The sequence below is a fragment of the Nonomuraea sp. NPDC049684 genome (assembly GCF_044465345.1).
Lineage (GTDB): Bacteria > Actinomycetota > Actinomycetes > Streptosporangiales > Streptosporangiaceae > Nonomuraea.
The window spans coordinates 1-54,062 of record NZ_JBITLO010000014.1 but is presented as its reverse complement, the minus strand read 5'-3'; the positions used below and the strand labels follow the sequence as shown (position 1 = coordinate 54,062).

Annotated in this window: 57 protein-coding genes and 1 pseudogene (1 of these 58 running past the window's edge); 31 read left to right on the top strand and 27 right to left on the bottom strand. The window is 73.9% G+C overall.

What is annotated here, in order from left to right:
* From ACIBST_RS35590 to ACIBST_RS35570, 5 genes are all read right to left on the bottom strand, one after another.
* A protein-coding gene (locus ACIBST_RS35590; protein WP_397177979.1) for an acyl-CoA dehydrogenase family protein crosses the window boundary here: on the bottom strand, positions 1 to 666 show its 5' portion. The gene continues 501 nt to the left of window position 1, outside the view; the window shows 666 of its 1,167 coding nt (coding positions 1–666); the start codon lies at positions 664 to 666; its stop codon lies beyond the left edge, outside the window.
* Positions 667 to 681: 15 nt separating this feature from the next.
* On the bottom strand, positions 682 to 1,056 hold the full coding sequence (locus ACIBST_RS35585) for an ectoine synthase (RefSeq protein ID WP_357965497.1): 375 nt from the start codon (positions 1,054 to 1,056) through the stop codon (positions 682 to 684).
* Positions 1,053 to 1,349: an acyl carrier protein gene (locus tag ACIBST_RS35580; protein ID WP_397177978.1), complete on the bottom strand. Its 297-nt coding sequence runs from the start codon at positions 1,347 to 1,349 to the stop codon at positions 1,053 to 1,055. The genes ACIBST_RS35585 and ACIBST_RS35580 overlap by 4 nt, the downstream gene beginning before the upstream one ends.
* A gap of 48 nt (positions 1,350 to 1,397) precedes the next feature.
* Positions 1,398 to 2,867, bottom strand: coding sequence for an AMP-binding protein (locus ACIBST_RS35575; RefSeq protein ID WP_397177977.1), 1,470 nt, complete (start codon positions 2,865 to 2,867; stop codon positions 1,398 to 1,400).
* A gap of 139 nt (positions 2,868 to 3,006) precedes the next feature.
* Positions 3,007 to 3,921 carry a DMT family transporter gene (locus tag ACIBST_RS35570; protein ID WP_397177976.1) on the bottom strand — a complete coding sequence of 305 codons (915 nt, stop codon included), beginning with the start codon at positions 3,919 to 3,921 and terminating at the stop codon, positions 3,007 to 3,009.
* Between the two features lie 432 nt (positions 3,922 to 4,353).
* Between ACIBST_RS35570 and ACIBST_RS35565 the strand changes: the two genes are divergently transcribed.
* A complete protein-coding gene (locus ACIBST_RS35565; RefSeq protein ID WP_397177975.1) occupies positions 4,354 to 4,764 on the top strand; it encodes a hypothetical protein in 411 nt (136 codons plus the stop codon).
* A gap of 138 nt (positions 4,765 to 4,902) precedes the next feature.
* Positions 4,903 to 6,165 (top strand): serine hydrolase domain-containing protein, encoded by a 1,263-nt coding sequence (locus tag ACIBST_RS35560; RefSeq protein WP_397177974.1) that lies wholly within the window; start codon positions 4,903 to 4,905, stop codon positions 6,163 to 6,165.
* Positions 6,166 to 6,197: 32 nt separating this feature from the next.
* Here ACIBST_RS35560 and ACIBST_RS35555 read toward each other — a convergent pair whose 3' ends face one another.
* Together ACIBST_RS35555 and ACIBST_RS35550 are read right to left on the bottom strand one after the other, a co-directional pair.
* Positions 6,198 to 6,956 carry a TipAS antibiotic-recognition domain-containing protein gene (locus ACIBST_RS35555; protein WP_397177973.1) on the bottom strand — a complete coding sequence of 253 codons (759 nt, stop codon included), beginning with the start codon at positions 6,954 to 6,956 and terminating at the stop codon, positions 6,198 to 6,200.
* 10 nt (positions 6,957 to 6,966) lie between these two features.
* Entirely contained in the window at positions 6,967 to 7,851 is an 885-nt protein-coding gene (locus ACIBST_RS35550; protein ID WP_397177972.1) for a DUF2268 domain-containing protein, read from the bottom strand.
* A gap of 101 nt (positions 7,852 to 7,952) precedes the next feature.
* Between ACIBST_RS35550 and ACIBST_RS35545 the strand changes: the two genes are divergently transcribed.
* Both ACIBST_RS35545 and ACIBST_RS35540 read left to right on the top strand, forming a co-directional pair.
* Complete coding sequence (locus ACIBST_RS35545) at positions 7,953 to 8,360, top strand: YciI family protein (protein WP_397177971.1); 408 nt, start codon at positions 7,953 to 7,955, stop codon at positions 8,358 to 8,360.
* A 38-nt stretch (positions 8,361 to 8,398) separates the two neighbouring features.
* Positions 8,399 to 9,535, top strand: a complete 1,137-nt coding sequence (locus ACIBST_RS35540; protein ID WP_397177970.1) for an RNA polymerase sigma factor — start codon at positions 8,399 to 8,401, stop codon at positions 9,533 to 9,535.
* A 75-nt stretch (positions 9,536 to 9,610) separates the two neighbouring features.
* Here the strand turns inward: ACIBST_RS35540 and ACIBST_RS35535 are convergent, their stop codons facing one another.
* The 3 genes from ACIBST_RS35535 to ACIBST_RS35525 are packed head-to-tail and all read right to left on the bottom strand — an operon-like array spanning position 9,611 to position 11,405.
* A complete protein-coding gene (locus ACIBST_RS35535; RefSeq protein ID WP_397177969.1) occupies positions 9,611 to 10,378 on the bottom strand; it encodes a TSUP family transporter in 768 nt (255 codons plus the stop codon).
* Positions 10,336 to 11,028 (bottom strand): cation transporter, encoded by a 693-nt coding sequence (locus ACIBST_RS35530; RefSeq protein ID WP_397177968.1) that lies wholly within the window; start codon positions 11,026 to 11,028, stop codon positions 10,336 to 10,338. The genes ACIBST_RS35535 and ACIBST_RS35530 overlap by 43 nt, the downstream gene beginning before the upstream one ends.
* Entirely contained in the window at positions 11,025 to 11,405 is a 381-nt protein-coding gene (locus ACIBST_RS35525) for an ArsR/SmtB family transcription factor (protein ID WP_397177967.1), read from the bottom strand. The genes ACIBST_RS35530 and ACIBST_RS35525 overlap by 4 nt, the downstream gene beginning before the upstream one ends.
* A gap of 147 nt (positions 11,406 to 11,552) precedes the next feature.
* Between ACIBST_RS35525 and ACIBST_RS35520 the strand changes: the two genes are divergently transcribed.
* Positions 11,553 to 11,783, top strand: coding sequence for a hypothetical protein (locus ACIBST_RS35520; RefSeq protein WP_397177966.1), 231 nt, complete (start codon positions 11,553 to 11,555; stop codon positions 11,781 to 11,783).
* 62 nt (positions 11,784 to 11,845) lie between these two features.
* Here the strand turns inward: ACIBST_RS35520 and ACIBST_RS35515 are convergent, their stop codons facing one another.
* Complete coding sequence (locus ACIBST_RS35515; protein ID WP_397177965.1) at positions 11,846 to 12,511, bottom strand: thermonuclease family protein; 666 nt, start codon at positions 12,509 to 12,511, stop codon at positions 11,846 to 11,848.
* A gap of 376 nt (positions 12,512 to 12,887) precedes the next feature.
* Here ACIBST_RS35515 and ACIBST_RS35510 point away from each other — a divergent pair, with 376 nt between their 5' ends.
* The gene (locus tag ACIBST_RS35510) at positions 12,888 to 13,787 is read left to right on the top strand and encodes an ankyrin repeat domain-containing protein (RefSeq protein ID WP_397177964.1); all 900 of its coding nucleotides are present in this window, start codon (positions 12,888 to 12,890) and stop codon (positions 13,785 to 13,787) included.
* Positions 13,788 to 13,819: 32 nt separating this feature from the next.
* Here ACIBST_RS35510 and ACIBST_RS35505 read toward each other — a convergent pair whose 3' ends face one another.
* Both ACIBST_RS35505 and ACIBST_RS35500 read right to left on the bottom strand, forming a co-directional pair.
* Positions 13,820 to 15,034, bottom strand: coding sequence for an ROK family protein (locus ACIBST_RS35505; protein ID WP_397177963.1), 1,215 nt, complete (start codon positions 15,032 to 15,034; stop codon positions 13,820 to 13,822).
* Between the two features lie 443 nt (positions 15,035 to 15,477).
* Positions 15,478 to 16,425 (bottom strand): hypothetical protein, encoded by a 948-nt coding sequence (locus tag ACIBST_RS35500; protein WP_397177962.1) that lies wholly within the window; start codon positions 16,423 to 16,425, stop codon positions 15,478 to 15,480.
* Positions 16,426 to 16,547: 122 nt separating this feature from the next.
* Here ACIBST_RS35500 and ACIBST_RS35495 point away from each other — a divergent pair, with 122 nt between their 5' ends.
* Positions 16,548 to 17,243: a GntR family transcriptional regulator gene (locus ACIBST_RS35495; RefSeq protein ID WP_397177961.1), complete on the top strand. Its 696-nt coding sequence runs from the start codon at positions 16,548 to 16,550 to the stop codon at positions 17,241 to 17,243.
* A gap of 212 nt (positions 17,244 to 17,455) precedes the next feature.
* Positions 17,456 to 17,665, top strand: a complete 210-nt coding sequence (locus ACIBST_RS35490) for a PLDc N-terminal domain-containing protein (protein ID WP_397177960.1) — start codon at positions 17,456 to 17,458, stop codon at positions 17,663 to 17,665.
* Positions 17,666 to 17,776: 111 nt separating this feature from the next.
* On the opposite strand, the gene ACIBST_RS35485 is transcribed toward ACIBST_RS35490, so the two are convergent.
* The 3 genes from ACIBST_RS35485 to ACIBST_RS35475 all read right to left on the bottom strand — a co-directional run bounded on the left by ACIBST_RS35485 (position 17,777) and on the right by ACIBST_RS35475 (position 21,157).
* On the bottom strand, positions 17,777 to 18,082 hold the full coding sequence (locus ACIBST_RS35485; protein ID WP_397177959.1) for a hypothetical protein: 306 nt from the start codon (positions 18,080 to 18,082) through the stop codon (positions 17,777 to 17,779).
* An 89-nt stretch (positions 18,083 to 18,171) separates the two neighbouring features.
* Positions 18,172 to 19,149 carry an aldo/keto reductase gene (locus ACIBST_RS35480; RefSeq protein WP_397177958.1) on the bottom strand — a complete coding sequence of 326 codons (978 nt, stop codon included), beginning with the start codon at positions 19,147 to 19,149 and terminating at the stop codon, positions 18,172 to 18,174.
* 85 nt (positions 19,150 to 19,234) lie between these two features.
* The gene (locus ACIBST_RS35475) at positions 19,235 to 21,157 is read right to left on the bottom strand and encodes a hypothetical protein (RefSeq protein WP_397177957.1); all 1,923 of its coding nucleotides are present in this window, start codon (positions 21,155 to 21,157) and stop codon (positions 19,235 to 19,237) included.
* 123 nt (positions 21,158 to 21,280) lie between these two features.
* On the opposite strand from ACIBST_RS35475, the gene ACIBST_RS35470 reads away from it, so the two are divergent.
* Positions 21,281 to 21,748 (top strand): GNAT family N-acetyltransferase, encoded by a 468-nt coding sequence (locus tag ACIBST_RS35470; protein WP_397177956.1) that lies wholly within the window; start codon positions 21,281 to 21,283, stop codon positions 21,746 to 21,748.
* A 118-nt stretch (positions 21,749 to 21,866) separates the two neighbouring features.
* On the opposite strand, the gene ACIBST_RS35465 is transcribed toward ACIBST_RS35470, so the two are convergent.
* Positions 21,867 to 22,157 carry a hypothetical protein gene (locus tag ACIBST_RS35465; protein ID WP_352322735.1) on the bottom strand — a complete coding sequence of 97 codons (291 nt, stop codon included), beginning with the start codon at positions 22,155 to 22,157 and terminating at the stop codon, positions 21,867 to 21,869.
* Positions 22,158 to 22,370: 213 nt separating this feature from the next.
* Between ACIBST_RS35465 and ACIBST_RS35460 the strand changes: the two genes are divergently transcribed.
* Genes ACIBST_RS35460 through ACIBST_RS35425 form a run of 8 tightly spaced genes read left to right on the top strand, consistent with a single transcriptional unit; the run spans position 22,371 to position 32,682 of the window.
* The gene (locus tag ACIBST_RS35460; protein WP_397177955.1) at positions 22,371 to 23,681 is read left to right on the top strand and encodes an MFS transporter; all 1,311 of its coding nucleotides are present in this window, start codon (positions 22,371 to 22,373) and stop codon (positions 23,679 to 23,681) included.
* 1 nt (position 23,682) lies between these two features.
* Positions 23,683 to 25,695 carry a molybdopterin oxidoreductase family protein gene (locus tag ACIBST_RS35455; protein ID WP_397177954.1) on the top strand — a complete coding sequence of 671 codons (2,013 nt, stop codon included), beginning with the start codon at positions 23,683 to 23,685 and terminating at the stop codon, positions 25,693 to 25,695.
* Positions 25,692 to 27,086, top strand: a complete 1,395-nt coding sequence (locus tag ACIBST_RS35450) for an FAD-dependent oxidoreductase (RefSeq protein WP_397177953.1) — start codon at positions 25,692 to 25,694, stop codon at positions 27,084 to 27,086. Before ACIBST_RS35455 ends, ACIBST_RS35450 begins: the two co-directional genes overlap by 4 nt.
* Complete coding sequence (gene nirB, locus ACIBST_RS35445; protein ID WP_397177952.1) at positions 27,083 to 29,512, top strand: nitrite reductase large subunit NirB; 2,430 nt, start codon at positions 27,083 to 27,085, stop codon at positions 29,510 to 29,512. Before ACIBST_RS35450 ends, nirB begins: the two co-directional genes overlap by 4 nt.
* Positions 29,509 to 29,829 (top strand): nitrite reductase small subunit NirD, encoded by a 321-nt coding sequence (nirD, locus tag ACIBST_RS35440; RefSeq protein WP_358284421.1) that lies wholly within the window; start codon positions 29,509 to 29,511, stop codon positions 29,827 to 29,829. The genes nirB and nirD overlap by 4 nt, the downstream gene beginning before the upstream one ends.
* 53 nt (positions 29,830 to 29,882) lie before the next feature.
* The gene (locus tag ACIBST_RS35435) at positions 29,883 to 30,614 is read left to right on the top strand and encodes a class I SAM-dependent DNA methyltransferase (protein WP_397177951.1); all 732 of its coding nucleotides are present in this window, start codon (positions 29,883 to 29,885) and stop codon (positions 30,612 to 30,614) included.
* Complete coding sequence (locus ACIBST_RS35430) at positions 30,614 to 31,597, top strand: iron-containing redox enzyme family protein (RefSeq protein WP_397177950.1); 984 nt, start codon at positions 30,614 to 30,616, stop codon at positions 31,595 to 31,597. The genes ACIBST_RS35435 and ACIBST_RS35430 overlap by 1 nt, the downstream gene beginning before the upstream one ends.
* Positions 31,594 to 32,682, top strand: a complete 1,089-nt coding sequence (locus tag ACIBST_RS35425) for a glycosyltransferase (RefSeq protein WP_397177949.1) — start codon at positions 31,594 to 31,596, stop codon at positions 32,680 to 32,682. Before ACIBST_RS35430 ends, ACIBST_RS35425 begins: the two co-directional genes overlap by 4 nt.
* Here the strand turns inward: ACIBST_RS35425 and ACIBST_RS35420 are convergent.
* A pseudogene (locus ACIBST_RS35420) lies at positions 32,646 to 32,759 on the bottom strand (hypothetical protein); the annotation flags it as partial. The gene ACIBST_RS35425 and the pseudogene ACIBST_RS35420 sit on opposite strands and share 37 nt — an antisense overlap.
* Positions 32,760 to 33,134: 375 nt before the next feature.
* Between ACIBST_RS35420 and ACIBST_RS35415 the strand changes: the two are divergent.
* The 3 genes from ACIBST_RS35415 to ACIBST_RS35405 all read left to right on the top strand — a co-directional run bounded on the left by ACIBST_RS35415 (position 33,135) and on the right by ACIBST_RS35405 (position 34,748).
* Positions 33,135 to 33,710, top strand: a complete 576-nt coding sequence (locus tag ACIBST_RS35415; protein ID WP_397177948.1) for a YybH family protein — start codon at positions 33,135 to 33,137, stop codon at positions 33,708 to 33,710.
* A 71-nt stretch (positions 33,711 to 33,781) separates the two neighbouring features.
* Positions 33,782 to 34,063, top strand: a complete 282-nt coding sequence (locus ACIBST_RS35410; RefSeq protein ID WP_352358958.1) for a metal-sensitive transcriptional regulator — start codon at positions 33,782 to 33,784, stop codon at positions 34,061 to 34,063.
* A 43-nt stretch (positions 34,064 to 34,106) separates the two neighbouring features.
* Positions 34,107 to 34,748, top strand: coding sequence for a class I SAM-dependent methyltransferase (locus ACIBST_RS35405; RefSeq protein WP_397177947.1), 642 nt, complete (start codon positions 34,107 to 34,109; stop codon positions 34,746 to 34,748).
* Positions 34,749 to 34,810: 62 nt separating this feature from the next.
* On the opposite strand, the gene ACIBST_RS35400 is transcribed toward ACIBST_RS35405, so the two are convergent.
* Positions 34,811 to 35,053, bottom strand: a complete 243-nt coding sequence (locus ACIBST_RS35400; RefSeq protein WP_397177946.1) for a hypothetical protein — start codon at positions 35,051 to 35,053, stop codon at positions 34,811 to 34,813.
* 145 nt (positions 35,054 to 35,198) lie between these two features.
* On the opposite strand from ACIBST_RS35400, the gene ACIBST_RS35395 reads away from it, so the two are divergent.
* Entirely contained in the window at positions 35,199 to 35,999 is an 801-nt protein-coding gene (locus ACIBST_RS35395) for a hypothetical protein (protein WP_397177945.1), read from the top strand.
* Between the two features lie 15 nt (positions 36,000 to 36,014).
* Here the strand turns inward: ACIBST_RS35395 and ACIBST_RS35390 are convergent, their stop codons facing one another.
* Together ACIBST_RS35390 and ACIBST_RS35385 are read right to left on the bottom strand one after the other, a co-directional pair.
* Positions 36,015 to 36,908, bottom strand: coding sequence for an NAD(P)-dependent oxidoreductase (locus ACIBST_RS35390; RefSeq protein ID WP_397177944.1), 894 nt, complete (start codon positions 36,906 to 36,908; stop codon positions 36,015 to 36,017).
* Positions 36,909 to 36,979: 71 nt separating this feature from the next.
* Positions 36,980 to 37,312, bottom strand: coding sequence for a nuclear transport factor 2 family protein (locus ACIBST_RS35385; RefSeq protein WP_397177943.1), 333 nt, complete (start codon positions 37,310 to 37,312; stop codon positions 36,980 to 36,982).
* A gap of 59 nt (positions 37,313 to 37,371) precedes the next feature.
* Here ACIBST_RS35385 and ACIBST_RS35380 point away from each other — a divergent pair, with 59 nt between their 5' ends.
* From ACIBST_RS35380 to ACIBST_RS35340, 9 genes are all read left to right on the top strand, one after another.
* Complete coding sequence (locus ACIBST_RS35380) at positions 37,372 to 38,103, top strand: TetR/AcrR family transcriptional regulator (protein WP_397177942.1); 732 nt, start codon at positions 37,372 to 37,374, stop codon at positions 38,101 to 38,103.
* Positions 38,104 to 38,254: 151 nt separating this feature from the next.
* Entirely contained in the window at positions 38,255 to 38,593 is a 339-nt protein-coding gene (locus ACIBST_RS35375) for an NADH-quinone oxidoreductase subunit A (RefSeq protein ID WP_397177941.1), read from the top strand.
* Complete coding sequence (locus ACIBST_RS35370; RefSeq protein ID WP_397177940.1) at positions 38,584 to 39,630, top strand: hypothetical protein; 1,047 nt, start codon at positions 38,584 to 38,586, stop codon at positions 39,628 to 39,630. Before ACIBST_RS35375 ends, ACIBST_RS35370 begins: the two co-directional genes overlap by 10 nt.
* A 4-nt stretch (positions 39,631 to 39,634) precedes the next feature.
* Positions 39,635 to 40,540, top strand: coding sequence for an NADH-quinone oxidoreductase subunit H (locus tag ACIBST_RS35365; protein ID WP_397177939.1), 906 nt, complete (start codon positions 39,635 to 39,637; stop codon positions 40,538 to 40,540).
* Positions 40,537 to 41,034 (top strand): NADH-quinone oxidoreductase subunit J, encoded by a 498-nt coding sequence (locus tag ACIBST_RS35360; protein ID WP_397177938.1) that lies wholly within the window; start codon positions 40,537 to 40,539, stop codon positions 41,032 to 41,034. The genes ACIBST_RS35365 and ACIBST_RS35360 overlap by 4 nt, the downstream gene beginning before the upstream one ends.
* A complete protein-coding gene (gene nuoK / locus ACIBST_RS35355; RefSeq protein ID WP_397177937.1) occupies positions 41,031 to 41,336 on the top strand; it encodes an NADH-quinone oxidoreductase subunit NuoK in 306 nt (101 codons plus the stop codon). The genes ACIBST_RS35360 and nuoK overlap by 4 nt, the downstream gene beginning before the upstream one ends.
* On the top strand, positions 41,333 to 43,195 hold the full coding sequence (locus ACIBST_RS35350) for a proton-conducting transporter membrane subunit (RefSeq protein ID WP_397177936.1): 1,863 nt from the start codon (positions 41,333 to 41,335) through the stop codon (positions 43,193 to 43,195). The genes nuoK and ACIBST_RS35350 overlap by 4 nt, the downstream gene beginning before the upstream one ends.
* Positions 43,196 to 43,198: 3 nt before the next feature.
* Positions 43,199 to 44,662: a NuoM family protein gene (locus tag ACIBST_RS35345; RefSeq protein WP_397177935.1), complete on the top strand. Its 1,464-nt coding sequence runs from the start codon at positions 43,199 to 43,201 to the stop codon at positions 44,660 to 44,662.
* Positions 44,659 to 46,008, top strand: a complete 1,350-nt coding sequence (locus ACIBST_RS35340) for an NADH-quinone oxidoreductase subunit N (RefSeq protein ID WP_397177934.1) — start codon at positions 44,659 to 44,661, stop codon at positions 46,006 to 46,008. Before ACIBST_RS35345 ends, ACIBST_RS35340 begins: the two co-directional genes overlap by 4 nt.
* Before the next feature lie 13 nt (positions 46,009 to 46,021).
* Here ACIBST_RS35340 and ACIBST_RS35335 read toward each other — a convergent pair whose 3' ends face one another.
* Positions 46,022 to 46,681 (bottom strand): FadR/GntR family transcriptional regulator, encoded by a 660-nt coding sequence (locus ACIBST_RS35335; RefSeq protein WP_397177933.1) that lies wholly within the window; start codon positions 46,679 to 46,681, stop codon positions 46,022 to 46,024.
* Positions 46,682 to 46,712: 31 nt separating this feature from the next.
* Positions 46,713 to 47,702: an ADP-ribosylglycohydrolase family protein gene (locus ACIBST_RS35330; RefSeq protein WP_397177932.1), complete on the bottom strand. Its 990-nt coding sequence runs from the start codon at positions 47,700 to 47,702 to the stop codon at positions 46,713 to 46,715.
* 76 nt (positions 47,703 to 47,778) lie between these two features.
* On the opposite strand from ACIBST_RS35330, the gene ACIBST_RS35325 reads away from it, so the two are divergent.
* A complete protein-coding gene (locus tag ACIBST_RS35325; RefSeq protein WP_397177931.1) occupies positions 47,779 to 49,701 on the top strand; it encodes a Xaa-Pro dipeptidyl-peptidase in 1,923 nt (640 codons plus the stop codon).
* Between the two features lie 31 nt (positions 49,702 to 49,732).
* Here the strand turns inward: ACIBST_RS35325 and ACIBST_RS35320 are convergent, their stop codons facing one another.
* Genes ACIBST_RS35320 through ACIBST_RS35305 form a run of 4 tightly spaced genes read right to left on the bottom strand, consistent with a single transcriptional unit; the run spans position 49,733 to position 53,779 of the window.
* Complete coding sequence (locus tag ACIBST_RS35320) at positions 49,733 to 51,592, bottom strand: RNA polymerase sigma factor (protein WP_397177930.1); 1,860 nt, start codon at positions 51,590 to 51,592, stop codon at positions 49,733 to 49,735.
* 27 nt (positions 51,593 to 51,619) lie between these two features.
* Positions 51,620 to 52,804, bottom strand: coding sequence for an FAD-dependent oxidoreductase (locus tag ACIBST_RS35315; RefSeq protein WP_397177929.1), 1,185 nt, complete (start codon positions 52,802 to 52,804; stop codon positions 51,620 to 51,622).
* Positions 52,801 to 53,541 carry a hypothetical protein gene (locus tag ACIBST_RS35310; protein WP_352358998.1) on the bottom strand — a complete coding sequence of 247 codons (741 nt, stop codon included), beginning with the start codon at positions 53,539 to 53,541 and terminating at the stop codon, positions 52,801 to 52,803. Before ACIBST_RS35310 ends, ACIBST_RS35315 begins: the two co-directional genes overlap by 4 nt.
* A 37-nt stretch (positions 53,542 to 53,578) precedes the next feature.
* A complete protein-coding gene (locus tag ACIBST_RS35305) occupies positions 53,579 to 53,779 on the bottom strand; it encodes a hypothetical protein (protein WP_397177928.1) in 201 nt (66 codons plus the stop codon).
* Positions 53,780 to 54,062 lie beyond the last annotated feature (283 nt).

Below are 54,062 nucleotides of genomic sequence, written 5' to 3'. Positions count from 1 at the left end.
CCGGCAGTCGCGCAGCGTCAGCTCGCCGAGCGGGGACGTGCGCAAGCCCATCTTGGGCACGTCCGGGCCGGTCAGCAGGCCGGGGGTGTCCCGTTCGACCAGGAAGGCGGTCAGGCCGAACGGGCCCAGGTCGCGGTCGGTCACCGCGTAGACCACGATCAGGTCGGCTACCGGGCCGTTGGTCACGAACACCTTGTCGCCGTCGAGGACCCAGTCGTCGCCGTCCGGTTTGGCGGTCATGCCCATGCCCAGCACGTCGGAGCCGCCCCCGGGGTCGGTGATCGCGTGCGCGGTGATCGTCGTGCCGTCGCAGATGCCGGGCAGGTGGCGGGCCTTCAGCTCGGGGCTGCCGAAGCGTTGCAGCGGGATCCCGGCGCTCACGATCTGCGTGCAGAGCGAGAAGCACAGCCCGCCGTCCCGGCAGCCCTCGCCGAGGCCCTCCAGGACGTACATGGTGCTGAGCAGGTCCAGGCCGCGGCCGCCCCATTCGGGGGAGAACGGCAGGCGCAGCAGCCCGGAGGCGCGCACCTGCTCCCACTTGTGCGCCGGCAGCCCGGCGGTCCGGTCGGCGTCCCGGTCGGCGTCCAGGTGGCCTTCGCCCAGCACCTCGTACCAGTCCGCGAACTCGGCCCTGAGCTCGCGGTGTGTGTCGCTCCACTCGTCCATGGGTGACCAGATCCGTCAGTAGTGGGAGAACTGCGCCTCAGCGAGCTGGTGGCGCTCGTCGCCCTGCAACGCGGGGGAGAAGACGCAGATCAGCCGCAGGTCCTCGCCGGGGTCGGCGATCAGGTGGTGCGGGTCGTTCTGGTCGAGCGCGTACATGGTGCCCGGCTCCAGGACGTGCTGGCGGCCGTCGGCGTCGATCACGGCGCCCCGGCCGCTGATGCAGTAGCACGCCTCCAGGTGCTTGCGGTACTGGAGGGGGGAGCTTGTGCCGGCCCAGACGATCGTGTCGGTGAGCGAGTAGCCCATGCCGTCGCGCTCGACCAGGAAGCGGTGGCTCAGGCCGTTCCCCCACTCGACCGGCGTCACGTCAGAGATCTTGCGGATGATCATTGCAGTGTCCGTTCTGCTGGTGCTGATAATGCTTTTCCGACGAATTCACGAATGGCGGCCACGGTCCTGAAGTTCTCCGGGGCGATGTCCAGCTCGTCGACCGGGACGTCGAACCGGTCCTTGATCCAGCCGATGAGCTTCAACAGGCCCAGACTGCTGATGACCCCGTTGCGGAAAAGGTCGTAGTCGGCCTCGAGTTCGTCGGGCGGAGTATCGGGGAGATACTCGGTCACCACGAATTCTTTAATCTGGTGTGTGATGTCCACGAAAGGCAGCATCACACGCGCGCGCACGCGTACGCATCTCCGAGAATGCGCGTGCCCGCAATAGGTTTTTGCGTGTCAGCCGATGCGCTTTCTGTCCACCTTTCCGGTCGAGGTGCGCGGGAACGGCTGCTCGACCAGCTTGATGGCGGACGGGATCGCGGCCCGCGGCAGCCGCATCGCGCAGTGCGTACGCAGGCGCAGCCCCGACAGCCGCCCCGGCCCGGTCCCGCGGACGAACGCGGTGAGCCGGGTCTCGGCGCCGTCCACGGCCGGGACGACCGCGGCCTCCAGGACGTCGTCGTGCTCCAGCAGCACCCGCTCGATCTGCTCCAGGTTGACCCGGACGCCGCGCACCTTGAGCTGGAAGTCGTCCCGGCCGACGAGGAACAGCCGGCCGGCGGCGTCCCGGCGGACCAGGTCGCCGGTGCGGAAGAAGCGGCGGCCGTCCGGCCCGGTCACGAACCTGCCGGTCGCCGCGGCCGGGTCGGGGGTCACGTACCCGTCGGTCTGGAAGGGCGTCCAGACCAGGAGCTCGGTGCCGCCGTCGTCCGGCGGGACGGGGTCCAGGCCGGGGCCGAAGGCCACGACGACGCCGGGCAGCGGGCGGCCGATCGGCAGGGGGGCGGGCCCGGCCGCCTCGGCGGCGTCGAACTCGTGCCAGAAGCTGTCGTTGGTCTCGGTGCAGCCGTAGACGTTGTGCAGCCGGGCGCGCGGGAACCTGCGCGGCAGGCCGGCGCGCAGCGGGACCGGCGCGTGGTCGCCGGTGACGATGACGTGCCGCACGCCGGGGAAGACCCCCTCCTCCAGCAGCTGGTACAGCATGGGCACGCCCTGGACGACGGTGACCTCGCAGGCGGCGAAGAAGTCGCAGACGTAGCGCGGGTTGGCGGCCAGCGCGGGGTCGACCAGGGCGACGCATCCGCCGTGCCGCAGCGTGGCCCACACGTCCAGCAGGCACAGGTCGAAGTTGAGCGGCGCGTAGTTGAACACCACCTCGCCGGGGCCGAGGCCGAACGCCTCGCCGGCCCAGCCGGTGAACCGCGCCACCGCGCCCGCCGACAGCGGGACGACCTTCGGGGTGCCGGTCGAGCCGGACGTGGTCAGCATGAACGCGGTGTCCTGATCGGCGACCGCCACCGGCTCGGGAACCGCGGGTCCGCCGCTGTGTTCACCGCCGGGCCCGCCGATCACGGCGGTGACCACGTCGGGGTGTTCGGCGGCGTCCTCGGGGGTGGCGGCCAGCACCTCGACGCAGCCCGCCCGCGCGCACAACTCGCCGAGCGCGACCGCGCCGAGGTCGATCGGCGGCAGCAGCAGCGGACGCCCGGCCGCCAGGCAGCCGAGCACGAGCGCGACCGCCTGCGGCGACTTGCGGGCGAGCACCGCGACCGGGCCCGGCGGAAATGCGTCCAGTTCTTTCTGGGCCCGTCCGGCCATGGCGGCCAGTTCGGCGTAGCCGACTTTTTCCGTCCTGGTGCGCAGCGCCGTCGCGGACGGTTCTCTCTCGGCATGCGCGATGAAATCGCGGAGCAGTTCTGTGGTCATCGGAAGGTCACCCATCGATTTCTTGGTCGTCGGATACCAATGATTTTGTTCGATGTGCGACCGCAATATCGGGAATGCGGGCCTCAGCTAATTGCCCGCGTCCGGCAGCTTCCTGCAACGCCTCGACCACGAGAACGGGTCAGGACCGTACTTCCAGTTCCTCGGCCCGCTCCGGCGGGCCGGCCGCCGGGGCGGGCGGCTCCTCCTCGGCGCGGGTGGCCAGCACGCAGCCGCCCAGGATCAGCGCGAACGAGACGACGATCAGGGCGGTCAGCGGCTCGTCCAGGATCAGCACCCCGGCGACGATCGCCACCGCCGGGTTCATGTACGTCGACACCAGCGCCCGCGACGGCCCGGCCTCCTTGATGAGCTCCACGAACACCACGAACGCCAGGCCGGTGCAGACCACGCCGAGGCCGCCCAGCGCCGCCAGCACCTGCCAGCTCGGCAGGGCCGACGGCCAGGTCCAGATCGCGGCGGGCGTGTAGACCAGCGCGGCCAGGGTGAGGCAGGCGGCCGTCAGCGGGATGGTCGGGAGGTCCCGCAGGTGCCGGTCGGCGACGAGCGGGGCGATCGAGTAGCACAGCGCGGTCAGCAGCACCTCGCCCATCGCCCAGGCGTCCCCGCCGCCCAGGTGCGGCCCGGCCAGCACGGCGACGCCGGCCAGGCCGATCACCAGCCCGGTCCAGCGGGCCCTGCCGAGCCGTTCGCCGCCGCCGCTCAGGCGGGCCAGCGCCACGCCGAGGATGGGCGCCGCGGCGATCAGCAGGCCGCTGGTCGAGCTGGTCAGCCGCCGTTCTGCGTCCGACAGCAGCCACCAGGGCGCCAGGATCTCCAGGCAGGCGAACGCGGTGACCGGCCGCCAGTACCGCCGGACCATCGCGAGCTGCCCGCCGCGGATCGCCAGCGGCAGCAGCAGCGCGGCGCCGATCGCGGTGCGCGCGAAGACCAGCACGGGCACCGGCACGCCGCCGACCGCGACCTTGATGAGGAGGTAGGGGATGCCCCAGATCACGGACATCAGGGCGAACAGCACCCAGCCACGGCGGCTCACAGGCGTCTCCTTGGGGTCGAGATGGACGGTCTGCTCAGGCGAAGGGCGGGGGAGCGGCCGGCGGTGCAGCGGGAGGGGAGGGCGGAGAGGGAAGGGCGGGAGCGGCGCCGGGGATGCGGGCCGGCGGCCTGCGGAAGACCGACGGCGAATCCATGAAAATCCTCCAGCCTATTCGCTGCCGCGCGACAATTCCCGCACGAAAGCATTTCTTCCCGAGAATCGCACGGCGCCCGTGTCGCGGCTTCTTTCAACGTGCTCTTTCAGTGGACAATCGGCTCGGCACCAAGGGATGCTGGACGCGCGACCGGAGTGCCGCCGATCGGTGTCCTCGCAGGTCAGTCGCGAATCACCGGCCCTCGCCGGACGGCATCGGGCCGCTGGTCCCGCCGCGCCAAGCCGTGCACTGTCACCCTGAAACGGAGGGAAACCACCATGACCGATAAAACCCCCAATCCCGCGCTCCGGCAGCTCGACGTCCTCATCGGCACCTGGCGGGTCAGCAACGTCGAGGACGGCAAGGCGACCGACGCCGGCACCGTGCGCTTCGAATGGCTGGAGGGCGGCAACTTCCTGGTCCAGCACGTCGACCTGGCCGACACCAAGGCCGTGGAGTACATCGGCTACGACGAGGAGAGCAAGACCCTCAAGTCGCACCTGTTCGGCCAGTCCGCCGAGATCCTCAAGTACACCTGGGAGGTCAGCGGCGACACGCTGACCATCTGGTACGGCGACCAGGGCTCGCCCGCCCGCTTCGTCGGCAAGTTCAGCGAGGACGGCGCCACCAACGCCGGCGCCTGGGAGTGGCCCGGCGGCGGCTACCAGTCCACGATGACCCGGGTCTAGGCTCGTTCGGCGCTCCGGCCCGGCGGCGAGGTCGCCGGGCTGCGGCCGGGCGCGATCTGGCAGATCCTTGTCAAGGATGACTGAAAAGTCCGTAAGATACGGGCCCTAATGGTACGGATGTGACTTGGGGGCCCTGACGTGACGCTGCTGTCCCGGCGAAATCTTCTCAAAACCGGCGCGATCGCGGTTCCGGCCGCGATCCTCGCACCCGCAACGGCTGCCCAGGCGGCCCGGGCGGCGCGGCCCGAGCTGCCCGGGGTCGAGATGTCGGGCGTCGCGCCCGCCTCGCTGGCCGGGTTCGACAATCTGCTGAAGAAGTTCGTGCTGGACCGGAAGATCACCGCCGCGCAGCTCGCCATCATGAAGAGCGGCAAGATCGTGCTGGCCCGGGGCTACCGCTACAACGACTTCTCCAGGGCGCTGCCCGCGGTCACGCCGACGTCCTTGTTCCGGATCGCCAGCCTGAGCAAGAACATCACCTCCGCCGCGATCATGCGGCTGGTGCAGGACGGCAAGCTGAGCCTGTCGGCCAAGGTCACCCAGCTCCTCGGGCTCACCCCGCTCGACGAGCGCATGGGCCAGGTCACCGTGCTGCGCCTCATGCAGCACCTCGGCGGCTGGGACCGCGGCGTCTCCAAGGACCAGCTCTGGCTGGACCACACCATCGCCGCCGCGCTCGACGTGCCGCTGCCGATCAGCCACGCCGACATCGTCAAGTACGCCACCGCCCGGAAGCTCGACTTCGACCCCGGCACCAAGATGGTCTACAGCAACTACGGCTACCTGCTGCTGGGCCGCGTGATCGAGAAGGTCTCCGGCATGTCGTACGAGTCGTACGTCAAGAGCAAGCTGCTCCAGCCGCTCGGCATCACCCGCATGCGGCTCGGCCGCAGCCTGCGGAGCGAGGCCGCGCCCGGCGAGGTCGCCTACGAGTCGCAGTACACGAACAAGTCGGTGGTGGACGCCTCCGGCACCGTCGTCCCCTACCAGTACGGCGGCTTCAACATGCCCAACCAGGACGCCAACGGCGGCTGGCTGGCCTCCGCCGTCGACCTGGTGCGCTGGACGCTCGCCTTCGACAAGCCCGGCACGGTGCTGAGCTCGGCCTCGATCGCCAAGCTGGTCGCCAAGCCGGAGATCGGCGTCAACCAGTACGGATCCTGGTACGGCGGCGGCTGGTGGGTGCGCCAGGTCACCGGCCACCTCAACACCTGGCACGACGGCTCGATGCCCGGCACGTACTCCTACCTGGCCCGGCTGCAGAACGGCTTCAGCTACGCGGTCGTGTTCAACCGCAGGGAGGAGACCGGCTCGCTCGACTTCGACACGCTCGACGACGACATGAACAAGGTCACCGTCTCCTCCTGGCCCACGACGGACCTGACGTCCCGCTACTTCTGACGGGTGGGCCCGCCGTGGGCCTGGGACGGCGGTTACATGCGGGTGCGGGCGTACGCCTGCAACGCGTCGCGGACGAACCTCGCCCCGGCGGCGTCGTCGTACATGTCGGCGAAGCGGGGGTCATCGACGTACATGTCGCCGAGGCAGCTCACCATCTCGATCGAGCGCTCCCGGTCGCCCTCGGCCGTGGGCGTGCCCGGGATCTGGCTCAGCCACTGCACGTGCCGGGCGGCCAGCGACTGGGCGCGCTCGGAGGTGGGGGAGACCCCGGCCCGCGCCGCGGCGACCCACGCGGCGACCAGGTCCTCGGCCGCCCGCTTCCAGGCCCGCTGCTGGTCGAGCGTCTTGCCGTGCCACCAGTCGTTGCTCACCTGGAACGCGCGCTCGCCCCAGCGCGCGATCACGTCGTCCTTGTAGTGGTCGTTGAAGCCGGCCAGCATGACGTCCATCCGCGGTTCGGCGCCCGCCAGCAGGGCGTCCAGGGCGTGACGCACGGAGCTGATCTGCCGGTCGATGCGGTCGCGCTCCTCCTCCAGGGCAGCGATGTGGGCACGCAGGCCGTCGCCCGCGTCCACCTCCTCGGCCAGGACCTCGGCGATGGCCGGCAGGCCCATGCCGAGCCGGCGCAGGAGCAGGATCCGCTGGAGCCGCAGGACCGCGGCGGAGTCGTAGTGGCGGTGGCCGTTCGCGCCCACCCGGGACGGAGTCAGGAGCCCGACGCCGTCGTAGTGCCGCAGGGTACGGCTGCTGACGCCGGCCCTGGCCGCCAGCTCCTGGATCGTCCACTCCATCGTTCCAGTGTCACCCGCGGCGGAGCGTGGTCGCGATGATCTCCGCGCTGTCGGCGTGCAGGGCCTGCGCCGCCGTCTGACCCGTCGCGGCCAGGTAGGCGTCGACCAGCCGGTTGCCCGCGGCGTACCCGGCGCCCATCGGCAGGCCCACCGGGGTGACGCCGAGGTGCTCGGCGCCGGGGTCGCCGTGGACCCAGGCGGTGAAGTTCTGCATGCCCGTCACGTCGAGGCCGGTGAGCACCTTGTCGAAGACCGCGTCGTCGTGCAGGTGCGGCACGCCGATGCGGGCGTAGCCGAGCTCGTCGCCGTAGAGCTGGCGGGCGAAGGCGTCGGCCAGGCCCTCGCCGACGATGTGCTCGCCGACCGTGACGGTCATCGGGTCCCACACCACTCCACCCGGGCTCCACCGCAGGTTGTGGTGGAGCTCGTGGACGGCGGTGGCCTCCAGCCGCTCCACGTTCTCGGGGAAGGGCCACAACGTGATGGCGATGTTGCCCGAGATGCCGCCGAACCCGGTCAGCCCCTTGCAGGGGCCCATGAAATGCTCGTCGGCCGGGTCGCCCAGCACGAACAGCACGGTGATGTCCGGGACCTGCAACCCCGGCGTCGCCTCCACCAGCACGGCCAGAGCGTCGTCGAGCGCGCGCCGCATCCGCTCCCAGGCTCCGGCCGCCTCCAGGGCGTCCAGCGCGTCGAGGCAGCGCTCCTCGTCACGGTCGATGGGGAACCCGGAGGTCTGGCGATGCACGGACACGAGATCGACCTCGCCCGGGTAGTGGCGGTACATGCCGGCGTTGGGCTCCAGCATCGAACGCAGCAGGCCGGCGCGGTCCGCCATCGGGGCCAGCAGGATCCGCCGCATGGCGGAGCCGGTGTCAAGAACGGTGATCGACATGGCCCCGATGCTAGAAGTTGACGCAACGTCAACGTCAAACCGGGTTTTGTCCCGGGGCGGAACCCCGCCAGACTGGGCCGGACAGTTCGAAGGAGAACCCGATGGCCAAATACCTGCTGCTCAAGCACTACCGGGGCGCGCCGGCGGCGGTCAACGACGTGCCGATGGGCCAGTGGACGCCGGAGGAGGTCGCGGCGCACGTCCAGTACATGCGGGACTTCGCCGCCCGGCTGCAGGAGAGCGGCGAGTTCGTCGACAGTCAGGGGCTCTCGCCCGAGGGCACGTTCGTCCGCTACGACGGCGAGGGGCGGCCGCCGGTCACCGACGGCCCGTTCGCCGAGACCAAGGACCTGATCGCCGGCTGGATGGTGATCGACGTCGCGAGCTACGAACGGGCGCTGCACCTGGCCGGCGAGCTGTCCGCGGCTCCGGGCGCGGGCGGCGAGCCGATCCACGAATGGCTGGAGGTACGGCCGTTCCTGACCGGGCCGCACCTGGTGGCCGAGTGAACGAGTCGTTGCCTGACCGGGAAGCGCCTGGTGGACGGGTGGACGAGTCGCTGCTGCGGGAGCTGGTGCCCGAGGTGATCGGCGTCGTCGTCCGCCGCGGCGCGGACTTCGCGGCGGCCGAGGACGCCGTCCAGGACGCCCTGGCCGAGGCCGTGCGCGTGTGGCCGGACGACCCGCCCCGCGACCCCAAGGGCTGGCTGGTCACCGTCGCCTGGCGCAAGTTCCTCGACGCCGCCCGCGCCGACGCCTCCCGGCGGCACCGCGAGACCCGCGTCGACAGCGAGCCCGCGCCGGGCCCCGGGGAGGCGGTGGACGACACGCTCCAGCTGTACTTCCTGTGCGCGCACCCGTCCCTGACGCCGGCCTCGGCGGTCGCGCTCACGCTGCGCGCGGTCGGCGGCCTGACCACGCGCCAGATCGCGCAGGCGTACCTGGTGCCGGAGGCGACCATGGCCCAGCGGATCAGCCGGGCCAAGCGCACCGTCTCCGGCGTGCGGTTCAACCAGCCCGGCGACGTCGCCACCGTGCTGCGCGTGCTCTACCTGGTCTTCAACGAGGGCTACTCCGGCGACGTCGACCTCGCCGCCGAGGCGATCCGGCTCACCCGGCTGCTCGCGGCGAAGGTCAAGCACGAGGAGGTCGCGGGCCTGCTCGCGCTCATGCTGCTGCACCACGCCCGGCGTCCGGCGCGCACCGCTCCCGACGGGCGCCTCGTGCCTCTCGCCGAGCAGGACCGCGGCCTGTGGGACACCCGCCTGATCGCCGAGGGCGTCGACGTGCTCCAGGCGGCCCTCGCCCGCGACCGCCTGGGCGAGTTCCAGGCCCAGGCCGCCATCGCCGCGCTGCACGCCGACGCCCCGACGGCCGGGGAGACCGACTGGGTGCAGATCGTCGAGTGGTACGACGAGCTGGTGCGCCTGACCGGCAGCCCGGTGGCCCACCTCAACCGGGCCGTCGCCGTCGGCGAGGCCGACGGGCCGCGGGCCGGCCTGGCCGCCCTGGCCGAGCTCGACCCGGCATTGCCCCGCCACGCCGCCGTCGCGGCCTACCTGCACGAACGTGCCGGCGACCCGGCCACCGCGGCACGGCTCTACACCGAGGCCGCCCGATCGGCGCCCACCGTCCCCGAACGCGACCACCTCACGCGCCAGGCCGCCCGGCTGCGCGGGGCGTGAAGGATCGGGCCTGACGTCGCCCGGCTGCGCGGGGCGTGAGGGGCCGGGGCTGACGTCGTCCAGGCGGCCGGATCCTCAGCCTCCGGTGACGACGAGCACCAGCCCGGACGCGACCAGCCCCACCTCGACCACCGCCACGAACGCGCCGGCGGGCAGCCGGTCGACGATCTTCTTGCCGGTCCAGGCCCCGGCCGCGCTCGCCGGCGCCAGGGCCAGCCCGGTGGCGACGCCGGACGTGGTGAGCACGGCGGCCGCGCCGAAGACGACCAGCTTGGTCAGGTGCATCACCACCGCCGCCGCGGCCTCCGTGCCGATGTAGGCCCCCCGCAGCAGGCCACGGGCCAGGAAGAACGGCGCGACCAACGGCCCTATCGAGCCGACCAGCGCCGAACCGAACCCGGACACGGCTCCGACGGCCGCGAACGCCGCGTCGTCCAGCCGGACGCCATGCGGCCGCCTGCGTCGCCAGACCACCATGACCAGCAGGAACACCCCGATGACCCGGGTCAGCGCGGCCAGCGGGGCGGCGGCGAACACCAGCGCGCCGGCCGCGGCGGCGGGCACCGCCCCCGCCGCGAAGACGCCCACCAGCCGGCGGTCGACCTCGTCCCGGTTGAACCACACCCGGCTGCCGTTGCCGGCGAGCTGCGCGACGGTCAGCACCGCGACGGCGTCCCGGGCGCCCAGGACCGCGACGAACACCGGCAGCAGCAGCACCCCGCCGCCGAACCCGGCCACCGCCGACAGCGTCGCGGTGGCGAACGTCGCCGCCACCATCACGACCACGACCAGGACGGTGTTCACGCCGGGCAGCAGGAGCAGCCAGGGGCGCAGCCGGCGCATCCGTCCGCCTGCTCCTCAGGACCGGCCGGGACGGCGCAGCAGGCGTCACCGCGCCAGGCTTCGCGGCCCTCCTTGACCGCGACGGCCGCGATCACCAGCGCGGCGACCGGGTCGGCCCAGGACCAGCCGAACAGGCTGTTGAGCGCCAGGCCCACCAGCAGCACGCCGGACAGGTAGGTGCACAGCAGGGTCTGCCTGGAGTCGGCCACCGCGGAGGCGGAGCCGAGCTCGCGCCCGGCGCGGCGCTGCGCGCGGGACAGGAACGGCATGATCACCAGCGACAACGCGGCCAGGATCAGGCCGGGCGTCGAATGCTCCGCCTCGCCCGCCCCCAGCAGCGTGCGGACGGCGTCGAAGGTGACGTAGGCGGCCAGCGCGAAGAAGGAGATCGCGATCACGCGCAGGGCCGTCCTCTCCCGCCTTTCGTGGTCGGCCGCGGAGAACTGCCAGGCCACCGCGGCCGCCGAGGCGACCTCCACCATCGAGTCCAGGCCGAACCCGACCAGCGCGGCGGAGGAGGCCAGGGCGCCGGCGGTGACGGCCACCACCGCCTCGATCACGTTGTAGGTGATGGTGGCCGCGACCAGCAGGCGGATGCGGCGCCGCAGGGCCGCCCGGCGCGCCGGGGCGGTGAGGTGCGCGGCGGTCACGACCTCGGCTCCTCTGCGGCCCCGGCGGGGGCGGGACGCAGCGTCACTGCGTGGCCGGCGGCGGCCAGCAGGTGCTCGGCGGAGGCGAGCAGGTCCATCAGCTCGGGCCGGGTCAGGGCATAGAACGACTGGCGGCCCTCGGCGCGGTAGTCGATCAGGCCGCAGTCGCGCAGGCAGGCCAGATGCTTGGACACCGTGGACTGGGCCAGGCCGAGCTGGGTGGTCAGGTCGACCACGCGGGCCTCGCCGCGGGCCAGCCGCTGGACGATGCGCAGCCGGGTCTCGTCGGCCAGGGAGTGGAACAGCGCGGCCGCGGGGGAGATGCCGGCGGCGATGTCCGCACTGACACAACGGCCACCTTCGAGATCAATCGCCATATGGCGATGTTAGCCCGAAATCAGCATCTATGGCGAGTGCGGTGGTCTCGCCTGGGGGTTGATCTCTCGTCGTCCGGTGTCTGTCCCTGCTCGTGGAGCTTCTGTCAGGTCTATCGGGACGGTTCGGGGTCTGGGAGGCTCGCCTTCGTGAGTACGTCAGGGCAGGGGGGCCGCCTCGCCCCCGATGAGCGCGAGACCGTCGTGATCCTTCGGGTGCTCGGGACGGCCGGCATCGCGGCGGGGCTGGCCTCGGCCGCGTTCATGCTGCTGCGGTGGTCGAGCCCGCCGCTGCCCTGGCTGGCGTTCCTGCTGGTCGTCGCGCTGGTCGGGGTCGGGCTGCGCGTCGAGGCGGCGATCCTGGCGCGTTCCGCTCGCTGACTCCCCGCCGATCGGCCTGTGTCCCGGCCGGTCGGCCGGGACGTTCGGGCGGGTGGTGCGGGTCAGCGTTCGCAGACGACTCCGTCGCCGTCGCGGTCCTGGTACCAGGCGTACTCGGGGTCGATGCCGCGGCGGTACGGGCCGTAGCCGGCGGCGTTCGCCTCGGCGCAGGTACGGAAGCGCGGGTCGTTGCCGGTAGGCGGGGTCGGAGTGGGGGACGGGGACGGGGTCGGTGTGGAGGTGGACGTGTCACACCTGCCGGACCAGATCCGCAGCTTCTCCGCCTTGGCCTTCGCCTGTTCCGTGCGGAAGAGGCTCGTGTATCCGTCGTTCGGCTTGGAGGGGACGGCCTTGCCGTAGCCGTAGCGGATCAGGTTGCGGTTGACGTGCACGCCCTTGGCGTTCCACACGTGCGAGGGCGGGCGGCCGGGCGTCTTGGCGGTGAGCAGGTGGGCCGTCGTCCCGGGCGGTAGGAGCGCCGCCGTACGGGCGGTGGCCGCCCTGGACCAGCACCGCCCGCGCTCGGGCGCGTCCACGCCGAGCAGCTGCACGCGGATCTTCGTGGTGCCGCGCACGACGTCGATGGTGTCGCCGTCCACGACCTTGACGACCCGGGCCGCGACCGTGCCTGCGGGGACGGCGGCCGCGTCGGCCGGCGTGCTCAGGGCGAAGGTGAGGGGCAGCAGGGCGGCCATGGCGGTGACGATCCTGGCCGTACTCGCGTTCATAGGCATGGCGTGACTCCAGGGACGGATGGTCCGGACGGGAGGAGACGCGCCGACGGAGACAGGGGTGTACCGCCGGAAGGGCACGGTTATGTCACTCCTGGTCGAGGTGCGGCGACGCTGCGCTTAGGGTTTGACTGGTCGCCGGCCCCCGCGGGGTGGCCGACGTCCAAGGTCAGAGGCTTGGGCGGCCCTTCTCGGCCCGTCTCGCGCGGCCGGTCGCGCGTGCGGGGGCGGGTGGGTCGCCGGGAACGATCCCGTGCTGGAGCCGCGATATGCTCGTACTGGTGTTCGATAAGCTGCCTGCCTCTGGGGGAGTGTCGTGGTTGTCGCCAAGGAAGCCGGTTGGGTGGGCTTGAGCTGGGATGACTGGTCCGATGTGAGCGAGATCCGCGCCCGCCTCGACTCCGGCGCCGATCCGCATGCCGACCTGTGGCACGAGGGGCCGCCCCTCCACCTCGCGGCCGAGTACGGCTCGCCCGAGGTGGTCGCCGAGCTGGCCCGCCGGGTCCGCGACGTCGACGCCGCGTACGAGGGGCACAGCGCGCTCTGGCGGGCCGTGTTCGCCCAGCAGCGGGACAACGCGCTCGCCCTGGTCGCCGCCGGGGCCGATCCGTGGCGGCCGATGACCGGCGGCTGGTCGCCCGGGCGGCTCAGCCTGGCCGGTCCCCATCCGGGCCTGTTCTTCCCCTTCCCGCGCGACAAGCCCACGCTGTCTGAGGCGGAGAACGCCGCCGTCGTGGAGGCCGAGCGGCTGATCGAGGCCCTGGGCGACTTCGAGTACGACGGGCTGGGGCTGGTGTGCGTCGCGGGCGTCACCGCGGCGGAGGCCGCTCGGCGGCTGGGGGCGACGGTGGCCGAGGGCGCGGGGATCGACGGGGTCCTCGACGAGCCGTACCCGGGCGAGGGGAACGGCCTGGTCGGAGCCACCGACGTGCCGGGCGGATGCGTGGTCAGCCGGCGCCGGGGTTCCGAGGTGACCAGCCCCGACGTGATCAACCGCCTCTCGGCCGGGACGGTCTGCTACGCGATGTACGCCGATCCCAAGGGCGGCAACCAGGGCTACAGCTCGCGCGACGGGATCGTCGAGGAGTGGGACGCCCATCCGGGCGGCGGCTGGGTGTCGCCGGACAGCTCGGCGGACGAGGTGCTGAACGCCTTCCTCTACCAGGGGGAGGGGGTGGCGTACTGCTGCGCGTACACCGGGTTGCGGCTCACCGACGCCCGGCCCGTCCTGGGGCCGCCCGACATCTGGCTGCACCTCCCGCCGCGCGGCTGACGCCGGTAGGCCAGTACGTGCCTGCTCCGGAGTCAGGCCATGGCAGCCGAGGCCGCGCCCAGCACGGCTCCGTGTGACCCCAGGGCCGAGAGCCGGACGGGGACGGAGCCGAGGCCGCGGGGCGCGTACCGGCGGATCGTCTCGATCAGGGGGACGGTCAGGAGCTCGCCGAGGCCGGTGACGCCGCCGCCCAGGACGATCACGTCCGGGTCCAGGAGGGTGGCGGCGGAGGCGATCGATCGGCCGAGGATGACGGCGGCCTCATGGATCACCTCTCGCGCCAGGAGGTCGGCGTTCTCCGTCCCATCCCGCCGACCGGCGGTCCCGAAGGGGTTTCGCGGATCGGTGCTTCCGGTCGGGGCCCGTAGGGCGGGGGGCTCGGTGCCGCGCAGGGATACGAGGGCCGGGGGCTCGGCATTGTGCAGGGCTGTGGGCTGGGGTTCGAGGGTCGAGGACTTGGGGTGGTGCAGGGCTGCGGGCTGCGGTTCGAGGGCCCGGGGCTCGGTGTTGTGCGGGGCTGTGGGTTGGGGTTCGAGGGTCGGGGGCTCGGTGTTGTGCAGGGGTGTGGCGAGGGATCCGAGGTCGGGGGCGGTGCCGCCGCGGGCGTGGTAGGCCGACAGGATCGCGGGGCCTGACGCGTACGCCTCCAGGTGGCCCGTGGCACCGCAGGGGCACGGGCGGTCGGCGTCGGTGTTCGGGGGCAGGACGGCCGGGGTGTGGCCGAGGGAGCCCGCCATGCCGTTGCGTCCGCGCAGGAGTTCGCCGTCGCGTACGAGGGCGCCGCCGACGCCGGTGCCGATCGTGAGGACCAGGGCCAGGCGGCGGCCCCGGGCCGCTCCGTGGCGGGCCTCGCCGAGCGCCCAGGCGTGGACGTCGTTGAGCACGGTGACGGGCAGGCCGAGCCGTTCGGTGAAGGCGGAGGCCAGATCGGTGCCCCGCCAGCCGGGCAGGGCGTCGGTGGCGTGCGTGACCACGCCGTTGTCGTCGACCGTCCCGGCGCTGCCGACTCCGCAGGCGATGACGTCCATGCCGGCGGCCCGTGCCTGGGCGAGGCGGTCTTCGGCCAGCTCCAGCGCGGCGGCCAGCACCGCCGCGGCGCCGCCTCCGGCGGGTGTGGGGACGCGGGCGGGAAGGTGGATCTCCGTCGTCTCGCGGGCGGCCGATGCCGGGATCAGAGCGGCGGCGGTCTTGGTGCCGCCGATGTCGATACCGAGCACGGCGGGGACGGCGTTCGTTCGGCGTCGCACGGTGGGGGTGCTGGTGACGGGGCGCCGCACGGCAGGGCCGCTGTTCAGGTGGGTGTGTTCCGGCGGGACGCTGTCTGGGAGGTGGCTCGCGGTGCGGTTCGGGCGGGGGTGCGCGGCTGGGGTGCCGTGTGCGGAGAGTGGCGCGGTGCGGTTCGGGTGCGAGGGCATGTCCGGGAGGGGTGGCGGGGTGCAGTTTGGGTGGTGGTGTGCGGCTGGGGTGCCGTCTGTGGAGGGTGGCGCGGTGCGGTTCGGGTGCGAGGGCATGTCTGGGACGGGTGGCGCGGTGCGGTTCGGGTGCGGGTGCGGGTGTGGGTGCGGGTGTGGGGCTGGGGGGACTTGTGCGGTGCTGCTTGGTGAGGCCGTGTGAGCGGCGGCCGGGTGGGGTTCTGAGGTGGGCATGAGGTCGCCGGTGCGGTGGGGGTGGGCGCGGGGTGAGGTGGGGGTCACCGGCTTGCCCTCGGGGTGGCCGCGGCGAGGTGGCGGGTGAGGGCGAGGGGGTCGGTGATGGCGGCGCCGATCACGACCGACCAGGCGCCCCGAGCGAACGCCTCCGCCACGTGGGCGTCGGTGCGGAGCCGCCCCTCGGCGACCGTACGGACCCCGAGGGCGGCGAGCTCCCCGACCAGGGCGAGGTCGGGCTCATGGGGAAGCCCCGGCCCAGGGCGGCCGGACCCGGTCGAGGGACGGGCGGCGGACTCGGCGCACCCGGTGCACCCGGTCCCGGGATGGGCGGTGGTTTTGGCGGACCCGGTCCCGGGATGGGCGGTGGTTTTGGCGGACCCAGTCCCGGGATGGGCGGTGGGTTTGGCGGAGCTGGTCCCGGGATGGACGGTGGGGTCAGCGGTGGCGGGCGTCGAGGCGACGGCGAAATCGGTGGCGGGGGTGAAGGGCCGCAGAGTGATGGCGGGGTCGGTAGGGGTGGGGGTGGTGTAGGGGGTGTAGCCGGCGAGGGTGGTGGAGATCAGGGCTGCGCCTCGGTTCCAGGCGAGCAGTCCCTCCTCCGCTGTCGAGACGTCGGCCATGACGGGCACGCCCAGTTCCCTCCATACCCGTTCGACCAGGGACGGCAGGTCGCCCGCCGCCGGTTCGGCCTCCGCCGTCACCTCCAGGGCCACCATGTCGGCGCCGGCTCGTACCAGGGCTTCGCACAGGGCGAAGGTGGGGGTGATCAGGGGGCGGGCGTGGGGGCGGGGGACCTTGGCCAGGCCGATCACGGGGAGGGCCGTGGCGGCCTTGACCGCGCGGACGTCCTCGGGGCCGTTGACGCGCAGGCCGGCCGCGCCGCCGAGTTCGGCGCAGCGGGCGAGGAGCGCGATGGTGTGCGGGTCGCGGAGGGGGTGGCCCTCGGGGGCCTGGCAGCTCACGACCAGGCCGCCTTCGATCGCGGTCACCACATCCATTGGTACAGCCCAATCATCCGGCATTGAGGAAGGAACCCGCCTCACTTGCTGGATTGGTATAGCCCAATTACGATCGGAGCGTCAAGAGGCCCCCTGACCGAGGACGACCACCCGTGACGAAGATCGGCCGGCTCACAGACCATCTGCTCACGCTCATCGAGACCGAGCTGGAACCGGGCGAACGGCTGCCCGCCGAGCGCGATCTCGCCGAGGAGTTCGGGGTCAGCAGGCTGACCGTGCGGCGGGCGGTCGACCGGCTGGAGACCGGGCGGCGGGTCTACCGCGTCCAGGGGGCGGGGACGTTCGTCGCGCACCGGAGCATCGCCAAGACGATCGAGCTGACGTCGTTCAGCGAGGACATGCGGGGGCGGGGGCTGGAGCCGGGGTCGCGGCTGCTGGAGGCGGCCGAGGTGCCCGCGGGGGCGCGGGTGGGGCAGGCGCTCGGCATCAGCCCGGCGGACGCGGTCGTGCGATTGTGCCGGGTGCGTACGGCCAACGGTTCGCCTATGTGCCTGGAGCGTGCCCATGTGCCGGTCGCGTTCGTGCCCGGACTGCTCGACCGGCCGCTCGGCGGGTCGCTGTACGAGGTGCTGGCGGGGGCGTACCGGATCAGGCTGGAGCGGGCCGAGCAGTCGATCAGGGCCACGGTGCTGGAGCCGGAGGAGGCGGAGCTGCTGGAGGCGGCGCCGCTGGCGCCGGCGCTGCTGGTCGAACGGGTGGCCTACGACCAGCGGGGGAGGGCGGTCGAGGCGGCCAAGTCGATCTACCGGGGCGACCGCTACTCCTACGAGATCGCGATTCGGCGGTGAGGGCCCGCCCCGGGCGAAGGGGCTTGCCGGGAGGCAATTGGTGGGGTAGACGACGGAAGGACAGGATTGTCCTCAAAGAGCGACCGAAGTGCCCGGCCATGCGATAAAGAGGCCGATCGACGTGTTCGGGCATGCGACAACGAGGCCGATCGAAGTGTCCAGCCATGCGATGGAGAGGTCGATCGGGGTGTTCGGGTATGCGATGGAGTGACATGTCGGGTCGGCGGCGGGCGGTGCTGCTCGGGCTCGGTTCGGCGGAACTGGTGCTCACCGGGGCCGCCGCCGTCGATCTGTGGCGCCGGCCGCAGCGGGAGATCCACGGCTGGAAGGGCGTCTGGTGGCTGGGCATCTTCGTGCAGCCGTTCGGGCCGATCGCCTACCTCGCGTACGGCAGGCGAAGGGGGAGAGGCCGCGGGCGGTGAGGCCGCCGGGTCGGAGGGCGCCCGAAGCCCCATGTCAGCGGGCGGTGAAGCCGCCGTAACCGTTGGCGTTCATGGTCGGGTGCGCACAGAAACCGCCGTATCCGTTGGTGTTCATCCGCGGGTGTCCACCCAGACGCTCACCGTGGTGTGCGGCGTGATCCCGGTGTAGGAGGTCTGCCCGGCCGGCACCCACGGGCCCTCGATCGGGATCAGGCCGACCTCGGGCAGGAAGTGGCGCTGGATCACGTGGATGCGGTGCTCGCCGGTGCCGCTCGGGCAGTAGCTGGAGGCCCAGCGTTCGGCCTGGTTGAGCTGGTACGTGCAGCCGGTGGGCGCGGCGGAGGCGGCCGGGGCGCCCGCCAGGACCAGGGCCGTGGCGAGGGCGGCGCAGCCGGCGGTCCGTCTTCTCGCGTTCATGCGGGGCTCCTCGGAGGTGTGCGCGCGGCGAGAATTGCTTAGGAAAGTTTCCTAAACATTAGAGCGCGCACAGCCGTACCGTCAACGGTTCACCACCGGTCGTGAACCTGCGGCCGGATCAGCTCGTCGTAGACCGCCCGCACGGCCTCCAGCGCCTTGTCCGGCAGCGGCTCCAGGCCGGCCGCGGCCGCGTTGGACCGCGCCTGGCCGGGGTTGCGCGCGCCGGGGATGACGACCGAGACGCCGGGCTGGTCGAGGATCCAGCGCAGCGCGAACTGGGCCATGGACGCCCCCTCGGGCACCAGCCCGGCCAGCCGCCGCACCGCCTCCAGGCCGGTGCCGAACTCCACGCCGGAGAAGGTCTCGCCGACGTCGAACGACTCGCCGTGCCGGTTGTAGGTGCGGTGGTCGTCGGGGGCGAACACGGTGTGCTCGTCGTAGCGGCCCGACAGCAGGCCGCTGGCCAGCGGGACGCGGGCGATCACGCCCACCCCGGCCGCGCGGGCGGCGGGCAGGACCCGCTCCAGCGGCTTGAGCCGGAACGCGTTGAGGATGATCTGCACGGTCGCCACGCCCGGCCTGGCGATGGCGGTCAGCGCCTCCTCGCAGGTCTCCACGCTGACGCCGTACGCCGCGATCTTCTGCTCGGCGACCAGCGTGTCCAGGGCGTCGAAGACCGCGTCGGAGGAGTACACCGGGGTGGGCGGGCAGTGGAGCTGGACCAGGTCGAGGGTGTCCACGCCGAGGTTGCGCCGGGAGCGCTCGTTCCAGGCGCGGAAGTTGTCCATCACGTAGTTGGCCGGCACCTGCGCCATCCGGCGGCCCATCTTCGTGGCCACGGTGAGCCCGGGATGCGCCTTGGCGAAGCGGCCGACGATCTGCTCGCTGCGGCCGTCGCCGTAGACGTCCGCGGTGTCGACGAACGTGACGCCCGCCGCCACGGCCGCCTCCAGGGTGGCGAACGCCTCGTCCTCGCTCACCTCGCCCCAGTCGGCGCCGAGCTGCCAGGCGCCGAGGCCCACGACGCCGACCTGGCGTCCCGTACGTCCGAGTGTGCGGTGTTCCATGCTGTTTGTCCGTTCGTCTGGTTCCTGCGACCAGTGTCCCGGACGAAAGGTACGGGCGCGCCGCTGGGGCGCGCCCGTACGGCCGTCATCGGGGCCGGAAGCTGCACCGGACGCCGGTGTGCACGGTGGCCCGCAGCTCGTCCCCCAGTGCCTGGTCGGCCGACGAGACGCGGGAGATCGCCCGCCGGATCGCCTTGCCCACCGCGATCCGCGCGCGCTCCTCCGTGCCGGTGAACGGCCGCGCCCGCCCGCCGATCCCGGTCGCCGCCGACAGCTCGGCCACCAGCCACTCGCGCTCCAGCCGCAGCGCGGCGGCCCGTTCGAGGTCGTTCATCGCCTCCAGCTCGTCGATGTCGTCCTGCAACTGGGTCAGCCGCTGCCGGTAGGTCTCCCTGGCCAGGTCGTCCAGCACCGGCTGGGCCGAGGAGGGCTCGCTGTCCTGCGCGGGCGCGCCCGCGGCCAGGTCGGCGGCCAGGATCTCGCGCCCCGGGTTGGCGATCAGGGTCGCCAGGTGCTGCATGCCGACGCTGTGCTCGACCACCACCAGGCGCCCGCCGTGCTCGACCTGCCAGTGCCGTCCGTGCCTGCGCAGCCGGAACGCCCCGTGCGCCGCGCCCGCCCTGCCGACCACGGCGGGCAGCACCATGCCGAGCTCCCTGGCCTCCTGCGCGGCGGCGTTCTGGGCGGCCCGCGCCGCCTTGTCGTGCGGCCCGTCGCGCAGCGCGAGCGCCTGGCCGAGCCGCCAGCGCGACAGCGTCGCGGCGGGCCAGTGGCCGAGCGCCAGGCTGGCCCGGACGGCCTCCGCCAGGTGCCCGGCGGCGCGGTCCACGTCGCCGGTCGTGAGCGCGGCCATGCCCAGGCTGTGCTGCACCGAGCCGAGGCAGAGCACGCCCAGGCTGGCCACCACCGGCAGAGCGGCGAACGGCAGCAGCAGCGCGTACGCCTCGGCGGCAGTGGCGGCGTCCTGGAGCAGGTGGGCGGTCTCGACGACGCAGTACATCGAGAACAGCCACGTGCTCGACCTCGGCAGGTCGGCCACGTCCCGGCCGCGCAGCCGGGCCAGGTGGCCGGCCGCCGCCCGGCGGTCGCCCGACGTGGCCGCGGCCAGCGCGAGGCCGGCCAGGTAGGAGTTGTCGACCGGGCTGAGCGTGGGCGAGCTGACCAGGTCGGCCAGCACCGGCAGCAGCTCGGCCGTGCGGCCCTGGTACCAGCGGATGGCCGCGATCTGGCCACCGTACCAGCCGGTGGCGTCCATGTCGCCGGCCTGGACGCCGCGCTCGAAGCAGTCGCCGGCCATCTTCTCCGCCTGCTCGAACCGGCCCGCCCGGATGGCCAGCATCACGCTGATCACGTCGGTCACGAACCCGACGGCCAGGTGGTCGTGCTCGGCCAGCAGGCCCCGCAGCTCCTCCATGCAGCGTCCGGCGTGCGGGTCGGCCGCCAGGTAGAGGTCGACCGTCCGCCACAGCAGGCCCATCAGCAGGTCGCCCCTGCGCCGGGTGACCGCCGCCTGGCCGATCAGCTCCCTGGCCAGCTCCAGCCGGACCGGCCCGTGCTCCGGGCCGAGCAGGCAGTGGTGGGCCAGGCTCAGCGCCTCGGCCAGCGCCGCCGGATCGCCCGCGCTCCTGGCCCGCTCGACGAGCCGGAGGATCTCCTCGTGCCCGCCCGCCGCGTAGTCCTCCTCCCCGGTCATCCTGATCCGCAGCCGCAGCGCCAGCGACGAGTACGGATCGATCAGCGACAACGCGTGCCGCTGACGCGCCCGCACCATCTCCGAATCCGCGCACGTGCGGTGCTCCTGCACCCACACCCCGCCCAGGCCGAGCGCCGCCCTGGCCAGGGCGGGCACGTCGCCGCACGATTCGGCCTGCCGGTAGGCCGAGTCGAACCAGCGCCTGGCGGTCTGCAGATCCCCGTTCACGTACAAAGCGCGCTCACCGAGCACGAGCGCGAGCCTGATGTCCGGATACGGGGGCAGGCGAACCCCCAGCTCCTCTAAAACGCCCACGGTTTCCGTCCCCATTCGGTCATCCGGGCTGAGCTTCCAGACGGTCCCCCGAATACCGTTCTGCCGTAACGACGTACGGGGGCGGTGGACGGTTCAACCGAATGCGCTGGCTACCCTGTGCGCATGATTCGCCCCGCCACCCCAGCAGACGTCCCCGCCATCGTGCGCATGATCCTTGAGCTGGCCACGTACGAGAACGCCGCGCACGAGGTGCGCGTGACCGAGGAGATGCTGCGGACGTCGCTCTTCGGCGAGCGCCCCGCCGTGTTCGCGCACGTGGCCGAGCAGGACGGCGAGCCCGTCGGCTTCACGATCTGGTTCCTGACCTACTCCACCTGGCGCGGCGTGCACGGCATCTACATGGAGGACCTGTACGTGCGCCCCGAGCACCGGGGCGGCGGCCACGGCCGCGCGCTGATGGCGGAACTGGCGAGAATCTGCGCCGAACGCGGCTACCAGCGCCTGGAGTGGTCGGTGCTCGACTGGAACGAGCCGTCCATCGCCTTCTACGACAAGCTCGGCGCCGAGCGGCAGGACGAGTGGCTGAAGTACCGGCTGACCGACGAGCCGCTGGAGCGGCTGTCCCGCTGAGACTGAGGCCCTCGGTCGAGCTGAGGCCGCCGGTGACGCTGGGACGGCCGGTGAACAGGTGTGCCGCGCAGGCCGGCCCCCCGGCGTGACCTGCGCGGCCTCCTGGTCAGACGCCGGCTCAGACGCCGACGTGCGAGCGGGACCGCTGGCCCTGCGTGCTGTCGAACATCTCGGTGCCGCGCTCTTCGAGGTCCTTGTGCGTCTCCTCGATCCGCAGCGCGACGCCCATCGCGAAGAACGTGGGCGCCCACTCGCCGATGAAGATCCCCCACCGGTCGGCCCGGTCGAGGCCCGCGCCCTCCTGGTTCTTGGAGATCATCCAAGAAGCGAAGGACAGGCCGATGGACGCCAGCCCCGCGGCGTACATGTGGCCTGACTTGATGCCCATCTGGTGCAGCTTTTTGATCATTATTCCCCCCTTGCCATGAGTGCTGTTACCCCGGGAAAGACCACGTAACCAGCCAGAACTCCGATCATTACCGGCGTGTTTCGCCGGTGACGCTTGTGCGCGCCTTGTTACCGCGGTGAATCACACGTAACCGGCGCACCCCCGCCGGCTGCCGGAACGCGTAACGCGGCCTTCCTACCGTGGTGCTCCCGACGCCGAGCGGAGGAGAGATCGATGGCGCGCTGGATCACCGAGTGGCACCCCGACGACCCGGCCTTCTGGCAGCGGACCGGCAGGCACGTCGCCCGGCGCAACCTGGTCTTCTCCATCGTGGCCGAGCATCTCGGGTTCACCGTCTGGACCCTGTGGAGCGTCGTGGCCACCCGGATGGGGGCCTACGACTTCTCCACCGACCAGCTCTTCTGGCTCGTCGCGCTGCCGAACCTGGTCGGGGCCGTGCTGCGGGTGCCCTACACGTTCGGGCCCGGCCGGTTCGGCGGGCGCGACTTCACCGTCGCCAGCGCGGCGCTGCTGCTGGTCCCGGCCGTGCTGCTCGGGGTGGCGGTGAACGATCCCGGCACGCCGTACTGGCTGTTCCTGGTGATCGCGGCGCTGGCCGGGGTGGGCGGCGGGAACTTCGCCTCCAGCATGGCCAACATCACCTACTTCTACCCGCGCGGCAGGCAGGGGCTGGCGCTCGGGCTGAACGCGGCGGGCGGCAACGTCGGGGTCAGCTCGGTGCAGCTCGTCGTGCCGCTGGTGATCGCCACGCTCGGGACGGCCGCCGCGGGCTGGTTCTGGATCCCGTTCATCGTGGTGGCCGCGGCCTGCGCGTGGTTCTTCATGGACAACCTGGCCGGCGCCAGGGCCGAGCCGCGCGAGCAGCTCGCGGTGGCCGGACGGGCGCAGACGTGGATCATGGCGGTCCTGTACGTCGGCACGTTCGGCTCGTTCATCGGCTACTCGACGGCGTTCCCGCTGCTGAGCAAGAGCCTGTTCCCCGACGCGCCGTACGCGGCCGTCGCCTTCGCCGGGCCGCTGCTCGGCTCGCTGATCAGGCCGGTGGGCGGCTGGCTGGCCGACCGGCTGGGCGGCGCGCGCGTGACGCAGTGGAACTTCGCGGCCATGGGCGCCGGGGTGCTGCTGGCCTGGGCGGCCGCCGCCGCGGGCGGCTTCTGGCTGTTCTTCCTGGCCTTCCAGCTGCTGTTCCTCACCGCGGGCATCGGCAACGGCTCGACGTACCGGATGATCCCGGCGATCTTCCACGCCAAGGCGGTCGCCGAGCGCGGCGCGGGCCCAGAGGCGCTGCTGCACGGCAGGCGTCAGGCCGCGGCGGCGATCGGCGTCATCTCGGCGGTCGGCGCGCTCGGCGGGTTCCTCGTCAACCGGGCCTTCGGCATGGCGTTCGCCGCGGCCGGCACCCCGGCGCCGGCGTTCGCGGCCTTCGCCGCCTTCTACGCCGCCTGCCTGGCGCTGACCTGGTGGTGCTACACCCGCACCGTCGGCGTCACGGTCGTCGCCAGCCTCGCCCACGCCCGGGTCTGACATGACGAAGACACACTGCCCCTACTGCGCCCTCCAGTGCGGCATGGAGATCGGCCCCGCACTGGAGATCAGCCCCAGGACCGACGTCCCGGCCAACGCCCCCGGCGCGCTGTGCCAGAAGGGATGGACGGCGGCCGAGCTGCTCACCAACGGCGAACGCCTGACCACGCCGCTGCTGCACGGCGAGCCGGTGGAGTGGGAGACCGCCCTCGACCACGTCGCCGCCCGGCTGCGCGCGATCCGCGCCGAGCACGGCCCCGACGCCGTGGCCGTGTTCGGCGGCGGCGGGCTGACCAACGAGAAGGCCTACCAGCTCGGCAAGTTCGCCAGGGTCGCGCTCGGCACCAGCCAGATCGACTACAACGGCCGCTTCTGCATGTCCTCGGCCGCCGCCGCCTCCCTGCGGGCCTTCGGCATGGACCGGGGCCTGCCGTTCCCGGTCACCGACCTGGCCGACGCCGACGTCGTGCTGCTGGCCGGCGCGAACGTGGCCGAGACCATGCCGCCGTTCGTCCGGCACCTGTCGGGGCCGCGGCTGATCGTCGTCGATCCGCGCCGCACCCCGACGGCCCGGCTCGCCTGGCTGCACCTGCAGCCCACGCCCGGCACCGATCTGGCGCTCGCCCTCGGGCTGCTGCACCTGGCGATCGCCGACGGCCTCGTGGACGCGGACTACGTGGCGGCCAGGACCACCGGCTTCGACGACGTGCGCACCTCGCTGGCCGCCTGGTGGCCGGAACGCGTCGAGCGCGTCACCGGGGTGCCGGTGCACCGGATGCGGCAGGCCGTCCGCGCGCTGGCCGCCGCCCGGAACGCGTACGTGCTGACCGGGCGCGGCGCCGAGCAGCACGCCAAGGGCACCGACACCGTCACCGCGTTCATCAACCTGGCCCTGGCGCTCGGCCTGCCCGGCCGGCACGGCTCCGGCTACGGCTGCCTGACCGGCCAGGGCAACGGCCAGGGCGGCAGGGAGCACGGCCAGAAGGCCGACCAGCTCCCCGGCTACCGCAGGATCGACGACCCGGCCGCCCGCGCGCACGTCGCGCAGGTGTGGGGGGTGCGGGCCGAGGACCTGCCGGGGCCGGGGCGGTCGGCGTACGAGCTGCTGGACGCGCTCGGCACCCCGCGCGGGCCGCGGGCGCTGCTGCTGTTCGGGTCCAACCCGGTGGTGTCGGCGCCCGCGTCCGGGCACGTCGGCGGCCGGATCGCCGGGCTGGACCTGCTGGTCGTGGCCGACGTGGTGCGCTCGGAGACCGCGGCCATGGCCGACGTGGTGCTCCCGGTCACCCAGTGGGCCGAGGAGAACGGCACGATGACCAACCTGGAGGGCCGCGTCCTGCTCCGCCGCCGGGCCGTGGCGCCGCCGGAGGGCGTCCGGAGCGACCTGGACGTCATCGCCGGGCTGGCCGCCCGGCTGGGCCACCGCTTCGACACCGAGCCGGCCGCCGTCTTCGACGAGCTGCGCCGGGCCGCCGCGGGCGGCGTCGCGGACTACTCCGGCATCACCTACGAGCGCATCGCCGCCGGGACGGGCCTCTTCTGGCCCTGCCCGTCGGAGGACCACCCCGGCACGCCCCGGCCGTTCCTGGACCGCTTCGCCCACCCGGACGGCCGCGCCCGGTTCGTCCCGGTCGAGCACCGGCCCGCGGCCGAGGAGCCCGACCGGGACTACCCGGTGTACCTGAGCACCGGCCGCGTCCTGTCGCACTACCAGAGCGGCGCCCAGACCCGCCGGATCGCGTCGCTGGTGCGGGCCGCCCCGGAGCCGTTCGTGGAGCTGCATCCCGACCTGGCCGCGCAGCTCGGCGTCGCCGCGGGGGACCTGGTGCGGGTCAGCAGCCGCCGGGGCCAGAGCAGGGCGGTGGCCAGGATCAGCGACGCCATCAGGCGCGACACCGTGTTCATGCCCTTCCACTGGGAGGGCGCCAACCGGCTCACCAACCCGGCGCTCGACCCGGTGTCCGGCATGCCGGAGTTCAAGGTCTGCGCGGTCAGGGTGGAGAGGGACTCATGAGGCTCGTCGTCGTGGGGAACGGGATGGCCGGCGCACGCCTGGTCAGCGAGGTGCGGGCGCGCGACCCGCGGATGCGGGTCACCGTGTTCGGGGCCGAGGCGGGCCCGCCGTACAACCGGGTCCTGCTGTCGGACGTGCTGGCCGGGAGCTCGCGTCCGGACCAGGTTCGGCTGCTGGACCCCTCCTGGTACGACGCGCACGGCGTCGAGGCCGTGCCCGGCGCCGAGGTCGCCCGCATCGACCGCGACACCAAGGACGTGGTGACCGCGGACGGGCGGCGCGAGCCGTACGACCTGCTGGTCCTGGCCACCGGCAGCCAGGCGGTCGTGCCGCCGCTGCCCGGCGTCGGGCGGGCCGTGCCGTTCCGCACGCTGGAGGACTGCGAGCGGATCGTGCGGGCGGCCGGGCGGGCGCGCCGCGCGGCCGTCGTCGGCGGCGGGCTGCTCGGCATCGAGGCCGCCCGCGGCCTGGCCGGGCGCGGCCTGCCGGTCACGCTGCTGCACCTGGCCGGGCACCTGATGGAACGCCAGCTCGACGCCGAGGCGGGCGAGGTGCTCGGCGAGACCCTGGCCGGGCTCGGCGTGGCGGCGCGCACCGGCGTCAGCGCGACGGCGGTCGAGCCGGACGGCGTCCGCCTGGCCGGCGGCGAGCTGGTCGAGGCCGACCTGGTCGTCCTGGCCTGCGGCGTGCGCCCGGTCACCGGGCTCGCCGCCGCGGCGGGGCTGGAGGTGCGGCGCGGCGTCGTCGTGGACGACGAGCTGCGCACCGGCGACCCGTCGATCTTCGCCGTCGGCGAGTGCGCCGAGCACGACGGCACGGTGTACGGCCTGGTCGCCCCCGCCTGGGAGCAGGCCGCCGTGGCCGCCGAGGTGATCACCGGCGGCAAGGCCCGCTACCGCGGCTCCCGGCTGGTCACCAGGCTCAAGGCCAGGAGCGTCGAGCTGGCCGCCATGGGCGAGACGCAGCTCGGCGACGAGCACGCCGAGGTGGTGCGCTTCAGCCACCGCGCCCGCGGCACCTACCGCAAGCTCGTCATCCGCGACGGGCGGCTGGTGGGCGCGATCCTGCTGGGCGAGAGCGACGCCGTCGGCACCCTCACCCAGCTCTTCGACCGCGGCGGCCCGGTGCCGGGCGACCGCGCGGGCCTGCTGTTCCCGGGCCTGTCGGCGGCGCCGGTCGCGGACAGCCCGGTGCTGATGCCGGACGCGGCCGAGGTCTGCCGGTGCAACAGCGTGACCAAGGGACAGATCCGGGCGTGCTGGGAGGCCGGCGCCCGCGACGTGGCCGGGGTGGCCGCCGCCACCAGGGCCACCACCGGCTGCGGCACCTGCCGCGACGCCGTGGAGGGCATCGTCGGCTGGTTGTGCGATCAGGAAGGAGTGCCGGTATGAGGAGGATCGTCGTCGTCGGGTACGGCCCGGCCGCGCACCGCTTCGTGGAGACCCTGGCGAGCCGGGGCTTCGACGGGCGGGTCACCGTCATCGGGGAGGAGCCGCGCCCGGCCTACGACCGGGTGGCGCTGACGTCGTACCTGTCGGGGGCCACCGTGGCCGACCTCACCTACCCGGTGCCCGCCGGGACCGTGACGCGGCTGGGCAGCCGGGCCGTCGCCGTCGACCGGGCGGCGCGGACGGTGACCGTCGAGGGCGGGGCCGCCGAGCCGTACGACGTGCTCGTGCTGGCCACCGGGTCGGCGCCGTTCGTGCCGCCGGTGCCAGGACGCGAGCACGCCCACGTCTACCGCACCATCGACGACCTGGACGCCATCCGGGCGGCCGCCGCGGACGCGGCCGAAGGCATCGTGGTCGGCGGCGGCCTGCTCGGCCTGGAGGCGGCCGACGCGCTGCGGGCGCTCGGCCTGAAGGCGCACATCGTCGAGATGAGCCCCTGGCTGATGCCCCGCCAGGTGGACGAGGGCGGCGGCGCGGTGCTCAAGGGCCACATCGAGGCACTCGGGCTCGGCGTGCACGCCGGGTCGGGCGTCCAGGAGGTCGTCACCGGGCCGGACGGCCGGGTCGCCGGGGTGCGCACGCCGTCCGGCACGCTGATCGAGGGCCAGGTCGTGGTGTTCTCGGCGGGCGTCAGGCCGCGCGACGAGCTGGCCAGGGCGTGCGGGCTGGAGGTGGGGGAGCGGGGCGGCGTCGTGGTCGACGACGGGATGCGCACCTCCGACCCGTCGGTCTACGCGATCGGCGAGTGCGCGCTGGCCGGCGGCACGGTCCACGGCCTGGTCGGGCCGTGCAACACGATGGCCGAGGTGGCCGCCGACCGGATCACGGGCGGGACGTCGTCCTTCGCGGGCGGGGACACCTCCACGAAGCTGAAGCTGCTCGGCGTCGAGGTCGCCCAGTTCGGCGCGATGGACGGCGCCCTCGACGTCACCTACATGGACCCGGTCGCCGGGGTCTACAAGAAGCTGTTCATCAGCGACGACGCCCGCACGCTGCTCGGCGGCATCTGCGTGGGGGACGCCGGGCCGTACGCGGCGCTGCGGCCGTTCGTCGGCAAGCCGTTGCCCGCGCCGCCCTCCGACCTGCTGTTCAGCGGCTCGGGGGCGCCGCTCGACCTGCCCGGCGACGCGCAGGTCTGCTCCTGCAACAACGTGTGCGCGGGGGACGTCCGGCACGCCGTCGCCGAGCTGGGCGTGACCGACGTGCCCGGACTCAAGGCGTGCACGCGGGCCGGCACCACGTGCGGGAGCTGCGTGCCGATGCTCCGGCAGCTCCTGGAGGAGTCGGGGGTCGAGGTCGGCAGGTCGCTGTGCGAGCACTTCGCGTACTCGCGGGCCGAGCTGTTCGACATCGTCCGGGTGCGGAAGATCACGACGTTCTCCCGGCTCATCGCCGAGCACGGGCAGGGGCGCGGCTGCGACGTCTGCAAGCCCGCCGTGGCCTCGATCCTGGCCTCGCTGCACAACGGGCACGTGCTCGACGGCGAGCGGGCCGCGTTGCAGGACACCAACGACGCCTTCCTCGCCAACATCCAGAAGAACGGCACGTACTCGGTCGTCCCGCGCATCCCCGGCGGCGAGATCACGCCGGACAAGCTCATCGTGATCGGCGAGGTCGCCCGCGACTTCGGGCTCTACACCAAGATCACCGGCGGGCAGCGCATCGACCTGTTCGGCGCCCGGGTCGAGCAGCTCCCGGAGATCTGGCGACGCCTGGTGGAGGCCGGTTTCGAGTCCGGCCACGCCTACGGCAAGGCGCTGCGCACGGTGAAGTCGTGCGTGGGCTCCACCTGGTGCCGCTACGGCGTCCAGGACTCCGTCGGCCTGGCCATCGCCCTGGAGCTGCGCTACCGCGGCCTGCGCTCGCCGCACAAGCTCAAGTCGGCCGTGTCCGGCTGCGCCCGCGAGTGCGCCGAGGCCAGGTCGAAGGACTTCGGCGTCATCGCCACCGAGCAGGGCTGGAACCTGTACGTCGGCGGCAACGGCGGCTTCCGGCCCCGCCACGCCGACCTGCTGGCCACCGACCTGAGCACCGGCGACCTGATCAGGACCGTCGACCGGTTCCTGATGTTCTACGTCCGCACCGCCGACCGGCTGCAGCGCACCGCCGCCTGGCTGGAGTCGCTGGACGGCGGCCTCGACCATCTCCGGAAGGTGATCATGGAAGACTCGCTCGGCATCTGCGCCGACCTCGACGCCCAGATGGAACAGCACGTCGCCACCTACGCCGACGAGTGGGCGGCGACCCTGGACGACCCGGAGAAGCTGGGCAGGTTCGTCAGCTTCGTCAACGCCCCCGGCGTCCCCGACCCGTCGATCGTGTTCGCCTCCGAGCGCGGCCAGATCAGGCCGGTGATGGCCCGATGAGCTGGACCCCGGTCTGCGAGTACGCGGCCCTGCCGCCGGAGCGCGGCGTCTGCGCGCTGGTCGGCGACCGGCAGGTGGCGCTGTTCCGCACCTACGAGGGGCACGTGCACGCCCTGGACAACCTCGACCCGTTCAGCGGCGCGTACGTGCTCTCGCGCGGCATCGTCGGCACCAGGCGGGGCGAGCCCACCGTGGCCTCGCCGCTGCACAAGCAGGTCTTCTCGCTGGTGTCGGGGGCGTGCCTGGACGAGGAGGCCGTCCAGGTGCCCGTCTACGCCGTGCGGGTGGCGGCCGGGCGGGTGGAGGTCAGCGTTTAGCCGATCAGGCCAGGGGCATTGACCTGCTGAAACACGGGGGACAGGAGGTGCGCGTGGCCTACGACGCCTCCGCCTACGGGCGCGGGATCGCCGACATCTACGACGCCACGGTGACGGAGCTGCCGACCGGCGCGGCCGTCGAGCGGCTGGCGACGCTGGCCGAGGGCGGCCCCGTGCTGGAGTTCGGCATCGGCACCGGGCGGCTGGCGCTCCCGCTCGCCGCCCGCGGACTGTCCGTCGCCGGGATCGACGCCTCGCCGGAGATGACCCGCGAGCTGCGCGCCAAACCCGGCGGCGCGGCCGTCCCCGTGACGGTGGGCGACTTCTCCACCGTGCGGGTCGAGGGCTCGTACGCGCTGGTGGTGCTCGCGATCAACACGATCTTCGCCCTGCCCACCCAGGAGGCGCAGGTCAACTGCTTCGCCAACGCGGCCCGGCACCTGCGCGGCGGCGGGCGGTTCGTGGTCGAGGCATGGGTGCCCGACCCGGCCGCCTTCCGCGACGGCTCGGCGCTGCGGCTGCTGTCGCTGGCCGAGGACGTCGTCCTCATCGAGGCGGCCAGGCTCGCCCCGGCCACCCAGCACATGCGCACCACCCGCGTACGGCTGACCGGCGAGGGCGTGCGGCTGCTGCCCGCCAACCACCGCTACGCCTGGCCCGGCGAGCTCGACCTGATGGCCAGGCTGGCCGGGATGGCCCTGGAGCACCGCTGGGCCGACTGGATCGGCACCCCGTTCACCGACGAGAGCCGCGCGCACGTCTCCGTCTACCGCAAGGCCGCCTGATGCGCCTGCCGCCCGCGCGTGGCCCGCTCACCGACCTGCTCTTCGACCGGCTCGCCCGGCCGCCCGCGACGCTGCCCGACGCCCCCGCGCCGGACGGCGAGGAGGATCTCCAGCTCGCCCTGTTCGCCTGCTACGAGCTGCACTACCAGGGCTTCGACGAGGTGGACGACCGCTGGGAGTGGGAGCCGTCGCTGCTGCGCCTGCGCGGCCTGCTGGAGGACCGGTTCGAGCGGGAGCTGGCCGGGGCGGTGCCGCGTCCCGGGCCGGTGCCGCCCGGCGAGGTGCGGCGCGCGCTCACCGCGCTCACCGCCGAGGACGGCGACGGCCCGTCGGTCTCGCTCCACCTCCAGCGCGAGGCCGGGATCGACGCCTTCCGCGAGTTCGTGATCCACCGCTCGATCTACCACCTGAAGGAGGCCGACCCGCACACCTGGGCGATCCCGCGCCTGCGCGGCCGGCCCAAGGCGGCCCTGGTGGAGATCCAGGCCGACGAGTACGGCGGCGGCCGGCCCGAGCGCATGCACTGCGAGCTGTTCGGCCACACCATGCGCGGCCTCGGCCTCGACGACTCCTACGGCGCGTACCTGCCGCGGGTCCCCGCGGTCACCCTGGCCGTCACCAACACCATGTCGCTGTTCGGGCTGCACCGGCGGCTGCGCGGCGCGCTGGTCGGCCACCTGGCCGCGATCGAGATGACCTCCTCGCTGCCCAACCGCCGCTACGCCGCGGGCCTGCGCCGGCTCGGCGGCGACGCGGCGGCGGCCCGGTTCTACGAGGAGCACGTGCAGGCCGACGCCGTGCACGAGCAGATCGCCGCGGCCGACCTGTGCGGCGGCTTCGCGGCCGCCTTCCCCCACCTGACCGGCGACGTCCTGTACGGCGCCGCCTGCGCCCTGGCCCTCGAACGCCGCTGGGCCGAGCACGTCATGGGCCGCTGGGAACGCGGCGCGTCCTCCCTGCTCGACCAGGAGGCGCCCGCGTGATCGACCTGGACTACGTGATCCCGCTGCGCTGGCAGGACGACTCCGGCCTCGACGAGCTGACGGAGTACCTGCGCGCCCTCGCGCCGCACGTACGCGTGACCGTGGTCGACGGCAGCCGGCCCGAGCTGTACGCCCGCCACGCCCGCCGCTGGCGCTGCCTGGTCCGGCACGTCGGCCCGGCGGCCGGCCTGTCCTTCGCCAACGGCAAGGTCAACGGCGTGACGACCGGGCTGCGGCTGGCCGCGGGCGACCGGGTCGTGATCGCGGACGACGACGTGCGCTACGACCTGCCCGCGCTGGCCGAGATGCACGCCCTGCTGGCCCGCGCCGAGCTGGTCAGGCCGCAGAACTACTTCGACCCCGCCCCCTGGCACGCCCGCTGGGACACCGCCCGCACGCTGCTCAACCGCGCGTTCGGCGCCGACTACCCGGGCACGTTCGGCGTCCGGCGCTCGTTCTTCCTGGCCATGGGCGGCTACGACGGCGACGTGCTGTTCGAGAACCTGGAGCTGGTCCGCACCGTGCGCGCCCACGGCGGACGCGAGCTGCGCCCGCCCGGCCTGTACGTCCGCAGGCTGCCGTGCGACGCGCGGCGGTTCTGGTCGCAGCGGGTCCGGCAGGCCTACGACGACCTCGCCCAGCCGGTGCGGCTGGCGTCGTTCCTGGCGGTGCTGCCCGCGCTCGCGCTGGTGCGCCGTCCGCTGCCGCTGCTGGCCGCCGCCGGGGCGGCCGTCGCGCTGGCCGAGGCCGGGCGGCGGCGGGCCGGCGGGCGGCGGGTCTTCCCCGCCGGCGCCTCGCTGTTCGCGCCGGTGTGGGTGCTGGAGCGGGCGGTGTGCTCCTGGCTGGCGGTGGGGGCGGCCTGCGCGGGCGGCGTGCCGTACGCGGGGGGACGGCTCGCGCGGGCCGCCCACTCGGCGCGGTGGCTGCGCGCGCGGGCTCAGGAGTCGGCGGGCGGGTCGGGCTCGCTCGACGCCTTGAAGCCGACGGACTTGTGCGAGCCGTCGCAGAACGGCTTGGTCGACGACCGGCCGCACCGGCACAGCGCGACCGTGGCCCTTCCGGGGTCGATCGGCTCGCCGTCCTGAGTCAGCAGCTCGAAGGGGCCTCTGATCAGCAGCGGGCCGTCCTCACAGGGCGTGACGGTGGTCGTCGGTTCGTCCATCGTCGTCACCTGCCCCGCCGACCGGCCCTCTCACCTGCGAGGACGTCGCTAGAGGGCCTCCATGGGCGGGTAGACGTGCGGGGTGGGGTGAGCCGCGGGAAGCACGCACCGCCGCCCGGACCGGACGCTGGCACAGCGCTCGGCGTCCTCACGCTGGGGCAGTGGTTCCGGGTTCGCCTGTGTTGGCCGCACTGGAGGGACGCTATAGGCGGCCCTTCCCCGCCCGGTCTCGGGTCGGCAACGATCACAGCTCTGAACGGTCTCACCAATGACAGTGAAGCGTTACCGTGAGTAATACCGACATGAGGTAAAGGGGTTGTGCGGAGTGCCTAAACCGGGCATTCGTGCACGACCGGCGAGGGCATCAACCCGGCCATGAGCAAGATTTCTGAGCGCAGGGCACTCCTGCTGGCCGCGATCGTTCCCGTCGTCCTGGTCGCGGGCTGCTCCGCGGGGAGCAACACGCAGGCGATGAAGGGGGAGGCCAGCCCGGCCACGCCGACCGAGACCATGATGACGCCCACCGAGACCGGCATGGAGTCGCCGACCGCCACTGAGACCATGACCGAGACCGCCACGCCGACCGGCACCATGACGGCCGCCACCCAGCCGCGCGCCGCCGTGCAGAACTACTTCGACGCCCTGAAGTCCGGCAACGTGGACGCGGTCGTGAAGACGTTCACCAGCGACGCCGTGGTGGCCTTTGACGGGCAGGCCACGGCCACGGGCTCGCAGGCCGTCCGCAGCCTCTACGAGAAGCTGCTCAAGGACGGCGCCGACCTGAAGTCGGCCACGCACACCATCGACGAGACGCGGAACGCCGGCAGCCAGGACGCCTTCGCGCGCTCGACCAGCAAGCAGGGCGACACCACCTACCGCGAGCTGTTCATGCTCTCGCACCAGGGCGGCCAGTGGCTGATCTCGCGCTTCATGAACAACCAGGGCGCCTGACGGCCCCCGCTCCGGAATACGGTAGGGGGGTACCGTGTTGCGGTCGGTGTAGCGAGCGAGAGGACCGGGAGATGGCCGGGTACACCGACGGCAAGCAGGACCACCTCCGGCGGCTGCGCCGGATCGAGGGCCAGGCGCGGGGCATCCAGCGCATGGTCGAGGACGACAAGTACTGCATCGACATCCTGACGCAGGTCTCGGCGACGACGAGCGCGTTGCAGTCGTTCGCGTTGTCGCTGCTGGAGGAGCACATGGCGCACTGTGTGGTCGAGGCGGCGCAGAAGGGCGGGGCCGAGGCGGAGGCCAAGGTCAAGGAGGCCGCCGACGCCATCGCCCGCCTCGTCCGGTCGTGACGGAGCCGCGCGCCGCGCGGGCGGGCGGGTTAGCGTGGGGGACGTGCAGGACCTGACGCGGTTCCAGAACCCCCGCTTCGCCCGGGCGTACGAGCGGATGAGCGCCGAGTCGGAGCGGCGGGGCACGGCCGAGCACCGGCGGCGCCTGCTGGCCGGGCTGGCCGGACGGGTGCTGGAGGTCGGCGCGGGCAACGGGCTGAACTTCGCGCACTACCCGGCGGCGGTGCGCGAGGTGGTCGCCGTCGAGCCGGAGGACCGGCTGCGGCGGCTGGCCGGTCAGGCCGCGGCCGGCGCGCCGGTGCCCGTGAGCGTGGTCGCCGGGCACGCCGCGGACCTGCGCTTCGCCGACGACTCCTTCGACGCCGTGGTGCTCTCGCTGGTGTTGTGCTCGGTGCCCGACCAGCGGGCGACGCTCGGCGAGGTGTTCCGGGTGCTCAGACCCGGCGGCGAGGTGCGGTTCTACGAGCACGTGCGCTCCTCGCGGGCCGCCGGCGCGCTGCTGCAGGACCTCGTGACGCCGCTGTGGCGGCGGATGGCCGGCGCGTGCCGCCTCAACCGCGACACCGAGCGCGCCCTGACCGACAGCGGGCTGGTGATCGAGGAGCGCGAACGGTTCGCGTTCCGGCCGCTGCCGTTGTCGCCGAGGCTGCCGCACATTCTCGGACGCGCCAGAAAACCGGCCTGACCGGTTCTCCGCGGCCGCTGTGGCGACAAATCTGGAAAAATGGGTTTTTGTTCTGACGCGTGTTATTGCGCTGTGGTGTCACCGGGGATGCGCGGAGTGATACGGCGCTGGTCCACCAACGCCAGATAAACCGCGAACGCCCCCTGCGCCCACATCCCCGCCTGCTGCGCGGTCAGCCGGAGCTCCTCGCCCTCGTGCGTGACGATCAGATAACCGCCCGTCGCGCGGCGCCAGGCGACCAATACGTTCTCGTAAACCAGAACGTCGAGCATCGCGGTCAGATATTCGCCTCCGGTGGCGGACACGGCGTAAGCCTCCTTGCTCCTCGCCGAATTCTCGCCCTGATTTTCTTCGTGCTGACTCCATTGTGCGCGCCGCGCCGGGAATTGTCGCACCCGTCCGGCGGGCGGAACCTCCCGGGGCCGGGCGGTGTAGGGAGGTCGGAGGTGCATGATGCAGACGAACGTGGCCGTACCGGCCGGCAGGCCGATCGCGCTGACGGCTGTCGTGCTGGTCGTCCTGGTGGTGTCCGGGTGGTGGGCGGGGGCGGCGTCCGCCTCCGCGCGCGGGGGATGGGCGGTGACCTACCTCGATCCGCCGCCGGCGGCGTTCGCGGGCGGGAAGACGTACACACTGGGGTTCTGGGTGCTGCAGCACGGCACGCACCCCTACGCGGGCGAGCTGGACCCGGTCGGCCTGCGCCTCACCCGGGCCGACGGCAGGACCGTCACCTTCGCCGGCACCCCGCTGCCCGAGGCCGGGCACTACGCCACGTCGGTGGCCGTGCCGGACGGGGTGTGGCGGGTGGAGGGCCTCCAGGGCTGGTTCGAGCCGTACGCCGTGGGGACGCTCACGGTTCCCGGGCGGCTGCTGGCCGACCCGGTGCCGCCGGACAAGGTGGCGACGTTCGGCGGGGACGGGAAGGACCCGTGGGGCGCGGTCCGGCCGCCGGGGTTCCCGCCGGGCAAGAGCACGCCGGCGCCGGCCGGTGAGCCGACCGCGACGCGCGCTGGGGTGCGGGCCGGGGGGAGCGTGGCTGCGCGGGGTCCGTCCGGAGAGGTGCCCGGTGGCGGGGTTCCGGCGTACCTGCTGGTGGCGGCGGCGGGGGCAGGCGCGCTGGTGACGCTCGTGGCCTCGCGCCTGCCCCGCCTGCGCGGCACGCCGGGACGGCCGGACGCCGCGCGCCGGAAGGCCGCGGGCGACCCTCCCGACGCGGACGGCTCCGCGGAGACCCTCGTCATCGGCGGTTAGCGCCGTCGCAGGACGTCAGGCCGAGGGCCGCCGGAACTGCTCGATCATCGCCGCGTAACCGTCGCCGGCGTGGCCGCCGTCCGCCGCGCGCCGGGCCAGGGCCAGGAAGAGGTCCGGCAGCTCGGTGTTGACGCCGAGCTGCCGGACCTCCTGCGCCAGGTGCTCCATCCCGCCCAGGTGGACGGCGAGGGTGGCGTCGGCGGCGGGGTACCGGCCCTCGTCGATCTGCCGGGCGTAGGCGGAGACGTAGCCGGCCGTCACGCCGATGGCGGTGCCGGCCAGGGACGCGAAGGCCGTCGCCTTGACGTTCGCGGCGCCGAGCAGGGCGGCGCCCTGGAGGAAGCCGTTCAGCACGCCCCACATGACGCTCAGGACGGACATGTCGTACAGCGCGGACAGGGCGTGGTCCTCGCCGAGGTGGACGGTCCCGGCTCCGGCGAGCGCCCGCAGGGCGGGCAGGTGCTCCTCGAAGGCGGCCTCCGGGCCGGAGTACAGCACCGTGGCGTCGGCGGTGCCGATCGCCTCGGGAACGGCGAGGATCGCCCCGTCGAGGTACGCGCTCCCGATCGTGGCCGCCCACCTCGCGGTGTCGCGGGCCTGGACGGAGGTCGCCGTGGTCAGGTTGACGAGGGTGCGGCCGGCCAGAGAGGAGGCGACCGGGCCCAGCAGCCCGTGCACGGCGTCGTGGTCGGAGACGCAGACGACGACGAGCGGGCTCGCCTCGACCGCGCCGCTGACGGAGCCGGCCAGGACGGCTCCCCTGGCGACGAGGTCGTGGGCCTTGCCCGCCGAGCGGTTCCAGACGGTGGTCGGGTGACCGTTCGCCAGGAAGGCCGTGGCCAGCGCCTGGCCCATCAGCCCGAGGCCGAGGACGGTGACCGGCGCCTGGGCGGCGGAGGAGAGGGACACGTGTGCTCCTGCGTGGTTCGCACGGCTTGTGCCGCGATTGGGTGGCGGATCTGCGGTCCGGCGGGGGCGGCTCAGGTGAAGAACCCGACGATGCTGCGGATGCGGCCTCCGTCGAACTCCACGACGTCGTAGCCGGTGGCGGCCGTGCCGAGCCGCCAGCGGAACAACGCGCGGCCGTGGTGGACGCCGAGCACGGTGTCGAGGGTGAACCGGAGGTCGCCGAACCGGCTCCGGACGCGGCCGATCACCTCCGACAGCTCGGCGTGCCCGCGCAGGCCCGCGTTCTCGGGATCGACGTAGAGCGAGTCCTCCGTGAGGACGGACTTCATCAGCGCCGACCGGGCGGCGGCGTTCGGCTCGTTCCAGACGTCGAGGTAGGCGCGGATCACATCGGTGGTGCTCACCTGGCTGACTCCCATCAAATGTACGGCGTTCGATTACTACACGCCGTACAGTAAACAGCATGCCGTGTAAGCTGTCGACCGTGAGCGACCCCAGGACGAGCCGCCGCGACCGCCTACGCGCCCAGACCAGCGCCGAGATCAAGACGATCGCCCTGCAGCTCATGGCCGACGGCGGCCCCGACGCCATCTCGCTGCGCGCCATCGCCCGCGAGATGGGCATGACGGCCGGTGCGATCTACAGCTACTTCCCCACCCGCGACCACCTGGTCACGACGCTCATCGGCGACGTCTACACCTCGGCCGTCGACGCGGCCGAGGCCGCCCGCGACGCGGTGCCGGCGGACGATCCGGGCGGGCGGATCCTGGCCTGGGCCCGCGCCATGCGCGAGTGGGCGCTGGCCAACCCCGAGGGCTTCCGGCTGATCTACGGCGACCCGGTGCCGGGTTACCGTCCGCCCGGCGAAGGCCCGGGCAAGGAGGCGGAGGCGCGCGCCTGCGCCGGCATCGTCGGCCTGGTCGCCGCGGCCTGGCCGGCGGCCGGGGAGCGCGCGTCCGTGGGGGGCGACTACGCCTGGGCCGACTTCGACCCCGCCATGGCGGCCCACGTCCAGGAGGACTTCCCCGACCTGCCGCCGGCGGGCCTCGCGGTGACGCTGCGGGTGTGGGGCCGCATGCACGGCCTCATCGCCCTGGAGATCTACGGCCACCTGCGCACCCTCGTCCACGACCCGGCCGCGATCTACGACGACGAGATGCGCGACCTCGTCGCCTCTCTCGGGCTCGGGCGCTGACCCTCCGGCCGGCGACGTGCCCGGGGCCGGTCGCGTTCGTGCTGGTAAGGGGCTGGTTCGCAGGGGATGTCGGTCGCGGGGAAGGCGGATCCCGGTTGCTACCGTGAGGGGCAGGTGATCTGATCTTCGGGCTCTGCGGCAGGTGAGAGCGGTGGGCGCTGTGCTGGGGCTCGTGGCGCTGCTCGCCGCCGGGGTCGCCGCGGTGTACCTGGCCTCGCTGGCCCTGGCGCCCGGCGGGGTCGTGCGGGTGGGGCCGTTCCTGTCCGGGGCGCGGCCTCGGGAGCACGCGGTGTCGCGCTTCCACGTCCGGTGGTACGCCGTGACGCTGGTCTTCCTCGCCTTCGACATGGAGATGGTCTTCATGTACCCGTGGGCCCTGGTGGTGGCCGAGGTGGGGCTCCCGGCGGTGGTGGAGATGTTCGCGTTCCTGGGGCTGCTGCTGGTCGGCGTCCTGTACGCGTGGCGGGAAGGGGCGTTCCGGTGGGCCTGAGGGGGTGGCTGTTGCGGCAGGCGGCGCTGCGTCCCCGGGTGCTCCTCGTCGCCTGCCCGTACGGGACGGGCGCGCGGCTGCTGGCGGAGGCGGAGGCGGACCGTCGTGGCTGGCCGGTGGCGGCGTCGGCGGCGGAGGCGAGCGTGCTGGTGGTGTGCGGGCGTCCGGGGGCGGAGCTGGCGGCGGCCGTACGGGAGGTCCGGAGGGCGGTTCCGGTGCCGAGGGCGCTGGTGGAACTGCCGCCGGACGTCCCGGCCGACCGGGTCGTGGCCGCGCTGGACGACGCCGTCCGCACGCTGGGGGACGAAACCGGCCAGTGGCGGCAGGCCGGCGTCCTGGGGGCATCCGGGAACGACCCGGACGACACGCCCATGGCCGACCGGGGGCCCGACCGGGACGGGCTGAAGCTGGACCGGCTGCACGTGCCGCTGGGCCCCGTGCTCGCGGACTGGCCCGCGGGGCTGGTGGTGGAGACCGTCCTGCAAGGGGACGTCATCCAGGAGGCGCAGGTCAGAACCCTGCCGGCCGACGGCGCGGGGACCCCGTTCTGGACGCGGGGAGCGAGCCGGGCGGAGGCGCGGCGGCGTACGGCGGCGGCCCGGCTGGACAGTCTCGGCAGGCTGCTCGGCGTGGCCGGCTGGCCCGCCGCCGCGGCGGACGCCCGGCGCCTGCGCGACCGCCTGCTCGCGGGCCCCGTGGACGAGCGGGCACGACGCCAGTGCCTCCGGTTCGCGCGGCGGGTGCGCCGGTCACGGGTGCTGCGCTGGATGTTGCGCGGCGCGGGTGAGCTCGGCCCCGGCGCCCCGCGCCCGCTGCGCGGCGACACCCTGGACCGGATGCGCCGATGGCTCGACGACGTGGCAACCCTGACCGACGAACGCCCCGGGCCTGGTGGCGGCGGTGACGTTCCGGTGGGTGGGGTGCTGGCGTTGTTGCCCGGTCTGCTGGCCGGGGCCGAGGTCGCCGTGGCGCGGCTGATCGTGGCCGGTCTCGATCCGGACCTCGACCGGCTGCCGTCGGCCGCCAGGGACGGGTGAGCCGATGGCTGCGGGGACGGCCGTGGGGACGGCCCTGGGTATGGCGGTGCTGACGTGGGGGTCGGCGGCGCTCGACGCGGCGCTCGGCGCGGGCCGCGGCTCATGGCGGGCGGCGGCGGTGGCGCCGCTCAGGGAGGCGGCGCGGCTGCTGGTGCAGCAGCGGCGGCGGACGGACCGGGCCGACGTCCTGCTCACCCGGGCCGGGGTCGTGGCGTTGCCGTCGGCCGCGCTGCTGGCCGCCGTCGTCCTGCCGGTCGGGGGCGCGCCGGTGCTGGACCTGGGGGCGGGGGTGGTGTGGTTCAACGCCATGGAGGTGTGCGTCTGGGGGGCCCTGTGGCTGGTCGGGTGGGGGGTCAACGCCGTGTGGCCGCTGGTCGGCGGCTACCGGTTCCTGGCCCAGGGCCTGGCGTACGAGCTGCCGCACATGTTCGTGCTGATCACCGCGGGCGTGGGGGCGGGGTCGCTGCGGTTCGCCGACCTCGTGGCGGCGCAGCGCGGGTTGTGGTTCGGGGTGTGGATGCCGGTCGCGTTCGCGGTCTATCTCGTCTCGGCGGTGGCGATGGCGTTCTGGGGGCCGATAGGGCAGCCGGTCGGACGGGACGTGTGCGGCGGCGTGCCGGGCGAGCTGGGCGGCCCCGACCGGCTGGTCTTCCAGGCCGGACGCCATGCGCTGCTGGTCGTGGCGGCGGCCGGGGCGGTGCCGCTGTTCCTCGGCGGCGCGGCGGGGCCCGTGCTGCCCGGCTGGGCGTGGGGGCCGGTCAAGACGGCGGCGGTGCTGGCCGTGCTGGTGCTGGCCGGGCATCGCGTGCCGGTCGTGCGGATGGACCGGTTCGTGCAGTTCGCGTGGGTGGTGCTGATCCCGGTCTCGCTCGTGCAACTGCTGGTCGTCGCGGTGGCGGTGCTGCCGTGAACGTGGCGTTCTGGGCGCTGGCGGTCGTCGCGGTGGCGGGCGGGGTGGCGGTGTTCGCGGTGGACTCGATGGCGCGGGCGACGTTCGCGCTGCTGGTCTCGCTGCTGGCCGTGGGCGGGACGCTGCTGCTGATCGACCTGGAGTACCTGGGGGTGCTGGTCGTCCTCATGATGGTCATGGAGATGCTGGTCATGGCCGTCTTCATGATCATGTACATGATGAACCCGGCCGGGCTCATGCCGATGAAGATGGCGCACAACCAGCGGGGCGCGGCGGCCATCGCCGGAACGGTGTTCGTCCTGCTGGCCGCCGGGGCGCTGCTCGTCCGCCCGCCGAGCCGGCGCGGACGGCCGCCGGCGGACCCCACGCACGCGCTCGGACTGTCCCTGATGGGGCCGAAGATGCTGGTCATGATGGTCGTCGGGGTGGCGATCCTGGCGACGATGATCTCGGCCGTGCTGCTGGCCACCCACCGGGGACGGTACGACCGGTGACGCTCCAGGCCTTCCTGCTGCTGGCCGCCGCCCTGTTCGCCGTCGGCCTGTACGGCGTGCTGTCCCAGCAGTCGATCGTCATGCTCATGATGGGCCTCGAACTCATGATCAACGGCGTGATCGCGGCCGGCGGCGCCTTCTGGTACCACGTCGCCCCGGCCGCCGCGGACGGCCAGGTCCTCGTCCTGGTCGCGGTCACCGTGATGGCGCTGGAGATGGCGATGGGCTTCGCCGTCACCACGGCCGTCTTCCGTGCCCGCGACGTGGACACGACCGACGCCGCCGGAGACCTCAGGGGATGAGCCCGTCCCTGTGGCTGCTGCCCGCGCTGCCCGCCGCCGCCGGCGCGCTGCTGATCCCGGTGCGCCGCGCCGCCCCCGCCCTGTCCGTCGGCCTGTCCGTCGGCACGGCCGCGCTCACCCTCGGGCTGGCCGGGCACGCGGCGGCGACCAGGCCCTCGGTCACCGCCCGGCTGATCCTCGGCGAAGGGCTGGCCGTGGACGGGCTCTCGGCGGTCATGGTGGTCACCGTGGCGGCGGTCGGGCTGGCCGTGCTGGTGTTCGCGGCGGCGGAGCAGCGGTCGGGGCGCTTCCACGGGCTGATGCTGATCTTCCTGGGCGCGATGCTGGCCACGGTGACCGCGACGGACCTCGTCCTGCTGCTGATGGGCTGGGAGGTCATGGGCGCGATGTCGTACGCGCTGATCGGCTACCGGTGGCGCGACCGCGAGCGCGTACAGTCCGCGGCCGTCGCCTTCGTCACCACCCGGGCCGGCGACCTGGGCCTGTACGTCGCCTGCGGCGCCGCCCTGGCCGCGGGCGGCGGCCTGGCGCTCGCCGGGCTGCCGGGGCTGCCGCCGCCGTGGCGGGACGTGGTCGCGGGCGGGATCGTGCTGGCCGCGCTGGGCAAGTCGGCGCAGGGGCCGTTCGCGTTCTGGCTGTCGCGGGCGATGGCGGGCCCGAGCCCGGTGTCGGCGTTCCTGCACGCGGCGACCATGGTGGTCGCGGGGGCGTACCTGCTGCTGCGGCTGCACGCCCTGCTCGCGGCCACCGGCTGGGCGGCGGCGGTGACGGCCTGGACGGGCGCGCTGACCGCGCTGCTGCTCGGCCTGGTCGCGCTGGCGCAGCGGGACCTCAAGCAGCTCCTGGCCGCCTCGACCTGCGCGCAGGTCGGCTTCATGGTGCTGGCGGCGGGGGCGTCGGCGGTCTCCGGCGGGGCCGCCCACCTGGTCGCGCACGCCGCGGTCAAGAGCCTGCTGTTCCTGGCGGCGGGGGCCTGGCTGGCGGCGCTCGGCACCAAGGACCTGGCCGGGCTGCACGGCGCGGCCCGGCGGTTCCCGCTGGTGGGGGTGGCGTTCGGGGTGGGGGCCGCGGCCCTGGCCGGGTCGCCGCCGCTGTCGTTGTGGGTGACGAAGGACGCCGTCCTGGGCGGGGTCGCGCAGCCCGGACCGCGCGTAGTGGCCTTCGCCGCGGGGCTGGTGGCCGCCCTGTACGCGGGGAAGGCGCTGGCCGAGGTCTGGCGGCCCGCCGACGCGGCGACCGGCGCGGGAGGCGAGCGGCGGGCCACGGGCCGGGTGCCGGTGCCCGAGCTGCTGCCGCTGCCGGTGCTCGCCCTGGTGGCGGCCGGGTTCGGGATCGTCGGGCTGCCCTCGGTGCACGGCTGGTGGTCCCGGCTGGTGGGCGACCCGGGCGCGCCCGGCCCCACGGCGGGCGAGCTGGCCCTGTCCGGCGTCCCGGCGCTCGCCCTGGTGACCGCTGTGATCGCGGCGCGGCCGGGGACGGCAGCGATCGCCGTGCGGCCCGGGACGGACGTGCTTCCGCGCGTGGGCGGGGCGTTCGGGCGCTGGCTGGGGCTGGAGCGGGCGGCGCGGGCCGTGGTGTGGCGGCCGCTGCTGGGGGCGGCGCGGTGGGCGGCCTGGTTCGACGAGCGGGTCGTGCAGGGCACGGTCGAGGCCGTCGCGCGGGCGGGGCTGCGGGCCGCGCGGCTGGCCGCGAGCCCGCTGGAGTCGGGGCTCGACGGGCTCGTACGGCGGACCGGCGGCGCGGTCCGACGCCTCGGCGGGCCGGCCAGACGCCCTCAGACCGGACAGGTCCACACCTACTTCGCCCAGGCCGCCGTCGCCCTGGTCGTGCTGGCCGTCGTGTTCGCGATCGTGAGGTGAGGCGTGCTCGACGTCGTTGTGTTCCTGCCGCTGGCCGCCGCGGCCCTGGTCGTCCTGCCGGGCGTCACGGCGCGCGCGGCGGGGCTGATCCGGCTGGCCGCGTCCGCCGCCGACCTCGCCCTGGTCGTCGCCCTGTGGGCCGGGTACGGGGGCGGCCTGGCGTACGAGACCAGGCTGCGCTGGATCCCGACGGCGGGGGCCGGCTACCACGTCGGCGTGGACGGCCTGTCGCTCCCGCTGATCGCCATGACCGCGGTGCTGTTCCTGCTCTGCGCCGTCCACTCGCTGGGCGAGCCCACCAGGCCGAAGGCGCACGCGGCGCTGTTCCTGTTCCTGCAGACCGTCTCCACCGGGCTGTTCGCGGCGCTCGACCTGCTGCTGTTCTTCGTCTTCTTCGACCTGTCCATCGTCGGCATGTACTTCGTGATCGTCGGCTGGGGGCACGGCGACCGGGCCAGGTCCGCGCTGATCTTCTTCCTCTACACCTTCCTGGGCTCGCTGGCCCTGCTGCTCGGCTTCGTCGGCCTCTACCTGGCCGCCGACCCGCACACGTTCGACCTGGCCGACCTCACCCGCCGCCCGCCCGACGCGGGCGCGGCCGTGCTGCTCGCGATCGGGATCGGCCTGGGGGTCAAGACGCCGGTCTTCCCCGTGCACACCTGGCTGCCGCCCGCGCACACCGACGCCCCGGCCGCCGGGTCGGCCATCCTCGCCGGGGTGCTGCTCAAGATGGGCGCGTACGGGCTGGCCCGCATCGCCGTGCCGCTGCTGCCCGGCCCGTGGCGCGCGTACGCCTGGCTGGTCATCGTGATCGGCCTGGTCAGCGTCCTGTACGGCGCCCTGGTGGCGCTGGCGCAGGAGAACCTCAAGCGGCTCGTCGCCTACACCTCGGTCAACCACATGGGCTACGTCGTGCTCGCCCTGGGCGCCGCCGGGCTGGCCGGCGGGCCGGCGCGGGCCAAGGAGCTGGCGGTCAGCGGCGCGGTCACCCAGATGGTCAGCCACGGCCTGGTCACCGGCGCGCTGTTCCTGATCACCGGCGTGCTGTGGGACCGCGCGGGCGGCTACGCCCTCGGCCGCTACGGCGGCATCGCCGGACGGGCGCCCGTGCTGGCCTGGCTCACGGCGGTGGCGGCGTTCGCCTCCCTCGGGCTGCCCGGACTGTCCGGGTTCATCGCCGAGTTCCAGATCTTCACCGGCGTGATCGGGTCGGGGGCCGTGGTCGCGGGCGCGCTCTCCGTGACCGGCATCCTGGTCACCGCGGCGCTGTTCCTGCGGGCGCTGCAACGCGCGTTCCTCGGCGGGCCGGGCGAGCTGACGCCCCGGGTCACCGACGTGCGGCCGCGCGAGCTGGGCGCGATCGCCCCGCTGCTCGTGCTGTCCCTGCTCATCGGCCTGGCGCCGCGCCCGCTGCTCGACCTGATCGAGCCGGCCGCCCGCGCCGTCGTCGCCCTGGCGGGCCGATGAGCGCACCCCACGGCGGCGCGGCGGTGACCGCGATGCTGCCCGAGGTGCTGATGCTGCTGGGCGCGGTGACGGCGCTGCTCGCGGGGCTGTTCGTGGGGCGCGGGCGGCAGCGCGTCGCCGCCATGGTGTGCACGGCGGCGCTCGCCGGGGCCGCCGCGGCGGGCGCCGCCGCCCTGCCGCGCCCCGCCGTCCTGGCCTTCGACGCCTACGCCGTCGATCCGCCGACCGGAGCCGCCCGGCTGACCGTCTGCCTGGCCACCCTGCTCGCCGTGTGGCTGGCGGCCGGCAAGGTCAGGGGGAACAGCAGGGAGACCGAGCTGTACACCCTGATGGTGCTGGCCGCGCTGGGGTCCGTGCTCATGGCGGGGGCGGACGACCTGCTCGTGCTGGTGGCGGCGTACCTGCTGGCGAGCGTCCCGGCGTACGCGCTGGCGGGGTTCGCCAAGGACGCGTCCGGCACCGAGGCGGCGCTCAAGTACTACCTGATGGGCGCCTTCCTCGGCGTGCTCATGCTGGCCGGGGCCACCGTCGTGTACGGCTGGTCCGGCGCCACCGCCTACCCCGTCGCGCGCGCCCCGGCAGTGGGCGCGGTGCTGCTGCTGGCCGGGCCGCTGTTCAAGGTCGGGGGAGCGCCCGCGCACTTCTGGGTCCCCGACGTCACCGAGGGCACGTCGGCGCCGGTGGCCGCGTTCGTGACCACGGTGCCCAAGATCGGGGCGCTGGTGGCGCTGTACCGGCTGGCGACGACGGTGCTGGACGAGCCCGCGCTGCTCGCGGTGCTGGCCGCCGGCACGATGACGCTGGGCAACCTGGCCGCCTTCCAGCAGGAGAGCGTACGGCGGCTGCTGGCGTACTCGACGGTCAGCCAGGCCGGTTACCTGCTGGTCCCGGTCGCGGTGGCCGGGCGCACCGATCTGGCCGCGCCCGCCCTGCTGGTCTACCTGGCCGCCTACGCGGTCACGAACCTGGGCGCTTTCGCCGTCGTGGTCGCCACCGGGGCCGAGCGGCTGGCCGACTACGCGGGGCTCGGCCGCCGGTCGCCCCGGACGGCCTTCGCGCTGGTGGTGTGCCTGCTCGGCCTGGTCGGGACGCCGCCGACCGCCGTGTTCGCCGGGAAGCTGCTGATGTTCGCCGCCGCCTGGGACGGCGGGTACGCCTGGCTCGCGGTGGTCGCCGCCGCCAACACCGTCGCGAGCCTGTTCTACTACCTGCGCTGGATCCGCCCGGTCTTCGCCGCCGAAGGCCCGGCGGGGCCCGCCGCGTCAAGCCCGGTCGCGCAGGTGTGCGCCGCCGCCTCGATCCTGCTCGGCCCGGCCGCCGGGCTCGCCGCGCTGGTCGCCCGCTGACCCGGCGCGCGGGTCACAGGTCGCGTTCCTGGACGTCGAGGATGGCGACCGAGACCGCGACCGCCCTGGCCGCGTCGCCCGCCTCGATCGCCGCCAGCAGGTCGTCGTGCGAAGGGTCGGGCGCCAGCGCCGCCTGCTCCTGGTCCCGGACGCTGTCGCGCAGCGCGTCGCGCATGCTGCGGTAGAGGTCGGCCAGCAGCGGGTTGTGCGCGGCGTCGGCCACCAGCAGGTGGAAGTCGGCGTCGGCGTCGGCGAACCCGTCGAGGTCGCCCGCGCTCGCGGCCGACCCGCGGCGGCCCAGCGCCTCGCGCATCGCGGCCACGTCGTCGCCGGTGCGCTTGACCGCCGCCAGCCGGGCGGCCACCAGGTCGAGCCCGCGGCGCACGTCGATGATGTCCATCGCGGCCGCCCGGTCGAGCCGGCGGCGCAGCGCCACCTGCGACTCGTCGGTGGCGGTGACGTACGTGCCGTCGCCCTGCCTGGTCTGCAGCAGCCCGGCGTGGGCCAGCACCCGCACCGCCTCGCGCACCGACAACCGGCTCATGCCGAGGCTCTCGGCCAGCCGGCTCTCGGACGGGATCTTCGTCCCGACCGGCCACACCCCACTGGTGATCTCCCTGCGGAGCTCCTCGATGGCGGCATCGACCAGCGAGGTCCGCGCGACGTTTCGCATGCGATCTCTTCCGTCCCGGTGAGCCTCCAGCCTAGAGGAGCGCGGCGGCCAGGCGCTCGATCGTCTCGCGGCCCTCCAGCGGTGTCACCCAGGCGGCCGGCAGGGCGTCCGCGCCGCGCAGCGCGCCCACCAGGTTGCCGCAGACCGAGCCGGTCGAGTCGCTGTCGCCCGAGTGGTTGACCGACAGCAGCAGCGCCCGCTCGGGCGAGGGCTCGGCCAGGGCGCAGTAGACGCCGATGGCCAGCGCCTCCTCGGCCACCCACGCGCCGCCCAGCGTCTCGACCCGCTCGGGGGAGTGCGGGCCGGACGCGGCCAGGTCGAGCGCCGCGCGCAGGGCGCCGGACGTCTCCTCGTGCCCCGGACGGCCGGCGAGCAGGCCGAGGGCGTGGCCGACGGCGGCCTCCAGCGGCTCGCCGGCCATCACGCGGGCGACGATCGCGGCGAACGCGCCCGCGGCCAGGTAGCCGGTCGGGTGGCCGTGGGTGATCTGCGCGCAGGCCGCCGCCAGCTCGAACGCGGCGCCCGCGTCGTACGGCGCGAGGAGCCCGAACGGCGCCGAGCGCATGACGGTGCCGCAGCCCTTGGAGCCGGGGTTCACCGGGCCGGGCACGCCGGACGGCGACGGGCCCGGGAAGGGCTGCCGCAGCCCGGACAGGCAGGCGTTGCCCGGGGCCCGCCGGGAGTACAGCCAGCCCTCCTCGCGCAGCGCGCCGGTCCGGTGCGGACGGTCGGCGGGCGGCGGAGCCTGGTGCTCCTGGGTGTCGAGCCAGCGCAGGTACGCCTGCCGCACCTCGCCGGGCGTGCGGTCGCGGGTCAGCGCCTCGACGGTGAACAGGGTCATCTGGGTGTCGTCGGTGACCAGCGCGCTCCTGCCCCGCCAGGTGGTGACATAGCCGGTGACGCCGTCCTGGCCGTGCTGCCGGCGGATCTCCCGCAACGACTCGAACTCGATGGGCGCCCCGAGGGCGTCGCCGATCGCGCCGCCGAGCAGGCAGCCCCGGATCCGGTCCTGTACCTCCATAGGTGGGATCTTGTCAGCTTTCTGGACGGATGAGAGATTGCGGGAGAAATTACGACACTTGTCACGGAGGTCACGCGTGCCACAATTACGCCCGGCCCTCTTCGCGGTCGCCCTCACCCTGGCGGTCGCGACCCCGGCACAAGCCGCTGCCGGACCCACGATCACCGTCAAGGACGGCCGGACGCAGCCGGTCTTCTCCTATGCCGACGCCGTCCGCGAGCACGTGTACGTCGAGTCCACCGTGGACAGCGACCTCGACGGCGCGCTCGACCGGGTCAGGGTGGACATCATCCGGCCCAAGGAGTCCGGTCCGGGCCTGAAGGTGCCCGTGATCATCGACGAGAGTCCGTACTACGACAACTCCGGGCGCGGGAACGAGGGGGAGCGCAAGGCGTACGACGCCTCCGGAAATGTCACCAAATTCCCCCTGTTCTACGACAACTACTTCGTCCCGCGCGGCTACGCCGTGCTCAACGTGGACATGCTCGGCACCACCAGGTCCGACGGCTGCCCCGACATGGGCGGCAAGGCCGACGTGCTGGGCGGCAAGGCGGTCATCGACTGGCTGAACGGCCGCGCCAAGGCGGTCAGGTCCGACGGCACCCCCGCCGTGGCCGACTGGACCACCGGCAACGCCGCCATGATCGGCAAGTCCTACGACGGGACGCTGGCCAACGCCGTGGCCGCCACCGGCGTCGAGGGCCTGAAGACGATCGTCCCCATCTCGGCCATCAGCTCCTGGTACAAGTACCAGCGCTCGAACGGCGTGGTCTACAACTACGACTACGCCTCCTGGCTGACCAACTACGTCGACACCGACCCCGAGGCCAAGTGCCAGGCCGTCCGCGACCGCATGGACGCCGAGGACGGCGACGACACCGGCGACTACAACGCCTTCTGGAACGAACGCGACTACATCAAGGGCCTGCTCGGCGACGCCTCCAAGGTCAAGGCCAGCGTCTTCGTCGTGCACACGGTCAACGACCTCAACGTCCGGCCGGACAACTTCTCCGCCTGGTGGCAGGCCCTGGCCCAGCGCAACGTGCCGCGCAAGATCTGGGTCGGCCAGTACCAGCACGTGGACCCGTTCGACTTCGAGGGCCGCAGGGACCTGTGGGTGGACACCCTGCACCGCTGGTTCGACCACTGGCTGCACGGCGTCCGCAACGGGATCACCACCGAGCCCCGCGCCGACGTGCAGCTCGGCCCGGCGCAGTGGACCACCCAGCGCGACTGGCCGGCCCCGTACGCGCTCAAGGCCGTGCTGCGGCCCGCCGCCGACGGCTCGCTCGGCCTGCTCAAGGCCCGCGGCGGCAGCACCGCCGCCTTCACCGACCTCGCGCTGAGCGAGACCGAGATGGTGGCCGACGTCGGCACGGCCAACCCGGGCCGGGCCGCCTTCACCACCGGCGCGCTCCCGCTCGACCTGCGCCTGTCCGGCACCCCCACCGCCGACCTGCGGGTCAAGCTCGACAAGCCCACCGCCAACCTGACCGCCCTGCTCGTCGACTTCGGCGAGGACACCCGCGTCGACTGGCGGCGCGGCCAGGGCGTCACCACGCTCACCGAGGAGGACTGCCACGGCGAGAGCACCGCGGCCGACGACGCCTGCTACAAGAAGGTGACCACGAACGTGGCCACCCGGCCGCTGGAGATCGTCGCCCGCGGCTGGATCGACGTCCAGAACCGCGACTCGCTCAGCCAGCCCCAGCCGCTGCCCGTCGGCACGTACGGGACGGTCAGGTGGCAGACGCTGCCGCAGGACTACACGTTCAGGAAGGGGCACCGGATCGGCCTGGTGCTGGCCGGGACCGACACCACCTACACCAGTGAGGAGGGCACCGGCGCGACCGTCACCGTCGACCTGACCAGGAGCAGCGTGTCCGTGCCCTTCGTGCTCGGGACGCCGCTGGCCGACGTGCCCAAGGACAGCGCCACGTTCAGGGGGCCGCGACAGCTCGACCTGCCCGAGCCCGAGCCCGGGTTCCGGTTCTTCTAGCCGCTCGTGGGGCCCCGGCCGGTCCGGGGCCTCATCGGCAGTTGCTCCAGCGGACGCCCCCGGCGTCGAGCCGCCGCACGCCCTTGTCCCTGGCGACCGTCCAGCCGACCTTCAGGGTGAGCGTGCCGCCGGCGGTGGCCGTGCCGCCGGTGCGCAGGCCGTCGCCGGTGGCGCGGCCCGTCCAGACGATGGTGATCCGGCCGCGCCGCACGTCGGGCTCGCCCGGGCAGCCGGGCCGCGAACGCGGGTCCAGGACGCGGAACGTCGTGCCGTCGACGACGATGCCGCGCGTGCCGGTGGCCGAGACGACCCGGCACGTCCCGGTGCACGCCAGCGAGAACGCCCCGGCGCGCCCGGACCCCAGCCACGCCGACCGGGGCGACACCCGGGCCGTGGGCGCCGCCGGTCTCGGCAGCTCGGCCTTGCGGTCCTGGGACGACAGGCCGGATCCGGCGGCCGGGCCGATCGCGGCCGTCCAGCGTATGGGCGTCTCGGCCGGGACGACCGGCTGCGCCGCCGCCCTGGTGACCACCGCGGGATGCGCGCGGGCGTTGAGCACGGCCCACACCAGGCCCACCACCAGCAGCCCGACGCCCAGCAGCAGGCCCAGCCTGGCCACCGTGCGGATCGGGGCCTCGGTCTCCTCCTCGGGCTCCGCCGGCTCCTCCCGCCAGAACTCCTGCCAGGGGGCCTCGCCGTCGAGCCGGTCCAGGCCGCCCGGCTCGCCGTTCCAGCCGATGCCGCCGTACCGGATGATCATCGCGCCGGGCGGGGCGGCGGCGCCGTCACCGCCACCGGCCTCGCCGCCGATCGGCGCGCTCAGCGGACCGGTCACCGGGCTGTTCACCGGGCTGTTCACCGGGCCGCCGGCCGGCCCGTTCACCGGGCCGTTGAGCACGGTGCCGCTGAGGCCGCCCTCGGCGCGGCTGTCGTAGACGAGCTTGTCGCCCGGGGAGCCGCCGCGGAAGGGCCGGGCCCGGCTCGTCGGCGTGAACGGGTGCCGCCCGCGGGCCGCCCGCCCCGGGGGCTCCTGGTCGGCGGCGGCCGCGCCCGCCGCCGACCAGGGGTTTCCCGGTGTCGCCGTCGTGGGGTCGGCGACCGGGGGCATCGGCCTCGCCTCCACGCCCGGCGCAGCCGCGAAGGGCTCCACCAGGGTGCGTGCCAGCACGGGGAAGCCGTCCGCCCGCCAGAGGGGTCCCTCTCCGGGCAGCGGCTGTGCCGAGGCGAGCCGGTTGGTCAGTGTGCCGGGCAGCTCCGCGATCGGCAGCCGGCGCAGCAGCGTGGCGGCCGACATGGTGCGGGGCGCGGCCCGGCAGGCGGCGCAGCCCTGGATGTGCCGGCTGATCCGGGCGCGGGCCCGGCGTCCCGGCGAGGTGACCCAGGCCGCCACCCGCGTGGTCAGATCAGGACATCCCGTACGGCCGCGCGCGGCGATGATCGCGGCGAACCAGCCCTCCAGCGCGTCGGCCGCCCGCGCCACCACGGCGCTGACCTCGTCCTGGCCCAGGCTGAAGACGGTGGCCAGCTCGGCGTCGGACAGGCCGTGGCGCAGCGACAGGTCGAGCAGCTCGCGCAGCGGGCGGTCGAGGGAGAGCAGCGCCTCGGGCAGCAGCTCCGACATCCGCCCAGGACGCGACCAGGAGCCGATGCTGGCCGGCTTGGCCACGATCGCGCGGTGGGCGCGGGCCAGGGCGTAGAGCCAGGGCCGGTGCAGGGCGGGGTCGGGCAGCCGGTCCGCGTAGAGGTGGGCGGACACCAGCGCGCCGGCGGTCGCCTGCTCGGCGTCGCCCGCGGCCAGCTCGGTGCGGCAGTAGTCGTAGAGGCGGGAGCCGTGCGTGTCGCACAGCTCGCGGATGGCCTGGCGCGCTTCGTCCGAGAGCGTTCGCCACATGCGGTGTCGCACCTCCTCAGCGGTGTCTCAGACGGGCCGGGCCCCACCGGCGGAGCCGGGAACGGTGTCGAGCAGCGAGGCCTGCGCGAGATAGGCCCGCGTGGCCTCCGGATCGCCGGCGATGGCCCGCAGCCCGGCCATCGCCGCGGCCAGCCGGGCGCTGTCGCGCTCGCGCACGCCGGCCGGCCGCGTCTCGCCGCGCGGGATCACCCGTTGCAGCAGCACGGCCCGCCGCCGCCACGCCCACGCCTCCAACGCGGTGGGCGGCGCGAAACCGCCGAGCACGGCCGCGATCACCTGGCCGACCTCGACGGCGTCGTGGATGCCGGCGTTCATGTTCAGGCCGCCGACCGTGGAGGTCAGGTGCGCGGCGTCGCCGACGAACAGCACCCGCCCGCAGCGGTAGGACGTCAGCACGCCCCTGGACAGCCCGAACCGGTCGGCCCCGGTCACGTGGATGGGCCCGCTGGCCCCCGGTAGGGCGCGGCGGACCAGCATCGAGACGTTGGGCGCCGACAGCGGCTCGGTGGCGTCGCAGGGGATCTTGAAGATGATCCGCCAGTGGTCGGGCAACGCGAGCAGCGTGCACGACTGCTGCACGTCGCGGACGTAGGTGAGCGGCGCCAGGCTCGGCAGCAGCCGGTCGAGCGGCGAGTCGGTGAACACCCGCAGCGCCTGCGTCGGGTAGGCCGACCTGGGGAAGGGCAACCCCAGCGAGCCGCGCACCGTGCTGTGACCGCCGTCGGCGGCGATCATGTACCGGGCCCGCGTCCAGGTCTGGCCGACGCGGACCCGGATACCGGTGCCGCCCTCGGAGACCCCGTCGACGCGGGTGCCGAAGCGCACGTCGACGTCGGGGTAGGCGTTCAGGGCCGCGAGCAGCAGCGGGGTGAGCGCGGCCTGGTCGGCGTGGATCCTGAACGGGTGCTTGGTCAGGCCGTTGAGCCGGTTCATGCCCATCTCGGCCAGCACGATGCCCGACCGGTCGCGCCACTGCACCCGGTCGACCACCCGGCCCTTGGCGACGAGTTGCGAGGCCACGCCCAGCTCGTCGAGCAGGTCGAGCGTGGCCGGATGGAAGGTGCAGGCCCGCGCCTGCCCGGCGAGCTCGTTCTCCCGCTCCAGGACGGTGACCGGGATCCCGGCCCTGGCCAGCGAGAGCGCCGCGGTCAGCCCCGCCGGGCCGGCCCCGACGACGATGACGCCGTTCATGCGGGGCGCCTCCCCTGCTCCGCCATGTGGCGGCGGTAGGGCACGCGGCTGAGCGTGACGTGCTCGCCGATGGCCCGCGACAGGGCCCACCAGGCGGTGCAGAGGTTGGACGTGAGCAGCGTGCGGTCGTTGCCGGCGCTGAGCGGCCCGAGGACGGGCAGCGTGGCCATGCCGGTGCCGGTGAACAGCAGCACCGCGTCGCCGGGCACCTCGGCCCGCTCGACCTGGGTGATCAGCTCGGCCGGGGTGACCGCGTAGGAGGAGTACCCGCCCTTGGCGGCCCGCACCTGCACGACCTGCGTGACGTTGAGCCCCGCCGTCTTCCAGAAGCGCTCGGCCAGCTCGGTCAGCCACGGCTGGTACGGCGAGACCAGCACGATGTCGCTCACGCCGACGTGCTCCACCGCCTCCCTGGTGGCCTGCGTGGAGGAGGCGAACGGCACGCCGGTCGAGGCCGACAGCCGCGCGCACTGGTCGGCGTCGTCGTCGGGGCCGAGCAGGTAGCGGGACTCGCTGCAGGCCATGACCAGCGCGTCGAGCGGCAGGCCGTCGAACGCGCAGACCATGCCGGGCAGGGCCTCGTTGTAGCTCTCCAGCCGCTCGGCGAGCGACACGCCCCGGTGCACGGGGAAACGGGTGACGTGCATGTCGGCGCGCGAGCCGAGCAGGCGGGTCAGCTCGGGCTCCGCCGAGGGGTTGGCGGGGGCGACGATCACGCCCACCCTGCCGCGGCTCATCTCGTACCTTCCGGGTCGGGGACCGTCCGCATGACGGTCAGGCCAGCGCCTGGTCGATCTCGCCGATCGCCTGCACGGACACCTGCCGGATCCGGCGCAGCCGGTGGACGGTGCGCGCCGGGGCCTGCGCCCGCGACGGCTCGTCCCGGCTCTCGTCCCTCGGCTCGGCGGGCTGGGGCCGTGCGCCCCGGGCGTGCACCTCGTGCGGCTGCCGCCTGGACACCTCGTCGGTGAGCATGATCACTCCTGTCGGTCGCGGATCCGGGTGACGCGGGCCGGGCGCGGCCCGCTGACGTCATGGCCACCGGCACGGGGGCCCGCGCGGGCGCCGGCCCCCTGAGGGGGCGGTCGATCAGAGTCGTGGCGCCCGTCACGCCGATCGTCCCGCCCGGCGGCGCCGCCGTGCCGGTGGCCCCGGGCGGGGGGGCCGGGGGGGGCCCCCCCCCGGGCGGGGGGGCCCGCCCCCCCAAAACGGGGGGCGGCCGCGCGGTAAACCCGGCCCCCGGCCAAACCCCGGGGTT

What these genes read in the sequence shown, in the direction of transcription:
- ACIBST_RS35320 (WP_397177930.1), bottom strand. Translation starts at nt 51,592, where the DNA reads ATGTGGCGAACGCTCTCGGACGAAGCGCGCCAGGCCATCCGCGAGCTG.
- ACIBST_RS35450 (WP_397177953.1), top strand. Translation starts at nt 25,692, where the DNA reads ATGAGGCTCGTCGTCGTGGGGAACGGGATGGCCGGCGCACGCCTGGTC.
- ACIBST_RS35305 (WP_397177928.1), bottom strand. Translation starts at nt 53,779, where the DNA reads ATGCTCACCGACGAGGTGTCCAGGCGGCAGCCGCACGAGGTGCACGCC.
- ACIBST_RS35515 (WP_397177965.1), bottom strand. Translation starts at nt 12,511, where the DNA reads ATGAACGCGAGTACGGCCAGGATCGTCACCGCCATGGCCGCCCTGCTG.
- nirB (WP_397177952.1), top strand. Translation starts at nt 27,083, where the DNA reads ATGAGGAGGATCGTCGTCGTCGGGTACGGCCCGGCCGCGCACCGCTTC.
- ACIBST_RS35315 (WP_397177929.1), bottom strand. Translation starts at nt 52,804, where the DNA reads ATGAACGGCGTCATCGTCGTCGGGGCCGGCCCGGCGGGGCTGACCGCG.
- ACIBST_RS35565 (WP_397177975.1), top strand. Translation starts at nt 4,354, where the DNA reads ATGACCGATAAAACCCCCAATCCCGCGCTCCGGCAGCTCGACGTCCTC.
- ACIBST_RS35545 (WP_397177971.1), top strand. Translation starts at nt 7,953, where the DNA reads ATGGCCAAATACCTGCTGCTCAAGCACTACCGGGGCGCGCCGGCGGCG.
- ACIBST_RS35415 (WP_397177948.1), top strand. Translation starts at nt 33,135, where the DNA reads ATGAGCAAGATTTCTGAGCGCAGGGCACTCCTGCTGGCCGCGATCGTT.
- ACIBST_RS35470 (WP_397177956.1), top strand. Translation starts at nt 21,281, where the DNA reads ATGATTCGCCCCGCCACCCCAGCAGACGTCCCCGCCATCGTGCGCATG.
- ACIBST_RS35485 (WP_397177959.1), bottom strand. Translation starts at nt 18,082, where the DNA reads ATGAACGCGAGAAGACGGACCGCCGGCTGCGCCGCCCTCGCCACGGCC.
- ACIBST_RS35335 (WP_397177933.1), bottom strand. Translation starts at nt 46,681, where the DNA reads ATGCGAAACGTCGCGCGGACCTCGCTGGTCGATGCCGCCATCGAGGAG.
- ACIBST_RS35430 (WP_397177950.1), top strand. Translation starts at nt 30,614, where the DNA reads ATGCGCCTGCCGCCCGCGCGTGGCCCGCTCACCGACCTGCTCTTCGAC.
- ACIBST_RS35410 (WP_352358958.1), top strand. Translation starts at nt 33,782, where the DNA reads ATGGCCGGGTACACCGACGGCAAGCAGGACCACCTCCGGCGGCTGCGC.
- ACIBST_RS35480 (WP_397177958.1), bottom strand. Translation starts at nt 19,149, where the DNA reads ATGGAACACCGCACACTCGGACGTACGGGACGCCAGGTCGGCGTCGTG.
- ACIBST_RS35585 (WP_357965497.1), bottom strand. Translation starts at nt 1,056, where the DNA reads ATGATCATCCGCAAGATCTCTGACGTGACGCCGGTCGAGTGGGGGAAC.
- ACIBST_RS35535 (WP_397177969.1), bottom strand. Translation starts at nt 10,378, where the DNA reads ATGCGCCGGCTGCGCCCCTGGCTGCTCCTGCTGCCCGGCGTGAACACC.
- ACIBST_RS35455 (WP_397177954.1), top strand. Translation starts at nt 23,683, where the DNA reads ATGACGAAGACACACTGCCCCTACTGCGCCCTCCAGTGCGGCATGGAG.
- ACIBST_RS35310 (WP_352358998.1), bottom strand. Translation starts at nt 53,541, where the DNA reads ATGAGCCGCGGCAGGGTGGGCGTGATCGTCGCCCCCGCCAACCCCTCG.
- ACIBST_RS35490 (WP_397177960.1), top strand. Translation starts at nt 17,456, where the DNA reads ATGTCGGGTCGGCGGCGGGCGGTGCTGCTCGGGCTCGGTTCGGCGGAA.
- ACIBST_RS35460 (WP_397177955.1), top strand. Translation starts at nt 22,371, where the DNA reads ATGGCGCGCTGGATCACCGAGTGGCACCCCGACGACCCGGCCTTCTGG.
- ACIBST_RS35555 (WP_397177973.1), bottom strand. Translation starts at nt 6,956, where the DNA reads ATGGAGTGGACGATCCAGGAGCTGGCGGCCAGGGCCGGCGTCAGCAGC.
- ACIBST_RS35395 (WP_397177945.1), top strand. Translation starts at nt 35,199, where the DNA reads ATGATGCAGACGAACGTGGCCGTACCGGCCGGCAGGCCGATCGCGCTG.
- ACIBST_RS35350 (WP_397177936.1), top strand. Translation starts at nt 41,333, where the DNA reads ATGAGCCCGTCCCTGTGGCTGCTGCCCGCGCTGCCCGCCGCCGCCGGC.
- nirD (WP_358284421.1), top strand. Translation starts at nt 29,509, where the DNA reads ATGAGCTGGACCCCGGTCTGCGAGTACGCGGCCCTGCCGCCGGAGCGC.
- ACIBST_RS35550 (WP_397177972.1), bottom strand. Translation starts at nt 7,851, where the DNA reads ATGTCGATCACCGTTCTTGACACCGGCTCCGCCATGCGGCGGATCCTG.
- ACIBST_RS35465 (WP_352322735.1), bottom strand. Translation starts at nt 22,157, where the DNA reads ATGATCAAAAAGCTGCACCAGATGGGCATCAAGTCAGGCCACATGTAC.
- ACIBST_RS35365 (WP_397177939.1), top strand. Translation starts at nt 39,635, where the DNA reads ATGGCTGCGGGGACGGCCGTGGGGACGGCCCTGGGTATGGCGGTGCTG.
- ACIBST_RS35380 (WP_397177942.1), top strand. Translation starts at nt 37,372, where the DNA reads ATGCCGTGTAAGCTGTCGACCGTGAGCGACCCCAGGACGAGCCGCCGC.
- ACIBST_RS35330 (WP_397177932.1), bottom strand. Translation starts at nt 47,702, where the DNA reads ATGGAGGTACAGGACCGGATCCGGGGCTGCCTGCTCGGCGGCGCGATC.
- ACIBST_RS35525 (WP_397177967.1), bottom strand. Translation starts at nt 11,405, where the DNA reads ATGGCGATTGATCTCGAAGGTGGCCGTTGTGTCAGTGCGGACATCGCC.
- ACIBST_RS35575 (WP_397177977.1), bottom strand. Translation starts at nt 2,867, where the DNA reads ATGACCACAGAACTGCTCCGCGATTTCATCGCGCATGCCGAGAGAGAA.
- ACIBST_RS35340 (WP_397177934.1), top strand. Translation starts at nt 44,659, where the DNA reads ATGAGCGCACCCCACGGCGGCGCGGCGGTGACCGCGATGCTGCCCGAG.